This window comes from Chromobacterium sp. Ag138 (assembly GCF_055181315.1).
In genome coordinates this window covers 1,243,206-1,286,938 of sequence record NZ_JBUPWA010000001.1, presented here as the reverse complement: position 1 = coordinate 1,286,938, position 43,733 = coordinate 1,243,206, and the positions used below count along the sequence as shown (strand labels likewise).

Genomic DNA, 43,733 nt, shown 5'->3' with positions numbered 1-43,733 from the left:
CCACCCGCACCGACTACGACGCCTTCGGCAATGCCCGCGCCGTCACCCGCTACGCCAACGCCGTCGATCCGGCCACGCTGCAGGTCGGCGTTTTGCCGACCGTGACCGCCGACGCCAAGCGCGATGCCGTCAGCCGGGTCGACTACGACGCGCTGGGCCGGCAGACCCGGATCACCGACGCCGAAGGCGGCGTCGAGAGCATGACGTATGACGCCTTCGGCAACAAGGCGACGTACACCAATCAGCTGGGCGCGGTGTTCAGCTACGACTACGACGCCGCTGGCCACGTGCTGAAGGAAACCGGCCGCGATGGCGCGGCCGTCCTGAGCACCAAGCGCTTCGAATACGACGCCTTCGGCAACCGCACGCTGCAAGTGGAGGCGGAAGGGCAGCCGGAACAGCGCCGCACCGCCTACGGCTACGACAGCCTGAACCGCCTGGTCAGCCAGAGCGGCGACGCGGTGAAGATCTACACGCTGGACAAAGGCGAGCAGAACAACGTCAGCCCGACCGAAACCCGGCGCTACGACGCGGCCGGCAACCTGGTGGAATTCGTCGACGCCAATGGCAACGTCACCCGCACCGCCTACGACAGCCAGAACCGCAAGGTGAGGGAGCGCAACGGCGACGGCTACGTCACCGCCTGGGCCTACGACGGCGCCGGCAACGTCATCGAGCAACGCATGTACGCCACCGCGGTGGGCCTGCCCGCCGATGGCAGCGCGCCGCAGCCGGCGGATGGCAACTGCCGCGTCACCAAGTTTGAGTACGACAACAACAACCGGCTCACGCGCACTATCGTGCCGAATCAAACAGTGGGTATGCGTGATGCGGGGGACGGCAAATACAAAATCAAAACCCAAGACCTTGTAGCGGCCAAGCAGTATGACGCCAACGGCAACGTGGCGAAAGAGACCGACGCCCGCGGCAACAGCGTATATCGCTGGTTCGACCGTGCCGGCCGCAAACTGCTGGAAGTGGACGCTGCCGGTTATGCCACCGCCTGGGCCTACAACAGCGCGGGCAAACAGGTGCGGGAAACGCATTACGCCAATGCGGTGAGCGTGCCGGGCGACGCCGCCACGCTGGAGCAGATGCAGGCGCTGCTGAAGCCGAATGCTGGCGATGACCGCATCAGCGAATTCGACTACGACCAGATGGGGAGGGTGGCAGAAGAGCGCCGGTTGAACGTACAAATCTCCGCCGACGATGGCGTCAGCGACGCCCGCGGCGTGGTGCGCACTCAGTACCACTACAACGGACTGGGCCTGGTCGACCAGAAGACTGATGCCAAGAACGGCGTCACCGACATCGGCTACGACAAGCTGGGCCGCGAGATCCATCGCGAAGAAGCTGCCTTCGCCAATCAAGCCGGCCAGATGGTGCGGCCGACCACCGACACCGCCTACAACGGCCTCGGCCAGGCGACGCAGGTGCGCAAAGCGGGTATCGACAGCGTGTTCAGCGAGACCCATTACGGCGCCGGCGGCCGCGCCGACTGGAGCAAGGATGCCGAAGGCAACGTCACCTGGTACGACTACGACGCCGTCGGCAACGTCAGCCGCACCCGGCGCGACCGCAAGGAAGCGGCCGGCGGCCAGGACGTCACGCTATACGCTTACACCGCCGCCAAGCAGCAGAGCGTCAAGCAGGACGCCGGCAGCGGCCTGATCAGCGAAACCCGCTACAACGCCTGGGGCCAGGTGACCAACAAGCGCACCAGCGTCAACCGCCAGGGCGACTGGCAGGAGTTCAGCGAATACGACGGCGCTGGCCGACTGACGAAAGGCAACACGGGTGGCGTGACCAAACTATACGGCTATGATGCCAACGGCAATGCGACATTGACGGTTGAGTCCGGAGGTGGTGGCAGCGACGAGCTGCGAGGCATAAGCCTGGATCAAGTCATGGCAGTGGTTGAGAAGCGTATCGACCATCAGACGCCGATGGATAACTTGCGTTTGACAGTGACCGACTACGATGCGCGCAACAAGCAGGTTGCCACGTATCAACCGTTGATGACCAATGCGCGCCAACAGTCCAGTGTGCAAGTGGAACGCTGGATTAGCGTCAAGCCTCAAGCGAATAACGGAGCGGTGGTGACGATGGGGCCGATTGGCAAGCAGTTGCCGCCGGATTCCAATCCGTTGTTAGCTGGAGTGGTAGCATATATCGGTACTGAACCACAGGGATGGCCGCTTACTGGTGTTGTAAAGACATATGGTATTGTTGGATTGCCGGACAGTGCGGATAAAGTAATCTTATTTTATAGGGGCTGGGGTAATGTAACTAAAAAGAATTCTGATTCTTGGGCAGTCGGTTCTCAGAGTTATCCCATTCAATCTTCTAATGGTAGGTATGTTCCGCTTGGATCAATGGATGGTTTTTTTGCTATGCCTGGAATGCAGGAGTTTTATTATGTAGTATTAGATGCTAGTGGTAATTCCATTGCCTCATCATATGGTGTTTTGAAGCATGGTCAGAGTGAGGTTAAACAATTTGATCAGATAAGTAGAGCTGGTAATTTTCCATATTCATTTTACAAGTATGGTGTTGGAATTCCAAGTATCACAAACTTTGGTAGTGGAACGAAGGCGGTCCCTCCGGGGCCTGACTCTGTATATTTTGGATTTGGCGAACCTTCTAGCGGAGCTCGGATTAGATTTAGGACGAGTAATGGTGCTTGGGGAGGCTATCAGAATGTCACTATGTCTGAGATTGGTGGGGTGTATAAATTTATTTTGGATGGAATTGCTCTGCCTGCTGGAGGGGAGTATCAATATCAAATAGATTCGTTGAATAGCAGTGGGGGTGTGCAGAATACTTATACAGGCGAGTTTTCGCCTGGTGCACGAATATTTACTCAGCCTTGTTTGCTAAAAAATGCTATTCAGCAGTTGCATTTCTTGGAGCCGACTGGCCTGGCGGTGAAAGGGGTGATTCGCTATCGCGTGAAAGGGACAGATAACTACACCGTTTCTTCTCTATTGCGAGATGAGCGTGGCGGGTTCTATTGGAATGCGGCGGGCGAATTACTGTTGCCAATGGGAGATCCTGCGCATTACGAGTATCAGTATGAGCTATTGAGTGATCAAGGTCCGGCCGTTTCACGAGGCAGCGGTGAGGTGGTGCTTTCTATTCCGGTAAGTAGCATTCCGCTTCCTCGAGATGCAAGAGCATCAAGATTAGATTTCTCTTACAGAAAACTGGGTGATACTGGCCCATTTATTCAAGAGAGTTGGGTTGTTGACTATTGGTTAGGTCCAAAGGATACGATTTTTCAAGATGGTTCAGCTAGCAAGTATGAGTACAAATATGAGGCTTATACTGAAAATGTTGATCTTACGAAGTATCCATTTGTTACTACACGCACATCTTATGGAACATATAGCGGTATCGCCACATTTGGTGGCGAGAATCGAATTATCCGAAATGATTCGCTTCCATTGCCGTTGAGCGTAACGTTTTCCACGGATCGCAAAGATGCTGCGCAGCTGAGTCTGTCGTATCGAACTAAGGGCAGCAATGCTGAATGGAAACAAATAACCTTGCCCGGCACCGTGCAGAGCGGGTTTTTGTTCAATGTCGATAGCCTGGCTGTAGGCGATTACGAGTATAGCTACCAGTTGCGCGATAGCAGCGGTAGTGTTTTGCGTGATGCCGACGGGGGTGTGATCAATATGTCGGGTTATCTGCATCGAGGTGGGGCGCAGGAGGAAACCTCGGCTGACAACCTGCATTGGGTTTTGCTGGGGGTGTCGGATAAGGAGGCATCGGTTACCCGTCGTCAGCATTACAACGCATTTGGCGAAGTCGATAGCGAAACCGATGGCGAACAGAACACGACACGTTACAGCTACAGTACCGCAGGCAAGCTGCTGAGCAAGCAAGACCCGCAAGTTAGTGTCACATTGGAAAATGGGCAAAAGCAGACAGTGTCGCCGCTGACTCAGTACCGTTACGATGCAATGGGTAATACCGTGGCCGTCATCGATGCCAATGGCCACCAGAACCGGCAGCGTTGGTTGGCTGGCAGCCAGGACGGCCAGGGCAAGGTATCTGACGAATGGCATGCGGATGGTGGCGACAAGCAGACGGGTAGCCACAAGGCGATGTCATACGATGCTCTGGGCAATTTGCGTAGCAGCAGCGATGAGCTTAGTCGTACCACCAGCTACAGTTATGATCGGCTGGGACATCTCAAGCGGATCAATCGCGCGGGCGGCGGGTATGACGAATACGACTATGACAGCGCCGGCCAGCGCATTGCCCACCGCACGACCAGCACCGGCAGCGATGTCTTGCAGGATGCGACCAGCTATGACAGTCTGGGACGCGTACTTGAAACCATAAGTGCGGCGCAGCGCCATACTCGTTATAGCTATCAGTGGGATGCTTCATTGTTGGGCGCGGGCGGCACTGTGGTGGGGGGGTGGCGCACCGTGACCACCAATGCCAACAATCAGACGCAGCAGGACGCCGTCAACTTGTTTGGCCTGAAGGTGGCGCATGTCGACCTTGGCAATCACAGTTTTACTTATCAGTACAACGCTGCGGGACAAATCAGCAGCCAGAGCGGGAGCACTGGGCAGAATATTGTTTATCGTTATTACGGCAATGGCTATTTAAAGAGCCTGGAAGACAGCGCTACTAACAGCAATACGCTCTATGAATACGATAAAGATGGTCGCAAAATCTTTGAGGGTTACACCACCCTGAGCAATCAAAGCCCTAGGGTGTTCCAGTACGCTGATATTACTTATGACGAGCTGGGGCGTGTTACACAGATCAAGGATGCTAAGTTCCTGACTCGTTATGAATATGATGCGGTAGGTAACCGGCGCCGTGTTTACGCCGAGTATTCTGATGGCGTGAACGGTAGTAGGCAGACGCAGGATAACTGGTATCGCTACGACCAAATGAACCGTTTCACCATCAGTATGGGCAAGTTGGAAAACGGGCAGATTACGCGTGGTGGCGTAGGTAGCGACGGTGTGGAGGTACAGTATGACGCGGCAGGGCAGCGTCGTGTCGTGATTAATGCCAAGGATGGCACCTCGGAGAAGTACTCGTATACCGATAATGGTTTCCTGGCTGATGTCACGATCAATGATAAGTCGGCAGCGCGGCGGGTAAATGACTTGTTGGGTCGTACTGCCGAGTACACCAGTTATCGTTGGGACGGCGATGGTGGGCAAAATAGCAAGACGACGACAACTTATGATGCTGACAATAAGATCAAGCATCAAGTCGTTGATGATGCCACCACCGATTATGATCTGATGGCCGATGGTACGGTGAAGACGACTACGCAGGTCAGCAAAGGCACCACCACGACTACTTATTACGGTTATGAATGGTGGGACGAAGCCAAGCAGTCCACCATCACTGCTCAGCCGTACAATAAAGATGCGCCAGGCTGGCGTTCTGGTATTTCCCATCTGACTTATGACATTAATGGCCATTTGAAAATGGCTATTGACGAAGAGAAGCATAGAAGCTTGAGCTACATCAATAATGCTCAAGGCTTGGTATTGCAGCGGGATGAATCCAGTGATAGCGGGGTCTTCAAGAGTCAGAGCTATTACTATCTGGATGGCAAGCAGGTTGGCGCGGTAGGCAATGATGGGCCGGCAAGAGTGGATTATGCCAAGCAACTTGCGCAGATTGGGCTTGGAAATAAAAAGGACCAGTATCGTTTTGGTGTAGCAGTGAGTAGCGCTGATTTTGATCAGAACTACGAACCGATCGGCCCCAATTACCCGGGACAAACGCCAGGCAGCGTCACCGTGCGCGAAGGCGACACGCTGCAAGTGATCGCCGCCAATCTGTGGGGCGACCGCTCGCTGTGGTATCTGCTGGCCGACGCCAACGGCCTGCAAGGCACGGAAGCGCTGAAGGCCGGCCAAGTGCTGCGGGTGCCGAACAAGGTCACCAACTTCCACAACAACAGCGGCACGTATCGGGTTTATAGCCCGGGCGAAGCGATAGGCGACGTGACGCCGACGCTGCCGGAACCGCCGCCGCCCCCGTCGAGCGGTGGCGGTGGTTGCGGCGGCTTCGGGATGATTCTGGTCGCGGTGGTGGCTGTGGTGGCTGTGGTGTTTACTGCAGGGGCCTTGGCGCCACTGTTGGCCCCAACCTTGGTAAGCACGGCCGGTGTCATGGCATCGGGGATGGCGGTGCTGACGAGCGCAAGTACTTTAGGTGCATTGGCTGCTGCGGGCATTGCTGGTGCGGTCGGCTCTATCGTTAGCCAAGGCGTCGCGATGGCGATGGGCATGCAGGACAAGTTCTCATGGGGACAAGTCGGTTTGTCAGCCTTCTCTACCGCGGCTACTGCCGGATTAGCCGGCGGGTATGGGTCATCTGCTTTTGCCGGCAAGGAGCTGGGCGCTACCGTCGCGCGAACGATGGCCGTGAATGCGGCTACGCAGGGCGCGGCGATGGCAATGGGCTTGCAGAAATCGTTTAACTGGACTTCCGTGGCAGCTTCAGGTGTTGCTAGTTGGGCCACTGCTCCTATAGAGCCCGCTAATAATGCCGATTTCATGGGGCGGATTGGGTACGGTATGTTGAAGGGAATGAGTTCAAATGCTGTGGAGTCGGTTTTGGAAAAGAATCATGGTCCGGATTGGCATAATCTGGCATTGAGTGCGTTTGGTAGTGCTCTTGGTAATGAGTTGGCTGGATATTTGGCTAAGTCTAATGTAGATGCGGCGGTGCAGGCCAAGGCAAGTGTCATTCTGCAGGGAGCCAGGCAATCGGCCAAATCGGCTGATGGTGTATTGGATGGTGAAAAGGAAGCGGTATACCAGAAAACGCTATTACACACAGACAAAGAGACTGCGCTAAAGCTGGCGAGTTTTGTCGATGTTCGGCGAGCAGCGGATGCGCTGACTGAAAAGATCGATGCAAATCCAGATTCTGCTGATGTGGATGATTGGAGAAGGACCCGATCGGTATTTACCGCTGCTTTATTGGGTAAGGATGTTTATTTTGACCCTAAGGAAGGCATGAAAGAGCTATTGCCGATGGGCGTTGTGCGTATGAATGATAGTGATTTGTCGCGAGATGGCATTCACTTGAGAGTGTCGGATTTTTCAAATGATGCCGGTTATAGTTCTGCATTGTATAAGACAAGCTTTGAGGGTGGTGCTGGATATTATTATGTTAATCGTGGATCGGAGTTGCATTGGAATGACTGGATTACTAATGGTTTGCAGAGCTCTGGGTTTTCGGAGGATCAGTTTAAGCAAGCTATTGGGAACGCAAGAATAATCAATCAAGATCTGGATGGGAATGTGACTTTTGTTGGGCATTCGCTAGGGGGTGGCCTGGCGGCTGCGCAAGCTATGGCAGTTGCGAATGGCCGTGCGATTACGTTTAACGCAGAGAATGTTAGCAATGGTACTGTACGGCGCTATGGTTTGTCTGATGTAAATACTAATTCGCGCATCGCAGCTTTTTATGTGAATGGGGAGATTCTGTCGCGTTTGCAGGATAATCCTTTAATTGCTGCTTTCAATCTGTATGTAGGTACGCCATATAAAATCGGGGCCGCTCTTTTTGGGGTGGTTGGGGATTTGGTTCAGGGGAGGTTGCCAGAATTTTCTAGTTTTGGTCTGAATTTTTTGGCATCCGCGCCAGGGCAGCGTATAGAGTTGCAGTCTCTAGATGAGCAAGGGCAGCCATTAGGGTATGGTAGCAGGTTGATATCGACGGGAAGTTTGCATGGGATGGACTTTGTTCTTCCTGCGCTATCGCACGCAACTGATGCTAATGGAGTATTGCCCAGACAGGCATTGCAGGCGGTACGCTAAGTCAAGAGAAAGATAAAGCTTAATGATAAAAGCGTGTATCTGAAGTCTTAGTCTTGATCAAGGTAGATTGAGCCCGTAGCTTGGGCTAAGTTTGCGAAGCTCAACGTTCACCGCGATATATGACGATCGATATTTGTGCGGTCGTGGTTTTTCTCGGTAAATGTTGGGCTTCACTTCGTTCAGCCCAAGATACGGTGCCTGGCATGATCCATCACATAAGCGGCGTATCCCTTTAATGGCGCTGCCCGTTTTCTTTTGGGTCAAGAACTCCTTAACAAATTTAGTAGCAAGCCAGGAGCAGAACATGTCGAGGGTGATGGCGCGTGTGGAGGAAGAGCCGCTGTATCTCGTAGCTCGTTGGTTGGGCTGAACTTTTGAAGCCCAACGTTCACCGTGAATCAGCTTGCCCGACATTTCAACTATCCTGAAGAAGAATGTGCTTCATTTTTAATGTCATTGGCATTGCTGGATAATATTCATTTACCATTAATGGCTGGTCTAGCTAATTTTGGATTTTTGCTATAAAGATATACTGTCTTTTGCAAGGAGTTGCGCGATGTCCGACCTGCTGAAAAAAATTGACGCCCGAACCAAGCTGGCCGGCACCAACAAGCTGGAAATCCTGCTGTTTTCGCTGGGCGACGATCAGCGCACCGGCCGTAAGGAGGTATTCGGCATCAATGTGTTCAAGGTGCGCGAGGTGATGCGCACGCCGGAAATCACCACCGCGCCGGAGATGCCGGCCTCGGTGGAGGGCATGGTCAGCCTGCGCGGCGCGCTGGTGCCGGTGATCGACTTGGGGAAATACACCGGCATCGTGACGGCCAAGCGTCCGGAAATCATGATCATCACCGAGTACAACGGCCATACCCAGGGTTTCCTGGTGGAAACGGTGGATACCATATTGCGGCTGGACTGGTCGGCGATGCGGGTGCCGCCGGACATGATCACCAACCGGATGGCGGGGCTGGTCACCGCGGTCACGGAGTTGGAGAACGGCACGCTGGTGATGATGATGGACGTGGAGAAGGTGCTGGCCGAAACCTGCCTGTCGGACGAAACCCAGAACTATATCTCCATCGAGCCGGTGAAGGAGGACAGGCACATCTTCTTCGCCGACGACAGCGCGGTGGCGCGCAAGCAGATCGAACGCACGCTGGACGCGATGCATATCCGCTATTCATCGGAAATGAACGGCATGCGCGGCTGGGAAACCCTGCAGAAGATGGCGCAGCAGGCCGAGGCGGCGGGCCAGAAGCTGAGTCAGGTGCTGCACCTGATCCTGACCGATGTGGAAATGCCGGAAATGGACGGCTACATGTTGACCAAGATGATCAAGGACGACGCGCGTTTCGCCGGCATTCCGGTGCTGATGCATTCGTCGCTGTCCGGCATGGCCAACAAGAAGCTGGGCGAGTCTGTCGGCGTGGACGCTTATGTGTCCAAGGACGAGCCGCAGAAGCTGGCCAGCAAGCTGCGCGAGATGCTGTTGCTGGAATAGCGCCCATGCGGCGCGTCGCCCGGCAGGGACGCGCCACCCATTCCTGCCCGCCTGCATACCGATCCGGGACGCAGGACCCCGTTCAGCCCTCTTAACTCTCTTCCCGGTGCCTTCTTGTCATATTGACGAACTCAAGCATTCACTCTAAAGTGGTTTTCATAAGAATAATTGGTCTTACCAATTTACAAAGGAAGCCATGAAGACGCCTGCCGACGTTTACCTGTTCGGCACCTGTCTGCTCGACCTGTTCCTGCCGGAAGCTGGCCTAGACGCCATTGCCCTGCTGGAAGGCCTGGGCGTGCGGGTGCATTTCCCCCAGGCCCAAAGCTGCTGCGGCCAGCCGGCCTATACCAGCGGCCATCCCAAGGAGGCGCTGGCCGTGGCGCGCGCGCAACTGGCCTGTTTCCCGGAAGACTGGCCCGTCGTGGTGCCGTCCGGCTCCTGCGGCGGCATGATCCAGCACCACTGGCCGCGCCTGTTCGCCGGCGAGGCGGATGAGAGGGCAGCCTGCGCCATCGCGGCGCGGGTGGTGGAGTTTTCCGATTTCCTGCTCAATCATCTGGATTGGCGGCCGCAAGACCTGGGCGCGCCGGTCAAGGTGGCGGTGCATATCTCCTGTTCGGCGCGGCGCGAGATGAACGTGCACAAGACCAGTTGGGCCTTGGTGGACCGGCTGCAGAATGTCGAGCGCGTGGTGCATGATCATGAATCCGAATGCTGCGGCTTCGGCGGCACGTTCTCCATCAAGCATCCGGACATCGCCGGCGCGATGGTGGCGGACAAGGCCCAGTCGCTGCAGGACAGCGGCGCGGTGGAGTTCGTCACCGCCGACGGCGGCTGCCTGTTGAATATCAACGGCAAGCTCGGCCAGTGCGGCAGCGGTTTTAAGGGCCGCCATCTGGCCAGCTTTCTGCTGGAACGCACCGGAGGCAAGCGATGAGCGCCCGCGCCTCCATCTTGCAAAAGCTGCGCGCCGCGCCCAGGCAGGAGCGCGCGCGGCCGGACCTGGCCGGCCATTTCCAGCATTTCGCGGCCAAGGACGATGAGATTGCCCGCCTGCGCCATTGGGCGGCGATGATGCGTTCGGTGAAAACCGACATTCTGTGGACGCGCGAGGCGGAGTGGGACTCAGCGCTGGCCGGTTGGCTGGCCGCGCATCCGCAAGATTCCATCCTGTTGTCCGTCACGCCGCATGGCCGGCGGCTGGCGCAATGCCTTGAGGGCAGGGAGGATGCGCCGCGCATCGTCTGGTTCGAGCGCGAGGTGGATGGCTGGAAGGCGGAGCTGTTCGACATCGCCGCCGGTTTTACCGCCGCGCGCTGCGGCATCGCCGCCACCGGCACGCTGGCCTTGTGGCCGGACGAGAAAGAGCCGCGCACCATGAGCCTGGCGCCGCCTCTGCATATCGCCTTGTTCGACGCCGCCACGCTGTACCCGGATTTTTACTCGGCGATGAAGGGCGAGAATTGGGCCGCCGGCATGCCCACCAACGCCTTGCTGATCTCCGGTCCGTCCAAGACCGCCGACATCCAGCAGACGCTGGCTTACGGCGCGCACGGCCCGCGCGAGCTGCTGGTGCTGGCCGTGCTGCCGCCGCACATCGCCATCCATGACGTGGAAGGAGATGGGCGATGAGCGAGCACAAGATCACCGTCTACCCGTCGCGCGCCTTCAAGGACAACGCCAGGCTGGCGCTGACCGACGACAAGCTGCGGCAAAGCCTGCGCGGATCGATGGACTTTCTGATGGCCAAGCGGCTGGCATCGTTTCCGGACGAGGCGGAGCTGTCCGCCTTGCGCACGCTGGGCGAGGGCATACGCCAGCGCTGCCTGTCCCGGCTGCCGGCGCTGCTGGAACAACTGGAAGACAAGCTGACGGCAAATGGCGTGAAAGTGCACTGGGCGGAGACGGCGGAGGAGGCCAACCGCATCATCCATGGCATCGTTGAAGCCAGGCGAGGCACGCTGATGGTCAAGGGCAAATCGATGGTCAGCGAGGAGGTGGAGCTTAACCATTACCTGGCCGAGCGGGGCGTAGAGGCGGTGGAGAGCGATATGGGCGAGTACATCGTCCAGCTGGCCGGGGAAAAACCCACCCACATCATCATGCCGGCCATCCACAAGACCAAGCAGGACATCGCCCAGCTGTTTCACGAACAGCTGCCGGACACGCCGTATACCGAGGACGTGGACGCGCTGATCCAGATCGGCCGCCGCGTGCTGCGCCGCAAGTTTTTGGAAGCCGATGTCGGCCTGTCCGGCGTCAACTTCGCCGTGGCCGAAACCGGCACGCTGTGCCTGGTGGAGAATGAGGGCAACGGCCGCATGTGCACCACGGTGCCGGACGTGCACGTCGCCATCACCGGCATTGAAAAAGTGGTGGAAAAGCTGGAGGACGTGGTGCCGCTGTACAGCCTGTTGACCCGTTCCGCCATCGGCCAGCCCATCACCACTTATTTCAATATGATCAGCGGTCCGCGCAGGCCGGGCGAGAAGGACGGCCCGCGCGAGGTGCATCTGGTGCTGCTGGACAACGGCCGCAGCCAGGCTTACGCCGACGAGCAGTTGCGCAAGACGCTGCAATGCATACGCTGCGGCGCCTGCATGAACCATTGTCCGGTCTACACCCGCATCGGCGGCCACGCCTACGGCACCACCTATCCGGGGCCGATAGGCGAGATCATCTCGCCGCATCTGATGGGGCTGGAAAACACCCGCGACCTGCCCACCGCGTCCAGCCTGTGCGGTGCCTGCGGCGAGGTGTGTCCGGTGCGGATTCCGATTCCGGAGATGCTGATGCGGCTGCGCGAGGAGAGCCAACGCCCGGCCGGAGAGCGGGTGGCGCATCCGCTGCGCGGCCAGGGCGCGGCGGCCAGCGGCGCGGAGCGCATGGCCTGGGCCGGATGGCGGCTGGTCAATGCCTCGCCCAAGCTGTACCGGATGTTTGGCTGGGCGGCGACGCGGCTGCGCAAGCACGCGCCGAAAAATCAGCTGGGCTGGACGCAAAACCATCTGCCGCTGACGCCGGCGTCCAAAACGCTGCATGAGCTGCTGCGCGAGCGCGAGGCGAGCAAGGGGAAATCCACATGACGCCCGCCCACGCCGATTTTCTGCAGGATTTGCGCCAAACCATGCCGGCGGCGCGCATTTTCACCGACCCATTGTCCACGCTGGCCTACGGCACCGACGCCAGCTTCTACCGCTTGCGGCCGCAAATCGTCGCCCGGGTGGAGGACGAGGGCGAGGTGGCGGCGCTGCTGCGGCTGGCCAGATTGCATCGCGTCGCCGTTACCTTCCGCGCCGCCGGCACCAGCCTGTCCGGCCAGGCGGTCAGCGACTCGGTGCTGGTTCTGCTGGGCGACGGTTTCAACCGCGGCGAAGTGCTGGACGGCGGCGCGCGCATTCGTCTCAAGCCCGGCATGATAGGCGCGCACGCCAACGCGCTGCTCTCGCCGTTCGGCCGCAAGATCGGCCCCGATCCGGCGTCGATCAACACCGCCAAGATAGGCGGCATCGCCGCCAACAACTCCAGCGGCATGTGCTGCGGCACCCGCGACAACAGTTACCACACCATGCAGGCGATCCGGCTGCTGCTGCTCGACGGCGCCGCGCTGGATACCGCCGACCCGGCCAGCGCGGCGGCCTTCCGCGAATCGCACGCCGATCTGCTCGACGGCCTGGCGCAGCTGTCGCGCCAACTGGCCGGCGATCCGCAGCTGGCGGAGCGGGTGCGCCGCAAGTATCGGCTGAAGAACACCACCGGCTACGGCATCAACGCCTTGCTGGACTTCGCCGATCCGGTGGACATGCTGGCGCACTTGATGATCGGCTCCGAAGGCACCTTGGGTTTCATTTCCGAGATCACTTTCCACACCGTGGCCGAGCATCCGCACAAGGCGTCGGCGCTGGTGCTGTTCGACGACCTGGAGCGCTGCTGCCGCGCGGTATCGGCCTTGAGCGCGGCGCGCGACGCCTGCGGCGTGTCGGCGGTGGAACTGATAGACAGCCGCAGCATCCGCGCGGTGCAGGGCAAGCCGGGATTGCCGGATTTTCTCTATCAACCGGTGGGGGCGGACAGCGCCTGCCTGCTGATCGAGCTGAGAGCGGAAAGCGAGGCCCGGCTGGACGGGCATTCCGCCGCGATCGAGCGGCTGCTGGCCGATTACCAGCCGCGGGTGTCCAGCGGCTTCAGCCGCGACGCGCGCGAATGCGAAAGCTACTGGGCGCTGCGCAAGGGGCTGTTTCCGGCGGTGGGCGCGGCGCGGCCGGTGGGCACCACGGTGGTGATCGAGGACGTGGCCTTTCCCATCTCTCAGTTGGCCGACGGCGTGGCCAAGCTGACCGCGCTGTTCGACAAGCACGGCTACGACGAGGCGCTGCTGTTCGGCCACGCGCTGGACGGCAATCTGCACTTCGTGTTCGCGCCCGGTTTCGAGAGCCCCGCGGAGGTGGACCGCTACGAGGCTTTCATGCAGGACGTCAGCGATCTGGTGGCCGGCGAGTACGACGGCTCGCTGAAGGCCGAGCACGGCACCGGCCGCAATGTGGCGCCTTTCGTGCGCCAGGAGTGGGGCGACGCCGCCTGGCACATCATGCGCCGCATCAAGGCCTTGTTCGATCCGGACGGCCTGCTCAATCCCGGGGTGATCATCACCGACAACGACAGGCTGCACCTGGAGAACCTGAAGCCGATGCCGGCGGCGGACGCGCTGGTGGACCGCTGCACCGAGTGCGGCTTCTGCGAGCCGGCCTGCCCCTCGCACGGGCTGACGCTGAGCCCGCGCCAGCGCATCGTCGCCTGGCGGCGCATCCGCCAGCTGGAACGCGACGGCGAGGGCGCGATGGAGCTGACGGCGCTGAAGTCCGGCTACCGCTACCGCGCCGTCGATACCTGCGCCGCCACCGGCATGTGCGCGACCCGTTGTCCGGTGGGCATCAACACCGGCCTGCTGATGAAAAAATTGCAGGGCCCGAGCCGGCGTCCCGTACTGGCCGGCTTCGCCGCGCGGCATATGGGCTGGATGACGGCGGCGGCGCGGACCGGCTTGCGGCTGGCGCATCTGGCCGGCGCGCGGCGCTTGAACGAGTGGACGCGCCGCCAGCCGGGCGAGCGCAAGGTGATTCCGCTGATCCCGGCCTGCCTGCCGCGCGCCGCCGCGCCGCTGCCCCGCTTGTCCGGCGACGGCGAGCCGGTGGTGCTGTTCGTCAGTTGCGTCAACCGCGCGCTGGCGGAAGGCGAGGGCGGTGAGTCCGCCGCCGTCCATACGCTGAATCTGCTGCGCCGCGCCGGTTTCGCGCCGGTCTATCCGCCCGGCCATGAAGGCCTGTGCTGCGGCCAGCCTTTCGCCTCGGCCAACGCGGCCGGCGCTTTGGCCTTCAGCCAGGCGTCGTTGAACGAGGCTTTGCTGCAAGCGAGCGGCGATGGCCGCCACCCGGTGTATCTCGACAACAGCCCGTGCGCGGCCCGCGTCAAGCAGGCGCAGGCCGAGGGCTTGCTGGACCCGCGCTTGCAGCTGTTCGATGCTGCCGGCTTCCTGGCGGAAAAAGTTCTGCCGCGGCTGAGCATCGCCCGGCGCCTGCCGCAACTGGCGCTGCATATTCCATGCAGCGCGACGGCGATGGGCGCGGCTGGAAGCTTGAAACAACTGGCCGCCAGTTGCTGCGACGCGCTGACTGTGCCGGACATCGCCTGCTGCGGCTTCGCCGGCGACAAGGGCTTCACCGTGCCGGAATTGAACGCCCACAGCCTGAGGAGACTGAAGCCGGCCTTGCCGGATGCCTGCCGCCACGGCGTGTCGATGAGCCGCACCTGCCAGATCGGCCTGACCGAGCACGGCGGGATTCCTTACGCCAGCATCGAGGCGTTGCTGGATTTCTGCACCCACCCAAGCGGTCCGTCATGAAGACCGCCTTTTCAACGCTGATGTAAACCCAAGAAACGCAAGCCAGTCCTGCCATGCCGAAACGATCCCGTTCATCGGCAGGGGAGCGGCTGCGCCTGCTAAACCAGGAATGAGGAGAAGCTTCACATGCAAGGAATCTGGACCCAACAGTACTTTCCCGCCGGCGGCCCCGCGCTGTCGGCGCTGATGGCGGCGCTGCCCATCGCCTTTTTCTTTGTCGCGCTGGCGGTGCTGCGATTAAAGGGCCATGTCGCCGGCACGCTGACGGTGCTGATCGCGCTGGCGGTGGTCATCCTGTTTTACGGCATGCCGGCGCAAATGGCGCTGGCGGCCGCGGCCTTCGGTTTCGGCTACGGCTTGTGGCCGATCGCCTGGATCATCATCGCCGCGGTGTTCCTGTACAAGATCACGGTCAAGACCGGGCAGTTCGACATCATCCGCGCCTCGGTGCTGTCGGTGACCGAGGACCAGCGGCTGCAGATGTTGCTGGTGGGCTTTTCCTTCGGCGCCTTTCTGGAGGGCGCGGCCGGCTTCGGCGCGCCGGTGGCCATCACCGCCGCGTTGCTGGTGGGGCTGGGTTTCAATCCGCTGTACGCGGCCGGGCTGTGCCTGATCGCCAACACCGCGCCGGTGGCCTTCGGCGCGATGGGGATACCGATCATCGTCGCCGGGCAGGTGACGGGGCTGGACCCGTTCCTGATCGGCGGCAAGGCCGGCCACCAGCTGCCCATCCTGTCGCTGATCGTGCCGTTTTGGCTGGTGATGATGATGGACGGCCTCAAGGGCGTGCGCCAGACCTGGCCCGCCATCCTGGTGGCCGGCGCCTCGTTCGCCGCCACCCAGTTTTTCACCTCCAACTACATCGGGCCGGAGCTGCCGGACATCACCTCGGCGCTGGTCAGCCTGATCTGCCTGACGCTGTTTCTGAAAATGTGGCAGCCGGCCGAAATCTTCACCTTCAACGGCCGCCGCGCGCCGTCGGCTCGGCAGGCGAGCGGCTTCAGCCTGGGACAGATCGCGCGCGCCTGGAGCCCGTTTTTGATCCTGACCGCGCTGGTGACGGTGTGGAGCGTCAAGCCTTTCAAGGCCTTGTTCATCAAGGGCGGCGCGTTGGAGGGCTGGATCTGGAAGCTGCATGTGCCGGGGCTGGACAAGCTGGTGCTGAAGACCGCGCCCATCGTCGCGCATGAAACGCCGTACGAGGCGCTGTACAAGTTCGACATCGTCTCCGCCGTCGGCAGCGCCATCTTCCTGTCCGCGTTGCTGTCCATGGCGCTGCTGAAATTCCGCCCGGCCGACGGCTTGCGCGCGCTGGGCGAGACGCTGGTCGAGCTGCGCCGGCCGATATGGTCGATAGGCATGGTGCTGGCTTTCGCCTTCGTCGCCAATTATTCCGGCATGTCGAGCACGCTGGCGTTGTGCCTGGCCGGCACCGGCCAGGCGTTTCCGTTCTTCTCGCCGTTCCTGGGCTGGCTGGGCGTGTTCCTGACCGGTTCCGACACCTCGTCCAACGCGCTGTTTTCCGCCTTGCAGGCGGCCACTGCGCACCAGCTGGGTGTCTCGGACGTGCTGTTGGTGGCGGCCAACACCACCGGCGGCGTCACCGGCAAGATGATTTCGCCGCAGTCCATCGCCGTGGCCTGCGCGGCGGTGGGGCTGATAGGGAAGGAGGCGGATCTGTTTCGCTTCACACTGAAGCATAGCCTGATCTTCTGTGGCTTCGTAGGCCTGCTGACCTGGCTGATGGCCTAGCTGGGCTGACGCCGTTTCTCCGCGCGGCGGCAAGCGCCGCCGCGGGGCGGACTGTCCGGTTACCGATGGTTATTAGATTAGAAATAACGATTTCGCATCTGCTGATAGCCAATCGATATAATGGGGCCAGTTCAGGGAGATTCTTTGTGTACAAGCATCTGGAAGATTTCGTCGGCGGCACGCCGCTGGTCCGCCTCAAGCGCCTGCCGGGTGACAACGGCAATGTGATTCTGCTGAAGCTGGAAGGCAACAATCCGGCCGGGTCGGTGAAAGACCGGCCGGCGCTGTCGATGATCCGCCGCGCCGAGCGCCGCGGCGACATCCGGCCCGGCGACACGTTGATCGAGCCCACCAGCGGCAACACCGGCATCGCGCTGGCGATGGCGGCGGCGATGATGGGCTACCGCATGGTGCTGATCATGCCGGAGAATTCCAGCGCCGAGCGGGTGCAGGCGATGCGCGCTTACGGCGCCGAGGTGATCCTGACGCCGGCCGCCGGTTCGATGCCGGCGGCGATAGACCTGGCGCGCAGCATGGAGGCGGCCGGCGAGGGCCGCATCCTCGACCAGTTTTCCAACCCGGACAACCCACAGGCGCATTACGAGGGCACGGGGCCGGAAATCTGGGAAGAAACCGAAGGCAAGATCACCCACTTCGTGTCCAGCATGGGCACCACCGGCACCATCATGGGCACCGGCCGCTTTCTGAAGGAGAAGAATCCGGCCATCCGCATCGTCGGCGTGCACCCGGAGCCAGGCAGCCAGATCGCCGGCATCCGCAAATGGGAAGACCCGTACGTGCCCAAGATATGCGATTTTTCCCGCATCGACGAGATCCTGCATGTCGGCCAACAGGAGGCGGAAGACACCGCCCGATTGCTGGCGCGGCGCGAGGGCATCCTGGCCGGCCCGTCTTCCGGCGGCGCGCTGGCGGTGGCGCTGCGGCTGAACGCGCAGTTGACCGGCGCGGTGATCGTGTCGGTGGTGTGCGACCGCGGCGACCGCTACCTGTCCACCGGATTGTTCGACCGCGTTTGACGCAGTGTCGCCGCTTGCCGGCTTGGCAGCCGGGCCGGCGGCGATTAGCATGGCATTTTGTTCGAAAGATGCCGATATGCTGAAACTCTACGTCGATCAGGATTTCTTCAGTCCCTACGCGATGGCCGCCTTCGTCGCGCTGACTGAAAAGGGCCTGCCTTTCGAGGTCCTCACCCGCGACCTCGCCGCAGGCCAGCAGTTCGAGCCTGGCTACCGCGCGCAGTCACTGACCTCCCGGGTGCCGACCTTGGTGGACGGCGATTTCGCGCTCAGCGAATCGTCGGCCATCATCGAGTACCTGGAAGACGCCTATCCCGACACCCTGCGCGTGCTGCCCGCCGATTTGAAAGCCCGCGCCCGCGCGCGCCAGCTGCAGGCCTGGCTGCGCAGCGACCTGCTGCCGCTGCGCGACGAACGCAGCACCGAGACGGTGTTCGGCCGCAAGCCGGCTTTGCCGCTGGGCGAGGCGGCGCGCAAGGCGGCGGACAAGCTGATCGCGGTGGCCGAGGCGCGGGTGCCGGCGGATGGCGGCAACCTGTTCGGCGACTGGTGCGTGGCGGACGCGGAACTGGCGCTGCTGTTGAAGCGGCTGACGGCGGAGGAGCTACCTCCCAGCTTGTCCGCTTACGCCGAGCGGCAGTGGCTGCGGCCGTCGCTCGTCGCCTGGCGCGCCAGGCAGGCTCGCTGAGCCGGCCCCGCCCGCTCTATACTGCGGCTAAAGAAGAGAGGGGACGGGGACGATGGGGATCGCGAAGACGGGTGCCAGGCTGTGGGCCGGCCTGCTGCTGGCCTGCGCCGGCGCGCAGGCGCAGGCGGCGTCGCGCGATCTGTATTTCGTCACCCAGTTGTTTCCTCCCTTCATCACCCAGGATGCCGACGGCAGGCTGGATGGCGCGCTGGTGGCGATTCTGCGCGAGGCCTGCCGGCGCTCTTCATGGAATTGCACCATCCAGGCCATGGTGTGGAAGCGAGCCTTGCTGACGGTCAGCCAGGGCGGAGCCGACGGTCTGGTGCTGGCGCAGGACGCGCCGGAGCGGCGGGCGGTGATGGAGCTGTCCAAGCCGGTGCTGGCAAGCAGCTACGGCCTGTACGCGAAAACGAACAGCCCCTTGCGCTACCGCCAGCCTGGCGATCTCGCCGGCAAAACCGTGGCGGTGTATGGACCGTCGCTGTCGCAGACCAATAGCGAGCGGCTGATCCAGGGGGTGGCCGGCGCGAACCTGGCCGTGGAGCTGGACCCGGAGACGGTGCTGCGCAAACTGGCGGCGGGCCGTTACGGCGATAACGCGGTGGGGTTCTCCAACGACGACGTCGCCCGCTATTGGATCAAGCGCGACGGCCTGGGCAATTTGCGCAAGCTGGCTGAGGTCAAGCAGCTGACGTATCTGTACGGCTTCACCCGCAGCCGGGTGAAGCCCGGCATGCTGGAAACGTTCAACATGGCGCTGGACGGCATGTGCCGCGACGGCAGCCTGGCCCGGCTGGCCGCGCCGTCTGGCATCCGATTGGCCACCTGCCGCTGAATGCGGCAAGGACGGGTCAAAGCGGTTATCATTCAGGGATTCCCTCGCCGCCAGCGGCGGCGCCAAACGCAGCGCAGAACAAGCATAACCATGTCGCAACACGCATTCTCTCCGGACGAGAACGTCCATTGCAGCCCCAAGGGCTGGTACCAGCTGGCCAGCGAGAAACCCGGTTTCATCCATGACGAGGCCCAGGCCGCGGCCATCGAGCGACTGGACCGGCTGTGGCACGAACTGGTGGATTTCAAGACCAAGCGCAACCGTTTCCTGGGCCGCAGCCTGAGAAGCCCGGACGTGCCGCGCGGCCTGTATTTCTGGGGCGGGGTGGGGCGCGGCAAGAGCTTCCTGATGGACGCGTTCTACGCCTGCGTGCCGTATCGCCGCAAGCGCCGCATCCACTTCCACAATTTCATGGCGGAAACCCACCGCGAGCTGCGCAAGTTCGCCGGCGGCAAGGACCCGCTGCTGGCCTACGCCGACGAGATCGCCAAGTCGACGCGGCTGCTGTGCTTCGACGAGTTCCACGTGTCGGACATCGCCGACGCGATGATTCTGGGCCGGCTGCTGTCGGCGCTGATCGAGCGCGGCGTGGTGGTGGTGACCACCTCCAATTACGCGCCGGACGATCTCTACCCGGGCGGCCTGCAGCGGCAGAACTTCCTGCCGACGATAGAACTGATCAAACGCGAGATGGACGTGCTCAACGTGGACGGCGGGCATGATTACCGGCTGCGCGAGCTGACGCGGGAGCCCTTGTTCATGGTGCCGGCGGATGAAGCCAGCGAGCGGAAGATGGAGCAGTTGTTCCACAAAGTGGGCACGGGCGCTGACCTGCCGCAAAAGAGCATCACCGTGCTGGATCGCGAGATCGAGGTCAGACGGATGTCGCCGGGCGTGATCTGGTTCGACTTCATTGCCTTGTGCGACGGCCCGCGCGCGCAGACCGACTACCTGGAAATAGCCAGCGAATACCACACGGTGTTTGTGTCCGGCATTCCCCGGCTGACGGCCAAGCAGGCGTCCATCGCCCGCCGGTTCACCTGGCTGGTGGATGTGTTCTACGACAACCGCGTCAAGCTGATCGCCTCGGCCGACGCGCCGCCGGAAGAGATCTATACGGAAGGCCTGCAATCCGGCGAGTTCTTCCGCACCGCCAGCCGGCTGACCGAGATGCAGTCCAAGAGCTATCTGGAACTGCCGCACCAGTCGATGGCGCAAAGCCACGACCAGCCGCCGCCGGGCGTGGCGCTGTAAGCGGGCCGGCCGCGCTCAGTTGCGCGCCGGCTGCAGGTCCAGCTCCAGGATGTGGTCGGCCACCATGATGTCGCGGGCCAGGTCCACCACGCTGATGAAGCTGCGCCGGTCGTGCGCGGACACCAGGAAGCTCCAGCTGGCGCCGTTCTGGTCGGCGCGGATGCTGATGCTTTCCTCGTGCAGCTTCAAGCCTGACGGCGCCAGCCGCTCCGCCAGCCTCTCCACCGTCCAGTCGTGGTCGGCGCTCAGCTTGACGCTGACGAACAGGCTGACCCGCCGCGGCAGGATGTTCTCGATGCGGTTCACCACGGTGACGAAGACCATGCACAAGATGGTTAGCGCGATGGCGGCGCCGTAGAAACCGACGCCGATCAGGATGCCGATCACCGACGACATCCACACCGAGGCGGCCGAGGTCAGGCCGCTGATGCTCAGCCCTTCCTTCATGATCATGCCGGCGCCCAGGAAGCCGATGCCGGTGAGCACCCCTTGCGCCACCCGCGTCATGTCGCCGTGCATGATGTCCGCCGACTGCCCGCCGTACCAGTAGCCGGAGTAGCCGATGATGCTGATCGCCGCCGCCGAGGCCATGCACACTAGGCCGTAGGTGCGCATGCCGGCCGCGCGGCCGTTGTACCAGCGCTCGTAGCCCAGCAGGCTGCCCAGGACCAGGGCGCCGAACAGGTGGGCGACGACCAGCAGGTTGATCCGCCACTTGTCGGCGTTCCAGTAGAGGTCGGCCAGTTGCTGCCAGCTCAAATCCATTTTTTCCCTCCGGCGCCGTCGGGCGCGCATGCGGTGTCGGTTTTGGGGGCCGCTGACAAAACTTCGCGGAACGCCTGGAGCGGGGCGCGTCGACGCAGGCAGCGCAAACCGCAAGGCAAGTCGACGCAGCGCCGCATCCGGGATGTTGTTGGCGGCTCTCAAGCGGGCATCATGGCATACCGCGCGGCGCTTTCTCAATCCGGCTGGCGTTTGTCGATGCGATGGCTGTCGAATTACATTGATATCTTCACGTGAAAATATGTAGTGCGATGACTACATTTTTACGGTTCCCCTCTTTCGTGAAGCTGTCCATCTCTGCTATAAATCGGTGCTGATTACGTTTTAGCAAGAAAATCGCAATTTGTGCGTTGCAATGTAGCAAAGGTACACAAGGAGACGGCATGACCCGGGTGCTGGTAGTCGGCAGTATCAATATGGACCTGGTGGCGTCCGCCAAGCGGATGCCGAAGCTGGGCGAAACGCTGCTGGGCGATGGCTTCGCCACCTACCCGGGCGGCAAGGGCGCCAACCAGGCGGTGGCCGCCGCCCGCCTGGGCGCGAAAGTGGCGCTGCTGGGCTGCGTCGGCGACGACGCCTTCGGCCGCGACCTGCGCGCCCACCTGGAGCGCGAAGGCGTGGATTGCCGCCGCGTGGAGAGCGTGGACGGGCCCACCGGCATCGCCGTCATCACCGTCAGCGGCGGCGACAACGCCATCCTGGTGGTGCCGGGCGCCAACCACAAGCTGACGCCCGCCCACCTGGACGCCGCCGAGCAAGCCTTCATCGACGCCGACGTGGTGCTGGCCCAGCTGGAAATTCCGCTGGCGACGGTGCGCCGCGCCGCCGAGCTGGCCGCCCGCCACAAGAAGCCGCTGCTGCTGAATCCCGCGCCGGCGGTGCCGCTGCCGGAAGAGCTGCTGCAGCGGGTGGCGCTGCTGACGCCCAACGAACACGAATTCCTGACCATGCTGGCCCAGCCCGACGCCGACTGGCGCTCGCTGCTGGCCGAGCGTCCCGGCAAACTGGTGATGACCCACGGCAAGCACGGCGCCTATTTCGCGCTGGCGCGCGGCCAGTTGCGGCATCAGCCGGGCTTCGAGGTCAAGGCGGTGGACAGCACCGGCGCCGGCGACACCTTCAACGGCGCGCTGGCGGCCTTCCTGCCGCTGGGCCTGGAAGAGGCGGTGCGCCGCGCCAACGCGGCCGGCGCGCTGTCGGTCACCCGCCCCGGCGCGCAGGGCGGCATGCCCACGCTGGCGGAGCTGGAAGCCTTTCTGGAGAGCAAAGCATGAAGAAGCACGGCCATCTGAACCGCGACATCGCCCGCATCCTGGCGTCCATGGGCCATACCGACAGCCTGGTGATCGCGGACTGCGGCCTGCCCATCCCGCCCGGCGTCGAGTGCGTGGACCTGTCGCTGACGCTGGGGCAGCCCGGCTTCGTCGAAACCCTGGATAGCGTCCTGGCCGATTTCCAGTGCGAGCGCGCGGTGTTCGCCATCGAGTGCCGCCAGCACAACCCGGCGGTGCAGGACAAGGCCGAGCAGATGGCGCAAGCCGGCACGGCGCTGGATTTCGTCAGCCACGAGGAATTCAAGCAGCGCTGCCACGCGGCGCGGGCGGTGATCCGCACCGGCGAATGCACGCCATACGCCAACGTGATCCTGCACTCCGGCGTGATCTTCTGAGGAGCCGCACCATGCAAGTGACCATGCGCGGCATCAGCAAGGCCTTCGGACCGGTCAAGGTGCTGGAAAATGTCGAGTTCACGCTGCGCGGCGGCGAGATCCACGCGCTGATGGGCGAGAACGGCGCCGGCAAATCCACGCTGATGAAGATACTCAGCGGCGTGCACCGCGCCGACGCCGGCGAAATCCTGCTGGACGGCCGCAAGGCCGAGCTGCGCGATACCGCGGCGGCGGAAGCGGCCGGCATCGCCATCATCCACCAGGAATTGAACCTGATCCCGCAGTTGTCGGTGATGGAAAACCTGTTCCTCGGCCGCGAGCCGTCGCGCTTCGGCCTGATCGACTACGGCCGCATGCGCCGCGAGGCGAAGGCGCAGCTGGCGGCGCTGGGCGTCGGCGGCATCGATCCCGACGCCGAGGCCGGCGGCCTGTCCATCGGCCAGCAACAGATGGTGGAGATCGCCAAGGCGCTGGCGCTGAACGCCCGGGTGCTGATCATGGACGAGCCGACGGCGGCGCTGACCGAGCGCGAGATCGACACGCTGTTCGGCCTGATGGCTCAGCTGAAGGAAAGCGGCGTGGCCATCGTCTACGTTTCGCACCGGATGGAGGAGATTTTCCGTGTCTGCGACCGCATCAGCGTGCTGCGCGACGGCTGCTTCGTCGGCGAGCGCGAAATCGCCGGCACCGATTTCGACGAAGTGGTGCGGATGATGGTGGGGCGCGAGATCGGCGACCGCTATCCCAAGCGCGAAGCCGTTCCAGGCGAGGTGCGCTTGAGGGTGGAAAACCTGGCCGACGAGAACATGATCGCCGGCATCAGCTTCGAGGTGCGCGCCGGCGAGGTGCTGGGCATCGCCGGGCTGATGGGTTCCGGCCGCAGCGACATCCTGAAGACGTTGTTCGGCGCCAAGCGCCGCACCGCCGGCCGCGTCGTGCTGGACGGCGAGGAGTTGAAAGTGGCCACGCCGGGCGACGCCATCGCCGCCGGCCTGGGCTTCGTGCCGGAAGACCGCAAGAGCAAGGGGCTGGTGCTGGGCATGTCGCTGCGGGAGAACGCGACGCTGGTGCATCTGGACCGTTACGCCCGTCTGGGCGTGGTGAGCGCCGGCGACGAGAAGCGGGCGGTGGACGGCATGATAGAACAGTTGCGCATCCGCACCCGCGACGCCGAGCTAGACGTCAAGTCGCTGTCCGGCGGCAACCAGCAGAAAGTGGTGTTCGCCAAATGGCTGGCGAATCCGCCCAAGGTGCTGCTGCTGGACGAGCCGACGCGCGGCGTCGACGTCGGCGGCAAGGCCGAGATCTACCACATCGTCAACCAGCTGGCCGCCGCCGGCGCCGCCATCGTGATGGTGTCGTCAGAACTGCCGGAAGTGCTGGCGCTGAGCAATCGCATCCTGGTGCTGCACGAAGGCCGCCAGGCCGGCATCTTCGACGCCGCCGGCTGCAGCCAGGAAACCCTGATGGCCGCCGCCGCCGGCGGAGCCGCTTCCACCGAAACCAGGAAACAAGCATGACCCCGCAACAGAAAGCCAATCTGCAACGCCTAGGCCCCTTCATCGCCCTGGTGCTGGTGGCCGTCGGCCTGTCCGTGATGAGCCCGGACTTTCTCACCGTCAATAATCTGCTGAACGTGATGCGGCAGGTGTCGATCAACGCGCTGATCGCCTTCGGCATGACGCTGGTGATCCTGCTGGGCGGCATCGACCTGTCTGTGGGCTCCATCCTGGCGCTGTCCTCGGTGCTGACCGCCACGCTGCTGCAGGCGGGCGTCGATCCCATGCTCGCCACGCTGCTGGGCATTCTGGCCGGCGCGGCGATGGGCCTGTTCAACGGCCTGGTGATCAGCAAGGGCAAGGTGGCGCCGTTCATCGCCACGCTGGCGACGATGACCATCCTGCGCGGCCTGGCGCTGGTGTTTTCCAACGGCAGCCCGATCACCGGTTTCGACAGCGAGCTGTTCTCGATGCTGGGCGGCGGCTATGTCGCCGGCCTGGTGCCGGTGCCGGTGGTGTGGATGCTGATTCTGTTCGCTGGCTTCTGGTTCCTGCTGAAGAAGACCGTGTTCGGCCGCCATCTGTACGCCACCGGCGGCAACGAGGAGGCGGCGCGGCTGTCCGGCGTCAAGGTGGACCGGGTCAAGCTGTGGGTGTATACCGCTTCCGGCGCGATGTCGGCGATGGCCGGCGTGGTGCTGACCTCGCGGCTCAATTCGGCGCAGCCGACGGCCGGCACCGGCTACGAGCTGGATGCCATCGCCGCGGTGGTGCTGGGCGGCACCAGCCTCAGCGGCGGCCGCGGCTGGATTTTCGGCACCCTGATCGGCGCGCTGCTGATCGGCGTGCTCAACAACGGCTTGAATCTGCTGGGCGTGTCCTCGTTCTACCAGCAGGTGATCAAGGGCGCGGTGATTCTGCTGGCGGTATTGCTGGATCGCAGCAACAAGAAGTGACGATGGCGGCGCGCGCCGCCCAATGCAGTGCATCATTCCATTTATCAGGGAGCATCAGCATGAAACGCATTCTTACCCCGCTCGTGGCCGGCATTCTGGCCTTCGGCATCGCCGCCTGCTCCAAGCAGGGGCCGGGCAGCGCGCCGGCCGGCGACGCCAGCGCCGCGGCGGCCGACGGCAAGGTCACCGTCGGCCTGGCGGTATCCACGCTCAACAACCCGTTCTTCGTCGAACTGCGCGACGGCGCGGCGGCCGAGGCCAAGAAGCAGGGCGTCAACCTGATCACCGTCGACGCGCAGGATGATCCGGCCAAGCAGCAGGCCAGCGTGGAAGACCTGATCCAGAAGAAGGTCAGCGTGATCCTGATCAACCCGACCGACTCGTCCGCGGTGGCCAATGTGGTGAAGGAAGCGACGTCCAAGGGCATCAAGGTAGTGTCGCTGGACCGCAGCGTCAACGGCGCGGAAGTCAGCGCCCACATTGCCTCCGACAACATCGCCGGCGGCGTGATGGCCGGCAAGTACCTGCTGGACAAGCTGGGCGGCAAGGGCCGCATCGTCGAGCTGGAAGGCATCGCCGGCTCTTCCGCCGCCCGCGAGCGCGGCGAGGGCTTCCACCAGGTGGTGGACAAGAAGGACGGCGTCAAGCTGCTGGCCAAGCAGCCGGCCGATTTCGACCGCGCCAAGGGCCTGTCGGTGATGGAAAACATCATCCAGGGCAACAAGGACATCCAGGGCGTGTTCGCGCACAACGATGAAATGGCGCTGGGCGCGGTGAAGGCGATCCAGGCCGCCGGACTGAAGAACGTGGCGGTGGTCGGCTTCGACGCTACCCCGGACGCGGTGGCCGCGGTCAAGGCCGGCACGCTGTCCGCCACCGTGCAGCAGCAGCCGGCGCTGATCGGCCAGTACGGCGTGCAGACCGCCAAGAAGCTGGCCGACGGCCAGAAGGTGGACAAGTTCATCCCGGTGCCGCTGAACCTGGTCCAGCAGTAAGCCGCAGCCAGTCAACGGGGCCGGCGCCTGCGCGTCCGGCCCCGTTTTGCCATATTGCGATTATCATTTCCGTTTCCTTGCCCAGCCATACGCCATGAGCAGCTTCAAACGCCTGACCATAGACGACATCGCCGCCCTGGCCGGCGTGTCGCGCACCACCGCCAGCATGGTGCTGAACGGCCATGCCGAGCGCTACCGCATCTCGCCGGCCACCGTTGAGAAAGTGGAGAAGGCTGCGCGCGAGCACCATTTCAAGCCTTCCCAGCAGGCGCGCAGCTTGCGCAGCCGGCGCAGCAGCAGCATCGGCCTGGTGGTGCCGGATCTGACCAACTCCACCCATGCCGCCTTGGCGCAGGCGCTGGAGAACGGCTGCCGCGAGCGCGGCTACCAGTTGCTGATGGTGACCAGCGACGAAGATCCGGAACGGGAAAGCTCGGGCATCGGACAACTGGCGGCGCGCCAGGTGGACGGCATGATCGTGGTGCCGTGCAGCGGCGACGCCGCGGGCTACCAGCCCTGGACCGGCAGGCTGCCTTTCGTGTTCGCCGACCGCCACATCTCCGGCAGCGGCATACCGTCTGTCGTGACCGACGCCGGCGACAGCGTGGCCCGATTGCTGTTTCCGGTACTGGCGGACGGAGTGGACGAGCTGGCGTATTTCGGCGGCCAGCCGGAACTGTCGGCCAGCCGCGAGCGTCTGGCCGGCTACCGGCAGGCGCTGGACGCCGCGGGGCTGGAAGAGGGGACGGACTGGGTGGCCGAGCGGGATTTCCAGCGCGAGTCCGGCTACCGGATGATGGCCGACTGGCATGCCCGCCACGGCCGCTACCCGCGTGCGCTGTTCACCGCGTCCATCACGCTATTGGAGGGCGTATTGTCCTTCATCCGCGAGCGCCACCGGCTGCGCGAGGCGCCGCGATATCTGCTCACTTTCGACGATCACCCCTTGCTCGATTGCCTGCCCTTGCCGATAGACGCCATCCGCCAGAACAGCGCGGCGTTGGCCGAAGCCAGCCTGGCCCAGGTGCTGGCCTTGCTGCAAGGCGAGGCCCTGGCCGAGCGCGATCTGCGGGTTCCGGCCAGCCTCAACCTGCGCCGCCTGGCGGTTTAAGCCGATTGCGCAGCCTGCCGCCCGGCGGGTTCGCGCGCCTCGCGCATCAGCAGCGAGCCCAGCAAGAAGGTGGACGACAGCAGCGTGGAAAACGTCATCGCCAGCGCGTAGTCGCCATGGCGCAAATCGACCAGCAAGCCGAACACATAGGGCGCCGCCGTGGCGACGAGATAGCTGAGGAACCAGAACAGGCTGAAGGTGACTGCCGCCTTGTCCGGCGTCATGCCGGGCTGTTCCTGCGCCAGCGTCACCAAGCTGGGCAGGGGCAGGAAGATGAAGAAACCGGCGGCAAGCGCGGCCGCGGCCACCAGTCCAACGTCGCCGCTCCAGCCCCAGACCTGGGCATGCAGGCCGATCACCGCCAGCAGCTGCAACAGGCCGGATATCCGCAGCATGGGCAGCCTGCGCGTGATCTTCCTGGCCAGCCAGATGCCGGCCGCCGTGCCGGCCAGCCCCGCCAAGACCACGTATTTCGCCTGCCGGATGCCGGCGTTCTGGTAGAAGCTGAACAGGATCACGTAGAAGGACAGCGTGCCGCAATAGGTGAAGGCCAGCAGCCAGTTGAAGCGTTCGGCCAGGCCCTGGCGCAGCGTGTGGCGCGGTCCCGCGTCGGCCGTTTTCTTCTCTGTGGCGCCATCTGCTCCGAAAACCAGCCATAGCGCCAGGCAACACACGCTGCCCAGCGCGATGGCCAGCAGCGTGGTCCGCCAGTCGCCAAACCAGCCCAGCATGGCCGGCAGGCCGAACAGTATGGCGGCGGTGCCGACATTGAAGGCTACCGCGTTCAAGCCATTGACGAAGGGCCGTTCCGCCGGAGAGAACCATTGCATGACGATGGGCGAGAAATAGACGATGACCAGCGCGCCGCCCAATCCCATCAGGAAGCGCGTCAGCAGCAGCCAGGGATAGCTGTGGACGAAGGGCGTCAATACTCCCAGCGCCATCAGCGCCATCGCCACGGCGACGGCTTTTTTGGCCAGCAGTCGCGACAGGATGGCGGCGGCGACGAAGGCGCCCAGCAGCTTGGCGGCGGCCACGGCGTTGCTGATGTGGGAACCGGCGGCCAGATCATGGATGTACAGCTCCCGCATGATCTGGGGGATGAAGGCGCTGCCGCCGGCCCAGCTCATGCCGAACAGCGCGTAGCTGGCAAACAGCAGCGCTTCGATCAGGTATTTATTGGTTTTCATCCTGGCCTCGCCGAATTGGGAAAACCGTCAGTTTTAGCGAGGCCGCCCGCGGTGAAACCTGGCTTTTCAGCCAGCCCAGGCTGGCGCGTGGCTGTCCAGCGGCATGGCCGGATGTTCCCAGCGCGCAGGCGTCAGGCTCATCCGGGCGGCGTGGCGCACCGCCAGCAAGCGGCCGAAGCCGGAATCGCTTTCCTCCAGCCAGGGGCGGACATCGTCCAGCGTCGGCACCGACAGAGCCATCGCGCCATCCACGCGGCCCAGGCCGCGCAGCCAGTGCCCGGTTTTCGCCAAGGACACCTGCACATGCCAGCTGCCGCCTTCCCGCTGCTGGCGATGCAAGGCGGCGATCGCGCCCAGCGCGGCCAGATAGCCGGCGCCGTGGTCAAGCGCCTGGGCCGGGAAGGCGCGCGGCGTTTCGCTGCCGGCCGCTTGCGCCTCGGCCAGATTGAAGCCGCTGGCGGTCTGGGTCAGCGAGTCGAAGCCGCGGCGGCCCTCCCATGGGCCGGTATGGCCGTAGGCGCAGAGCGAAACGTAGACGATGCCGGGGCGGAGGCGCGCGGCGTCTGTCGGGGAGAAACCTAGCGCAGCCAGGCCGCCGGGGCGGTAGCCCTGGATGAAGAGGTGGGCGTCGTCCAGCAGGCCGCGCAGCGTGTCTCGGCCCGCTTCATGGGTCAGATCCAGCTGCGCGCTGCGTTTGCCGCGGCCCAGGTCGATGTCCAGCGTCGGGATGGTGGGCAGATGGGGGGAGGTGATGTGCAGCACGTCCGCGCCATGGGCGGCCAGCGCGCGTCCGGCGACCGGACCGGCGATGATGCGGGTCAGGTCCAGCGCGCGCATGCCCTGCAGCGGACGTTCGGCGTCGCCGAGCGCGCGGGGCGGGGCGTCGCCGATGCGGGTGATGGAGATGACGGGCTGGGCCGCCACCGCGATGCCTTGCGGATGGGCGTCCCATTCATCGAAGCTGCGCAGCGCGGTGGCGACCAGGCCGCGTCCTGCGGCGGCGTCTTCAAATTCGAATGCGTTCCAGCGCGCGAGGGCCTCGGCTACCGCGGCCTTGTCGTATTGGCAAGCCAGCAGGTCCAGCACGCCCTGGCAGTGATGCGGGAAATTGGTGTGGATGCGCACCCAGCGGCCGTCGCGGCAGCGGTAGATGCCGGCGATCTTGTCCCAGGGATCGGCCGGGAGGCCGCCGTCTACCCGCAAATAGTGTTCGCTGCGGAATTCGGCGGCGGCGTGGCGGATGTCGACGCTGACGGTTTGCGGCTCGCCGCCGCGCAGGCAAAAGAACTCGGCGGCCGCCAGTCCGCAGGCGCCGATGGCGCCTTGAGCGGCCGCCGCGATGGCGAAGGAGGAGGGCAGCGTCGCCTCGTCCCCGGGCAGTTCAAGGCGGCGCAAGGATGAAGCGTCGAAGCCGCAATCCAGCCAGAGTTGGCCGGCCGCGCGCAGGGCGAGCTCGGACATGCGATTTTCTCGATAAAGAAAGTTAATTACAACCCGGTATTTTTTATCGGTCAATTACAATGTCATTGCTTCGTCGCCGCTGCTGAGGAAGTCGCGCAGCATCGCCTGCGCCGCGGCGGGTTGATCCCGGGCCACGCGCAGCCCGGCGTTCTGGATGATGATCTGGCTGAGGTTGCCATGGCTGCGGATCAGGCCCGCGGCCAGGCCGTAAGGCCGCCAGCCCTGGCGCTTTTGCTGCCGGAAAGCTTCGGCTTGAGGCCAGGTCTGGGTGTTGAACCAGGCATCGAGTCCGAGATAATTGCCGGCCATGCAACATTCGCCGTGGAAGAACAGCACCTTCAGTTGATCCAGCAGCGCGGGCAATAAATGCGACGAGCTTTCCAGCCAGGCGGCTTCGGCCATCAGGCCGGATTGCGGCTTCAGCTCGTTGCTGGAGCGGTGGTCGATGTGCAGCGCCTGCTGCACCGAGGGTTTTTTCAGGTACTCGCCGAGGACTTTGGAGGGCTTTTGCGGCGGATGGCGGATGTCGCGCAGATCGCGACCGCAGCAGTGTTGCACGAAGCGATCAATCTCGATGGCGGTCCGGCTGGCCAATTGGCGTTGCAGCGCGATGGGCGAGGCATAGGCGCGGATGAAATCGTCCAGCATGGACTGGGCGCGGTTTTTCTCATCCAGGTTGATCAAGCGGTGCTGATAGGCGTATTCGATATGGCTGGGCAGCTGGATTTCCGGCGCCAGTTGGGGGTTGCCCAGGCCCAGGCCCTTGAGCGGTATCGGAGGCTGGCCGCCGCTATTGCCGTCCAGCACGCGGCGGGCCAGCCGCGTGATCGAATGGGTGGCGGCGCTGCCGAACAGGTAGCAGTCGCGTTCGCGGTAGCGCGGCCAGCGCAGCAGGAATTCCTGCAGCGCGTGGTACAGCTGCTGGCTGGCTTCGTCATGATTCTCCGGCAGGTAGCGCGGATGGGTGGTGAAGGACAAGCCCTGGCCCAGCGGCTGGTCGATGACCAAGAGATTGGCGTGATGATGCCAGCTGAAGGGATTGGAGTAGACGCGGCCGGATGGGTCCAGCAGGTAGGGGCCATGCTCATCCAGCATCGCGTCCAGCGCGCCCCACTCCGGCTCGCCGCTGATCCAGACCAGAAGCGGCGCTTTCTCAGGATGCTCTCCCGCCTCGCTGAACCAGAAATACAGCCAGCCGCCGGCCGAGTCGCCGACGGACAGATAACCGGCGAACTGGGTGGTCCGGACTGCGCCGAAACCAGGCAGATGGCTGAGGGCGGCGCTTTCGAACAGGAAGGGATTCGATTGCACGTTCATCGACGGGTTCTTTCCGCTCGGCGGCGAGGGCAAGCGTTCTGGCTGCGATGAATATGTTATAGACATTATGCCGAGTTGCGCTTGGGCTTGATAAAACCCGCTGTGATTTTTCACGTTCTGTTGCGATTTAAGTTCCCGGCGATAAGCGCCGCCTTGCTGGGGTAACGGCAGCGATGCCGCTTACCAAACCAAACCGACGGAGCATTCCCATGCTGAGCCTGCACACCAATATCGCGGCACTGAACACCAAGTCCAACATGAACAGCACCCAAGGCGCGCTGTCCACCTCCATGACCCGCCTGGGCACCGGCCTGCGCATCAACTCCGCGATGGACGACGCCGCCGGCCTGCAGATCGCCACCCGTCTGGACGCGCAAAGCCGCGGCATGACCGTCGCCATGAAGAACGCCCAGAACGGCATCTCCATGTTGCAGACCGCCGAAGGCGCGCTGAACGAAGTGACCAACATCCTGCAACGGATGAAGGACCTGGGCACCGAAGGCGCCAACGGCACCACCACCGCCGACGACAAGAAAGCAATGCAGGCTGAATTCGACCAGTTGGGCAAGGAACTGACCAACATCATGAAGAACACCTCCTTCGGCGGCGAAAAGCTGCTGCAAGGCGGCAAAGTGGCCAGCGCCCTGAGCTTCCAGATCGGTTCCGCAGCCGAGGAAACCATGTCTGTCGACCTGAGCGGCAACATGAAGTCGCTGGACGACTCGCTGAGCAAGGTGTCGGCCAACTACGAAAAGACGATGACCGCCGATGAGAAGAGCGCCGCTGACAAAGCCAAGCGCGACAAGCAGCTGACCGCAGCCAACGGCGTACTGGACGCTGCCGGCAAGACCGCAGCAGAAGCTGCCGCCAAAACCGCTGCAGGCGGTAAGGACCAGGCTGCGATCACCGCTATGGCTAGCGGCACCGACGCAGAGAAGAAAGCCAAGGCAGATGCTCAGGCTCAATACGACAACGGCTACCTGGCAGAGGCTTCCAAGAATGCTGATGCCAAGAACGCGATCGACGCCGCTGCCGCCAACAGCGAAATCGGCAAGTCCGACACCATCACCACCATCGGCGCCGCGCTGGACGCCGTCGGCACCGTGCGCTCCGCGCTGGGCGCCAACGCCAACCGTCTGGACCACGTGATCAACAACCTGTCCAACGTCAACAACAACACGCTGGCGGCCAAGGGTCGCATCATGGACACCGACTACGCCAACGAAAGCTCCACCATGACCGCCAAACAGATGCTGATGCAAGCCAGCACCTCCATGCTGAAGCAAAGCGGCAGCATGAGCAGCCTGGCCATGTCCCTGCTGCAATAATCGTCGATGCGCGGCCTTGCGCCGCGTCGATGCAAGCCAGTGGTTCGCCACTGGCTTTTTGCTTTTTTCATCCTATGGCTGGGCGGCGTGGATGAAAAATGGTTGCAAAATGTGGGGCGGGAAGCGTTTTCTTCGTATAACACTGGTTGCGGAGGGCCCGGGATGAATATAATTGGCCGTTTTTTATCTGCGATTCGAGGATGGCTATGCGTAAGGCCTTGTGCTGGCTGATAGGCCTCTGCCTGTGCGCTCCCGCGCTGGCGGGCGGCGATCCGGTGGTATTGACGGTGTCGGGCAAGATCGGGCGCTTCACCGATGCCAAGCGCGGCATCTACCAGTTTCGCGACAGCGACCTGGGCAAGCTCAGGCAAGTCAGCTTCTCCACCTCCACCAGCTGGACGCCCTCGGTGCGCTTCAGCGGGCCGCTGGTGCGCGACATCCTGGCCAAGGTGGAGGCCAAGGGCTCCATGGTGAGGGTGTTGGCGATCAACTACTACCGCTACGACATCTCGGTGGACGAGCTGGGCAAGCAGAGCGTGGTGCTGGCGCGCCGCATCGACAACAAGCCCTTCGATGTCGCCCATTATGGCCCGCTGTGGCTGATGTATCCGCTGCAAAGCATGCCCGACGCCGACAAAGGGCCGCCGCTGGACGCCAAGCTGGTGTGGCAGGTCGAGGCGATGGAGGTCATGTGAGGCTGGGCGGCATCAAGCGCTATGTGCAGGCGCCATGGTGGCTGATCGTGTCGCTGCTGGTGCTGCTGCTGGCCGCGGCCTGGAATTTCTACCGCATCGACCGCGCCAGCCAGGCGCTGATAGACGGCGGCAAGAGCGAGCAGCTGTACTGGAATGTGGCGCAGCTGCACATCGAGCTGGAGAAGACCCGCGCCGAGCTGATCGGCTATGCGGAAGCGCCGGTTTCGTTTGATCCCGGGACGCAGTTCCAGCTGCTGCAAAGCCGCTACCAGGTGTTCGAGGCCCCGGACAGCGTGCTGGTGCACCGCCAACTGCGCCGCGTGGCCGGCTTCGACGCCCTGGTGGGCGCGCTGGGGCCGCTGATCCACGACAAGAGCTGGCTGCGGATGACGCCCGACTGGGCGCGCCGCATGGTGGTGCGCATCGACGCGCTGCGGCCGGTTCTGGCCAATTTCGCGGTGCAAAGCCGCGAAGCCGAGGTGTCGGCGCGCGTGGCGCGCACCAAGGCGCTGGCCAGCCAGCGTTCGCAAATGCTGATGCTGCAGCTGGTGTTGTGCGGCGGCATCTGCGGCGTGTTGCTGGTGCTGATGCGCTTCCGGGAGGTAAAGGAATTGGCGGAGGTGCGGCAATCGCTGCTGGAGCAGGAGCGCGCCGCCCACCAGGCGACGGTGGCGCTGGAGCTGGACCGCACCACTTTCCTCGGCACGCTGGGCCACGAAATCCGTTCGCCGCTGCAGTCGATGCAGATGTGCATGGAGCTGGTGGAGCCGGCGGTGATGCCGCAGCCGGCTGCCCAGCTGGCGCTCAAGCGCATGAAGGCCGGCATGGCGCAGCTGACCAGCCAGATCCACGACATCATGGACATCTCGGCGATCAAGAACATGCAGTTGCGGCTGAATCCGGGCCGGGTCAAGCCATCGGCCGCGCTGCGCGCGGTGATGGATGTGATGCAGCCGCTGGCGGACGCCAAGGGGCTGACGCTGCGCTACGAGGAGGCGTCGCTGCCGGAGTGGGTGTTGCTGGATGAGATCCGGCTGCGCCAGATCGTCGGCAACCTGGTGTCCAACGCGATACGCTACACCGATCAGGGCGGCGTGACGCTGAAGGCCCGCGGCGTCAACGACGCCGATCATTCCGAATTGCGGCTGGAGGTCAGCGACACCGGCATCGGCATCGCCGACGAGGATCGGCAGCGCATCTTCCAGCCGTTCAGCCAGGGGCGCAACCGCCGGCCCGGCAGCAGCGGCCTGGGCCTGTCCATCGTCAAGGAGCTGGTGCGGCTGTTCGGCGGCAGCATCGAGATGGACAGCGCGGTCGGCGCCGGCTCCGTGTTCACGGTCAGACTGCCGCTGCGCGAAGTGGGCGGCAGCGAGCAGAGCCGCAGCGTGCTGATCGTCGACGACGACGACGAGATTCGCGGCTCGGTGGCGCAGCTGCTGGGGCAGGACGGCTACCAGGTGTCCTGCGCCGCCACCTTGAGCCAGGCGGCCGACTGCCTGGTGCAGCGGCGTTTCGATGTGCTGCTGCTGGACATGCAGCTGGGGGGGGACAGCGGCTACCAGTTGGCCGAATTGGCCCGCAAGCAGCCGCAGCGGCCGCTGATGCTGGCGATGAGCGCGGATCCGGACGAGTTCGCCGATGTGCGTTCCGGCTGGTTCGCGGCGCGGCTGAGCAAGCCTTTCGACAGCGGCCAGCTGCGCGCCGCGTTGGCCAGCCTGCCCCTGTAGCGGCGGCGCAGACGAGACAAAAAAACAGGCTCCCGCGGGAGCCTGTTTTCATGCCAAGGGATCGCGCGCGCTCAGGCGTGCTCCAGCGCGTTGGTGACCATGTTCTTGATCTGCAGCGCCAGGATGGAGCCGGGCGCCGGCTTGCCGATGTAATAGACGCCATGGGTTTCCAGCGCGCGGGACAGCTCGCTTTCGTGCTCCAGCGCGTAGCCGGTCAGCACCACGATGGGCACCGTGGCGGAGTGGCGGCGTATGGTCTCGATCACCTCCATGCAGCTGGTGGGCTCGCCCAAGACCCAGTCGAGCACGAAGGCGTCGAATTCTTCATGTTGCATAGCCTGCAGCAGCGCCTGCGGCTGGTGATAAGGCAGCGCGAACAGGCCTTGCTGCACCAGGATCGCCGACAGCAGGTCGGCGTCCTTGTCGTCCAGCACCGCCACCAGCAGCCGCTTAGTGTTGGCGCGCTTGGGCGGGCGTATGGTCAGGTAGCCGACCTCATAGCCGTCCTCGCCGTCGAACAGGGTGCCGGGAAACACGTGCCAACAGTCGTGCAGGCGCTTGGCCAGGAACAGCGGCGCGCAGGAGTCGTCGGCCAGCTGCTCGCCCAGCTGTATCCAGCAGTGGGCTTCGCCGCTCTGGTTGTTCAGATGCAGGATGGCGGGCAGCAGTTCGTTGTCCATCGGATTCTGGCCGATCTGCTGGCTGTGGTCGACCAGCAGGCTGGAGGGCGGAATATTGAAGTACTGGGCCAGGCGCTCCACCTGGGTCAGCTGCCAGGGACTGCTGCCGTTCAGTTTGCGGTAGGCCTGGGAAGTGCTCAGCCCGAGGATCTGTTCGATCAGGCTGGCCTGTTGGGCTTCCGGCCAGCGGAACTGTTCCAGCTGCTTGCGGATGTTGTCGCAGATGATTTCGTTGGCGGACTTGGGGGTGGTCATGTCGATGTCCCGTCACATGATTTTCATAATCGTGATCCTAGCATCCATGCGGCCGACATGTGCGCAAAAAATGCTTAAACTGGCAATTTTTCCTAATTTTGCGAATCATGCGTTTGCATTTTCACAACATGCGAAAAAGTACAGGTGAATTTTTGTTCTGGCGATTCTATCCCATAGCCCGGAAATTCAGGGGCGCATAGCGCTAACTGCGTGAATTCAATGAGGGAGTCGGCGGGGCGGTCTGAGGCGGAATACTAGGCGGGAGAGGCGATTTGCGCCGGATGGCAGGCATCCGGCGCAAGAAATGCGAGCGTCAGCCCAAGGTGCCGGTCAGGCTGACCTGGCGGTTTTCCGGCACCTCGTTGTACGACAGCACATGCAGGCCGGGCGCGAACAAGCGGCCGTAGCGGGCCAGCAGCGGCCGGATCTGCGGCATCACCAGCAGCACCGGCGCCTGTCCCTGTTGCTTCATCTGGTCGCGGATCACCGGCATATTGGCCTGCAGCTGCTGCAGCACGTTGGGATCGATCGGGAAACTGTCCAGTTGCGGCTTGCCGGTCTGCTGGGCCTGGGACAGCGCCCCGAGCAGCAGGTTTTCCAGATCGGCGGACAGGTTGAAGGCCCGGATGTCATCGCGCGGGCCGACAATGGTCTGGACGATCTGGCGCTTGAGCGCGCAGCGCACCTCGGCCGACAGCATGATCGGGTCCTTGGTCGTGTCGCTGGCTTCCAGCAGGGCGGAGGCGATGGGCACGATGTCCTTCAGCGACACATTGTCCTGCAGCAACTGGCGGAACACGCGCAACTGCTGCACCGGCGTCAGCGCCTGGCCCAGCGCCGCCGCCAGCTTGGGCGCCAGCGCCGACAGCCGCTCGCCCAGCGCGGCCACGTCGTCGTGGCGGAACAGTTCTGCCAGGTTTTCGCGCATCACCTTGTTCAAGTGGGTGGCCATCACGCTGGAGCAGTCCACCACCTGGTAGCCCAGTCCCAGCGCCTTGCTCTTGTCGGCCAGCGCGATCCAGGTGACCGGCATGCCGAAGGCCGGATCGATGCCGGGAATGCCGTCGATCTCGCCGTAGACATCGGGCGAGGGGATGGCCATCAGCCGGTCGGCGTAGACCTCGGCCTCGGCCACCGTGTTGCCGGAGATCTGCACCGCGTATTGCGAGGGCTTGAGCCTGAGGTCGTCGCGCAGATTCACCGTCGGCAGCAGCAGGCCCATCTGTTCGGACAGGCTCTGGCGCACGCCCTTGACCCGCTTGGTCAGCGGCGCGCCTTGGCCTGCGTCCAGCAACGCCACCAGCCGGTAGCCGAGCGCGATGCCCAGCGTGTCGGCGTAGGGCAGCGTGTTCCATTCCAGCTCGATTTCCGCTTCGCCCTGCAGCGCGGACTTCACCGCGGTCTGGTTCAGGGTGTTGGCCGCGACCGGGCGGCGGACATGCATGCGCCAGGCCACATAGCCCAAGAGCGCGGCGAAGCCGAGGAAGGTCGGCCACGGCATGCCGGGAATGACGGCCAGGATCAGCATCATGCCGGCGGCGCTCATCAGCACGGTGGGCGAGGCCAGCATCTGATTGCCCACCTGTTGCTGCATGTCGCCGTCGTCGCTGATGCGGGTGACGATGATGGCGGCGGCGGAAGACAGCAGCAGCGCCGGAATCTGCGCGACCAAGCCGTCGCCTATGGTCATCAGCGCGTACTGGCGGAAGGCGTCGCCCATCGACAGATTGTGCATCAGCGCGCCGATGGCCACGCCGCCGAACAGGTTGATGATCAGGATCAGGATGCCGGCGATGGCGTCGCCGCGCACGAACTTGGACGCGCCGTCCATCGCGCCGTAGAAGTCGGCTTCGGTGGCGATGTCGCGGCGGCGCTGCTGCGCTTGCTCCTGGTTGATCAGGCCGGCGTTGAGATCGGCGTCGATCGCCATCTGCTTGCCCGGCAGCGCGTCCAGCGTGAAGCGGGCCGACACCTCGGAAATCCGCTCGGCGCCTTTGGTCACCACCATGAAGTTGATGATCATCAGGATGACGAACACCACCATGCCGACCACGAAGTTGCCGCCTATCACCACGTTGCCGAAGGCCTCGATCACCCGGCCGGCGGCATGCGTCCCTTCGTGGCCGTGCAGCAGCACCACCCGGGTGGACGCCACGTTCAGCGACAGCCTGAGCAGCGTGGTGGCCAGGATGATGGTGGGAAACACCGAGAAGTCCAGCGGCCTGCGCGCCGACACGCTGACCAGGATCACGATGATGGCCAGCACGATGTTGAAGGTGAACAGCATGTCCAGCGCCAAGGGCGGCAGGGGCAGCATCACCATCGCCAGGATGGCGAGCAGGAACAGCGGGGCGGCGAGCTTGTGGCGGCCGATGTCGGCAAGCAGTTTGGTCAGCGAGTTCATGATGCGGGCTCGGGGTCGGACAGTTCGCGGGGGATGGGCAGGTCCGGCAGGGTGGGCCGGCTGCGGCGGCTACCCGCCTGGAATGCCTTCAGTTGCAAAACATAGGTCAGCACTTGAGCCACCGCGCGGTACAGCGGCGCGGGGATCTGCTGGTTGACCTGGGTGGTGTGGTACACCGCGCGCGCCAAGGGCGGCAGCGGCAGCACCGTCAGTTTCAGCTCGTCCGCCAGCTGGCGGATGTACAGCGCCATCTCGTCCACGCCCTTGGCGACGATGAACGGCGCCTCGGCGCGGTTCTCGTCGTACTTCAGCGCCACCGCGTAGTGGCTGGGGTTGACGATGATCACGTCGGCGCCGGGCAGCGCCTTGCGCACGCCGCGCTGCGCCATCTGCTGCTGCAGCTGGCGGATGCGCTGGCGCACTTCGGGGCGGCCCTCGGTGTTCTTGTGCTCTTCCTTGATTTCCTGCTTGCTCATCCTCTGTTGCTTCATGAACAGGAACACCTGCAGCGGCAGGTCGGCCAGCGCGAACAGCAAAAACACCGCCGCCAGCTTGAGCAGGCAGGACAACAGCAGGTCGGCCGCGCCGGCCAGCGTCGGCAGCAGCGGCATGCTGTGCAGCGCGAAAAATTCATGCAGCGCGTCGCTGGCCACGCGGTACAGCAGCCAGCCCAGCACCAGCGCCTTGGCGATGGATTTGCCGATCTCGCTGGCGTGTTTGGGCGAGGCCAGCCGCGACAGGTGGGCCAGCGGGTTCATGCGCTCGAACTTGGGGCTGATCTGGTTCAGCACGAACACCCAGCCGCCGGGAAACAGACTGAGCAGCAGCATGGTCAGCGGAATGACGGCCAGCGGCGCCAGCATCTTGATCAGCAACAGCAGGGTGCCGCCGAACAGCTTGGACCAGCTGTTCTCCAGCGCGCCCTGGCCGGACAGCGAGGCGAAGGCCAGCGCGAACAATTGCCGGAAATCGTCTAGCCAGCCCGGCGCCAGCCAGAACATCATTTTCAGCGCCAGCAGCAGGCCCAGCGCGGCGGCCAGATCCTTGGAGCGGGGCACTTGCCCCTGTTCGCGCGCCTTGCGCAGCCGCTGGGGCGTCGCCTTTTCTGTCTTGTCGCCTTGCCGCGCCTCAGCCATGCCCCATCTCCAGCAGGCGGTCCAAGAGGCGCAGCGTCTGCTCGCTCAGGCTCAGGTATTGCGGCGGCAGCACCTGCATCAGCAGGGTCAGCGTGGACAAGCCGAACAGCGTCACCACCGGGAAGCCCAGCGAAAACAGGTTCAGCGCCGGCGCCACGCGGTTGATCATGCCGAAGCCGGCCTGCACCACGAAGGTGGCGAACACCACCGGCAGGGCCAGGATCATCGCCGCCGACATTACCCAGCCGACGCTGGCGGCCAGCACCGGCAGCGAGGCTTGCGGAATGCCGCCGCCCAGCGGCCAGGCGCGGAAGCTGGCGTACACCACCTGCACCAGCACCAGGTGGCCGTCCATGGCGAAGAACAGCAGCGCCGCCAACAAGTAGAGCAGGCTGGACACCACGTCCGAGCTGTTGCCGTTGCCGGGGTCGTTCATGATGGCCATCGACAGGCCCATCTGCGACGACAGCAGAAAGCCGAGCAGCGACAGCACGGACAGCGTCAATTGGAAAGCAAGGCCGAACAGCAGGCCGATGACCACTTGCTCGACGCTGGCGGCGACGCCGTGCAGCGTGAACGGGTCGATCGGAGAGTGGGCCGGCATGCCGGGGATGCAGGCGACGGCCAGGGCCAGCGCCAGGCCGACGCGGGCGCGGATCGGCACCACCGCGTCGCCGACGAAGGGCGCGATGGCGAAGGCCGCCATCAGCCGGCAGAACGGCCACCAGACGGCGGGGATCAGGTCCAGCAGCTGGGCGTACAGGCCCTGCATCGCTATCCCACCTGGCTCGCGGCGCGCTGGAACATGGCGACGCAGAAATCCATCAGGTAGCCGGTGATCCAGTGGCCGGCCAGCGCGATGGTCAACAGCACGATCAAAAGCCTGGGCAGGAAGGACAGGGTCTGCTCATTGATCTGGGTGGCGGCCTGGATCAGGCTGACCACCACGCCGACGATCAGGCTGGGCAGCACCAGCAGCACCACCAGCGTCACCACCACGCGCAGGCTGTCGTTGACGATGTCGACCGCGATATCGGGCGTCAGCATGGCTTGGCTCCTCCTAGTAAGCCTGTATCGACGTGACCAGGGTGTTGACGGTCAGCGACCAGCCATCCACCAGCACGAACAAGAGCAGCTTCAGCGGCAGCGAGATCACCAGCGGCGACAGCATCATCATGCCCATCGCCATCAGCACGCTGGACACCACCAGGTCTATCACCAGGAAGGGGATGAACAACATGCAGCCGATCTGGAATGCGGTTTTCAGCTCGGACAGCACGAAGGCGGCCAGCTTGACGGTGAAGGCGTGGTCTTCCGGCTTGGCGACGTTCTCCTCGCCCGACAGCCGCGCCACCTGGGCCAGCGCGGTCTTGCCGGTCTGGGCCAGCATGAAGCGGCTGATCGGTTTGGAAGCGATCTCCAGCGCTTGCTGCATGGTGATCTTGTCCTGGTCGAACGGCACCATCGCCTCGTTCCACACCTGCAGGCCCACCGGGCGCATCACCAGCAGCGTCAGGATCAGCGCCACGCCGGTGATCAGGCGGTTGGGCAGGCCCTGCTGCAGGCCCAGCGCCTGGCGCAGCAGCGACAGCACGATGACGAAGCGGGTGAAGCTGGTCATCATCAGCGCCAGCACCGGCAACAGGCCCAGCGCCGTCATCAGGATCAGGATCTGGGTCTTGATCGTGAAGTCGACCGACGCGCCGCCGGCGTTGGCGGACAGCAGCTTCAGCGGCTCGGCCCAGGCTGGCGCGGCCGCGAGCAGGCCCGCGGCGGCGAGCGGCAGCAGGGGGAGTGCGCGTTTCATCAGGCCAGGCTGTCCAGCTGCAGGTCGTTCAGTTCCACCACCCGCAGGCCGTAGTTGTCGCCGGACACCACCACCTCGGCGCGGCCGATTACGGTGCCGTTGACCTTGATGTCCAGCGGTTCGCCGGCGATCTTGTCGAGCTCCACCACCGATCCGGCGCCGATCTGGCACAGGTCGGCCAGGCTGATGTCGGCGCTGCCGACTTCCAGCGTCAGCTTGACAGGAATCTTGCGCAGGAAGGGCGTCATGTCGCGCGGGGCCGGCGCGGGTTCGGCGGCGGCTGGCGCGTCGGCGTCCAGGCCGTCCAGGATGCCGTCCAGGTCGAAGTCTTGGTTCTGTTCCATTGCGGGTTCCTTGGTTTATTCGATGTCGGCGAAGCCGGACAGGCAGAGCTTGCCCTGGCGCTCCACCACCTGGGCGCGGAACAGCGGCGAGCCCTGGGCGCAGACTTCGGCGTGAGGCTGCATGGCGACGGGCAGCACGCTGCCCGGGCGCAGGTCCAGCACCGCGCCCAGCGGCAGCGCCTGCTCCAGCAGGCGGGCGTCCAGGCGGATGCGCAGCCGCTCGCTGAAGTTGGCGCAGTCGGCGTTGCCGCCCAGTCGCTGCCGCTGGCCGGACAGGTTTTGCAGCAGGGCGTCGAAGGCGGCGGCGTTCAGCCGCAGGCGCAGCGTGCCCAGCTTGGCGTCGCCGTCGCTGAGATCCACTTCCAGCTGCCAGGCGGATTGGGCCGGATAGCCGAGCGCTTGCGGCTTGGGTGCGTCCGCCTGCGGGGCATGGCCCAGTTGATGGATGGCGCGGGCCAGGCGCGGCAGCAGCCGCTCGGCCAGCGTGCGGGCCAGGCGGCGCTCGGTTTCGGTTTCGGCCGGCAGTTCGCCGTCCGGCGCGGCGGCGCGGGCGCCGAAGCGGTAATCGAGTATGCCCAGCAGCAGGCCGCGGTCGAAATGGCTGCCCAGCTGCCAGTCGTCCAGTCCGTGCCACTGCCAGCGCAGCTCGTCGGCGGCCGGCAGCTGCTGGCGCAGCGCGTCGATGCGGAAGCCGGCGTGGTAGCGGCGGTTCAGCTCGCGTTCGAGAAAGTCATCCAGTTCCTGCCGCAAGGCTCGGGCAAACAGCGGCAGCAGGTGTATCGGGCGGCCCAGCGTGCGCAGGTCCAAGGCCTGCAGGCGGGCGCCTTCCTGCGGTGCGATGATTTTGGCTTTGGGCATCGGAGCTTCGTTATCGTGGCGGGCGGCTGCGCGGCAGCCCCCGGCTATTGCTGGGAGTGTGCATCTTACTGGCTGTCCGCCAACGGTAAAGGGGGAAAATTCACGGCTGGGAATGTGAAAAATACCATCGGTATGATAAAGCGGTGAGTTTAAAATCCGCCAGCCTGCATTTAACAAGCGCTGCAGGTTGACCGAGTAGTTTCGAGACCGCTTTTCTAAGGATGAACGATGGCCACCAATCTGGGCTTGATGATCCACGCCGACCGCAGCCAGTTGCTGGGGGAGATGGCGAAACTGGGGCAATCCGCCCCCGCGCCTATCGCCGCGCAGGAAGAAGCCCCCGCCGCCGGCCATAGCTTCAGCCAGTCTATGATGTCGGCCGTGCGCGACGTCGATCAGCAGAACCGCCTCGCCGCGGAGAAGATGACCGAGGTGGACAGCGGCCAGAGCGACGACCTGGTCGGCGCGATGCTGATGAGCCAGGAAGCCAGCCTGTCGTTCTCGATGCTGATGCAGGTGCGTAACAAGGTGGTCGGCGCGGTCGACGATCTGATCAAGATGCAGCTGTAAGCGGGAGCCGACTGTGGTCAAACAATTGCGCAGCGGCCTGGCCGCGGTTCAACAAAGAATGGCGGGCCGCCAGCTGGTGCCCGCCAACGCCTGGCGCTACCTGCTGCCCATCGTGCTGTTGGCCATCGGCCTGAGCGTGGTGGCCACGCTGTGGCT

34 protein-coding genes are annotated in these 43,733 nt (G+C 63.7%); 21 read left to right on the top strand and 13 right to left on the bottom strand.

From position 1 onward, the window contains the following. Positions 1-101: 101 nt before the first annotated feature. The gene (locus ACY3GB_RS05630) at positions 102-7,823 is read left to right on the top strand and encodes a LysM peptidoglycan-binding domain-containing protein (RefSeq protein WP_463087886.1); all 7,722 of its coding nucleotides are present in this window, start codon (positions 102-104) and stop codon (positions 7,821-7,823) included. 57 nt (positions 7,824-7,880) lie between these two features. On the opposite strand, the gene ACY3GB_RS05625 is transcribed toward ACY3GB_RS05630, so the two are convergent. Continuing rightward, on the bottom strand, positions 7,881-8,237 hold the full coding sequence (locus tag ACY3GB_RS05625; RefSeq protein ID WP_463087885.1) for a hypothetical protein: 357 nt from the start codon (positions 8,235-8,237) through the stop codon (positions 7,881-7,883). A 142-nt stretch (positions 8,238-8,379) separates the two neighbouring features. Here ACY3GB_RS05625 and ACY3GB_RS05620 point away from each other — a divergent pair, with 142 nt between their 5' ends. From ACY3GB_RS05620 to zapE, 10 genes are all read left to right on the top strand, one after another. After that, the gene (locus ACY3GB_RS05620; protein ID WP_463087884.1) at positions 8,380-9,324 is read left to right on the top strand and encodes a chemotaxis protein; all 945 of its coding nucleotides are present in this window, start codon (positions 8,380-8,382) and stop codon (positions 9,322-9,324) included. Between the two features lie 196 nt (positions 9,325-9,520). Beyond that, the gene (locus ACY3GB_RS05615; protein ID WP_463087883.1) at positions 9,521-10,264 is read left to right on the top strand and encodes a (Fe-S)-binding protein; all 744 of its coding nucleotides are present in this window, start codon (positions 9,521-9,523) and stop codon (positions 10,262-10,264) included. Next, positions 10,261-10,959, top strand: a complete 699-nt coding sequence (locus ACY3GB_RS05610; RefSeq protein ID WP_463087882.1) for a LutC/YkgG family protein — start codon at positions 10,261-10,263, stop codon at positions 10,957-10,959. The genes ACY3GB_RS05615 and ACY3GB_RS05610 overlap by 4 nt, the downstream gene beginning before the upstream one ends. Further along, a complete protein-coding gene (locus tag ACY3GB_RS05605) occupies positions 10,956-12,413 on the top strand; it encodes a LutB/LldF family L-lactate oxidation iron-sulfur protein (RefSeq protein ID WP_463087881.1) in 1,458 nt (485 codons plus the stop codon). The genes ACY3GB_RS05610 and ACY3GB_RS05605 overlap by 4 nt, the downstream gene beginning before the upstream one ends. Continuing rightward, positions 12,410-15,226, top strand: a complete 2,817-nt coding sequence (locus tag ACY3GB_RS05600) for an FAD-binding and (Fe-S)-binding domain-containing protein (protein WP_463087880.1) — start codon at positions 12,410-12,412, stop codon at positions 15,224-15,226. The genes ACY3GB_RS05605 and ACY3GB_RS05600 overlap by 4 nt, the downstream gene beginning before the upstream one ends. Before the next feature lie 126 nt (positions 15,227-15,352). Continuing rightward, on the top strand, positions 15,353-16,978 hold the full coding sequence (locus tag ACY3GB_RS05595; RefSeq protein ID WP_463087879.1) for a lactate permease LctP family transporter: 1,626 nt from the start codon (positions 15,353-15,355) through the stop codon (positions 16,976-16,978). A 146-nt stretch (positions 16,979-17,124) separates the two neighbouring features. Further along, positions 17,125-18,015, top strand: coding sequence for a cysteine synthase CysM (cysM, locus tag ACY3GB_RS05590; RefSeq protein ID WP_463087878.1), 891 nt, complete (start codon positions 17,125-17,127; stop codon positions 18,013-18,015). Between the two features lie 76 nt (positions 18,016-18,091). After that, on the top strand, positions 18,092-18,703 hold the full coding sequence (yfcF, locus tag ACY3GB_RS05585) for a glutathione transferase (RefSeq protein WP_463087877.1): 612 nt from the start codon (positions 18,092-18,094) through the stop codon (positions 18,701-18,703). 52 nt (positions 18,704-18,755) lie between these two features. Continuing rightward, complete coding sequence (locus ACY3GB_RS05580) at positions 18,756-19,538, top strand: substrate-binding periplasmic protein (RefSeq protein ID WP_463087876.1); 783 nt, start codon at positions 18,756-18,758, stop codon at positions 19,536-19,538. A gap of 90 nt (positions 19,539-19,628) precedes the next feature. Continuing rightward, entirely contained in the window at positions 19,629-20,792 is a 1,164-nt protein-coding gene (gene zapE / locus ACY3GB_RS05575) for a cell division protein ZapE (RefSeq protein WP_463087875.1), read from the top strand. A 15-nt stretch (positions 20,793-20,807) separates the two neighbouring features. Here zapE and ACY3GB_RS05570 read toward each other — a convergent pair whose 3' ends face one another. Next, positions 20,808-21,557 carry an MgtC/SapB family protein gene (locus ACY3GB_RS05570; RefSeq protein WP_463087874.1) on the bottom strand — a complete coding sequence of 250 codons (750 nt, stop codon included), beginning with the start codon at positions 21,555-21,557 and terminating at the stop codon, positions 20,808-20,810. A gap of 401 nt (positions 21,558-21,958) precedes the next feature. Between ACY3GB_RS05570 and rbsK the strand changes: the two genes are divergently transcribed. The 6 genes from rbsK to ACY3GB_RS05540 all read left to right on the top strand — a co-directional run bounded on the left by rbsK (position 21,959) and on the right by ACY3GB_RS05540 (position 27,805). After that, a complete protein-coding gene (rbsK, locus tag ACY3GB_RS05565) occupies positions 21,959-22,849 on the top strand; it encodes a ribokinase (protein WP_463087873.1) in 891 nt (296 codons plus the stop codon). Continuing rightward, positions 22,846-23,244, top strand: coding sequence for a D-ribose pyranase (gene rbsD / locus ACY3GB_RS05560; RefSeq protein ID WP_463087872.1), 399 nt, complete (start codon positions 22,846-22,848; stop codon positions 23,242-23,244). Before rbsK ends, rbsD begins: the two co-directional genes overlap by 4 nt. Before the next feature lie 11 nt (positions 23,245-23,255). Then, entirely contained in the window at positions 23,256-24,764 is a 1,509-nt protein-coding gene (locus tag ACY3GB_RS05555) for a sugar ABC transporter ATP-binding protein (RefSeq protein ID WP_463087871.1), read from the top strand. Further along, on the top strand, positions 24,761-25,699 hold the full coding sequence (locus ACY3GB_RS05550; RefSeq protein ID WP_021477797.1) for an ABC transporter permease: 939 nt from the start codon (positions 24,761-24,763) through the stop codon (positions 25,697-25,699). Before ACY3GB_RS05555 ends, ACY3GB_RS05550 begins: the two co-directional genes overlap by 4 nt. A 59-nt stretch (positions 25,700-25,758) precedes the next feature. Then, the gene (gene rbsB, locus ACY3GB_RS05545) at positions 25,759-26,694 is read left to right on the top strand and encodes a ribose ABC transporter substrate-binding protein RbsB (protein WP_463087870.1); all 936 of its coding nucleotides are present in this window, start codon (positions 25,759-25,761) and stop codon (positions 26,692-26,694) included. A 94-nt stretch (positions 26,695-26,788) separates the two neighbouring features. Beyond that, positions 26,789-27,805 carry a substrate-binding domain-containing protein gene (locus ACY3GB_RS05540; protein WP_463087869.1) on the top strand — a complete coding sequence of 339 codons (1,017 nt, stop codon included), beginning with the start codon at positions 26,789-26,791 and terminating at the stop codon, positions 27,803-27,805. Here ACY3GB_RS05540 and ACY3GB_RS05535 read toward each other — a convergent pair. The 3 genes from ACY3GB_RS05535 to ACY3GB_RS05525 form a co-directional block, all read right to left on the bottom strand. Beyond that, complete coding sequence (locus tag ACY3GB_RS05535) at positions 27,802-28,995, bottom strand: MFS transporter (RefSeq protein WP_463087868.1); 1,194 nt, start codon at positions 28,993-28,995, stop codon at positions 27,802-27,804. The genes ACY3GB_RS05540 and ACY3GB_RS05535 overlap by 4 nt on opposite strands. 66 nt (positions 28,996-29,061) lie before the next feature. Then, positions 29,062-30,456 carry a CoA transferase gene (locus ACY3GB_RS05530; RefSeq protein WP_463087867.1) on the bottom strand — a complete coding sequence of 465 codons (1,395 nt, stop codon included), beginning with the start codon at positions 30,454-30,456 and terminating at the stop codon, positions 29,062-29,064. A 54-nt stretch (positions 30,457-30,510) separates the two neighbouring features. Further along, positions 30,511-31,773: a S10 family serine carboxypeptidase-like protein gene (locus ACY3GB_RS05525; RefSeq protein WP_463087866.1), complete on the bottom strand. Its 1,263-nt coding sequence runs from the start codon at positions 31,771-31,773 to the stop codon at positions 30,511-30,513. 209 nt (positions 31,774-31,982) lie between these two features. On the opposite strand from ACY3GB_RS05525, the gene ACY3GB_RS05520 reads away from it, so the two are divergent. The 3 genes from ACY3GB_RS05520 (at position 31,983) to ACY3GB_RS05510 (ending at position 35,523) form a co-directional block, all read left to right on the top strand. Next, entirely contained in the window at positions 31,983-33,101 is a 1,119-nt protein-coding gene (locus tag ACY3GB_RS05520; RefSeq protein ID WP_463087865.1) for a flagellin N-terminal helical domain-containing protein, read from the top strand. A 200-nt stretch (positions 33,102-33,301) separates the two neighbouring features. Next, a complete protein-coding gene (locus ACY3GB_RS05515) occupies positions 33,302-33,796 on the top strand; it encodes a putative pterin-binding protein (protein ID WP_463087864.1) in 495 nt (164 codons plus the stop codon). Further along, positions 33,793-35,523, top strand: a complete 1,731-nt coding sequence (locus tag ACY3GB_RS05510; protein ID WP_463087863.1) for an ATP-binding response regulator — start codon at positions 33,793-33,795, stop codon at positions 35,521-35,523. Before ACY3GB_RS05515 ends, ACY3GB_RS05510 begins: the two co-directional genes overlap by 4 nt. A 71-nt stretch (positions 35,524-35,594) precedes the next feature. Here ACY3GB_RS05510 and ACY3GB_RS05505 read toward each other — a convergent pair whose 3' ends face one another. The 8 genes from ACY3GB_RS05505 to ACY3GB_RS05470 all read right to left on the bottom strand — a co-directional run bounded on the left by ACY3GB_RS05505 (position 35,595) and on the right by ACY3GB_RS05470 (position 43,007). Continuing rightward, positions 35,595-36,458 carry a helix-turn-helix domain-containing protein gene (locus tag ACY3GB_RS05505; protein WP_463087862.1) on the bottom strand — a complete coding sequence of 288 codons (864 nt, stop codon included), beginning with the start codon at positions 36,456-36,458 and terminating at the stop codon, positions 35,595-35,597. Between the two features lie 313 nt (positions 36,459-36,771). Continuing rightward, the gene (locus ACY3GB_RS05500; RefSeq protein ID WP_463087861.1) at positions 36,772-38,862 is read right to left on the bottom strand and encodes a flagellar biosynthesis protein FlhA; all 2,091 of its coding nucleotides are present in this window, start codon (positions 38,860-38,862) and stop codon (positions 36,772-36,774) included. After that, entirely contained in the window at positions 38,859-39,998 is a 1,140-nt protein-coding gene (flhB, locus tag ACY3GB_RS05495; RefSeq protein WP_463087860.1) for a flagellar type III secretion system protein FlhB, read from the bottom strand. The genes ACY3GB_RS05500 and flhB overlap by 4 nt, the downstream gene beginning before the upstream one ends. Beyond that, positions 39,991-40,770: a flagellar biosynthetic protein FliR gene (fliR, locus tag ACY3GB_RS05490; RefSeq protein ID WP_463087859.1), complete on the bottom strand. Its 780-nt coding sequence runs from the start codon at positions 40,768-40,770 to the stop codon at positions 39,991-39,993. The genes flhB and fliR overlap by 8 nt, the downstream gene beginning before the upstream one ends. A 2-nt stretch (positions 40,771-40,772) precedes the next feature. Further along, a complete protein-coding gene (gene fliQ, locus ACY3GB_RS05485) occupies positions 40,773-41,045 on the bottom strand; it encodes a flagellar biosynthesis protein FliQ (RefSeq protein WP_011136551.1) in 273 nt (90 codons plus the stop codon). A 13-nt stretch (positions 41,046-41,058) separates the two neighbouring features. Next, positions 41,059-41,805, bottom strand: a complete 747-nt coding sequence (gene fliP / locus ACY3GB_RS05480; RefSeq protein WP_463087858.1) for a flagellar type III secretion system pore protein FliP — start codon at positions 41,803-41,805, stop codon at positions 41,059-41,061. Then, a complete protein-coding gene (gene fliN / locus ACY3GB_RS05475; RefSeq protein ID WP_463087857.1) occupies positions 41,805-42,149 on the bottom strand; it encodes a flagellar motor switch protein FliN in 345 nt (114 codons plus the stop codon). Before fliN ends, fliP begins: the two co-directional genes overlap by 1 nt. Positions 42,150-42,164: 15 nt before the next feature. Continuing rightward, complete coding sequence (locus ACY3GB_RS05470) at positions 42,165-43,007, bottom strand: FliM/FliN family flagellar motor switch protein (protein WP_463087855.1); 843 nt, start codon at positions 43,005-43,007, stop codon at positions 42,165-42,167. Positions 43,008-43,235: 228 nt separating this feature from the next. Here ACY3GB_RS05470 and ACY3GB_RS05465 point away from each other — a divergent pair, with 228 nt between their 5' ends. After that, complete coding sequence (locus ACY3GB_RS05465) at positions 43,236-43,577, top strand: flagellar hook-basal body complex protein FliE (protein ID WP_021477812.1); 342 nt, start codon at positions 43,236-43,238, stop codon at positions 43,575-43,577. Positions 43,578-43,733 lie beyond the last annotated feature (156 nt).

Coding starts and splice junctions, on each gene's coding strand:
- ACY3GB_RS05625 (WP_463087885.1), bottom strand. CDS start 8,237: ATGTCGGGCAAGCTGATTCACGGTGAACGTTGGGCTTCAAAAGTTCAG.
- ACY3GB_RS05620 (WP_463087884.1), top strand. CDS start 8,380: ATGTCCGACCTGCTGAAAAAAATTGACGCCCGAACCAAGCTGGCCGGC.
- ACY3GB_RS05615 (WP_463087883.1), top strand. CDS start 9,521: ATGAAGACGCCTGCCGACGTTTACCTGTTCGGCACCTGTCTGCTCGAC.
- ACY3GB_RS05610 (WP_463087882.1), top strand. CDS start 10,261: ATGAGCGCCCGCGCCTCCATCTTGCAAAAGCTGCGCGCCGCGCCCAGG.
- ACY3GB_RS05605 (WP_463087881.1), top strand. CDS start 10,956: ATGAGCGAGCACAAGATCACCGTCTACCCGTCGCGCGCCTTCAAGGAC.
- ACY3GB_RS05600 (WP_463087880.1), top strand. CDS start 12,410: ATGACGCCCGCCCACGCCGATTTTCTGCAGGATTTGCGCCAAACCATG.
- ACY3GB_RS05595 (WP_463087879.1), top strand. CDS start 15,353: ATGCAAGGAATCTGGACCCAACAGTACTTTCCCGCCGGCGGCCCCGCG.
- yfcF (WP_463087877.1), top strand. CDS start 18,092: ATGCTGAAACTCTACGTCGATCAGGATTTCTTCAGTCCCTACGCGATG.
- ACY3GB_RS05580 (WP_463087876.1), top strand. CDS start 18,756: ATGGGGATCGCGAAGACGGGTGCCAGGCTGTGGGCCGGCCTGCTGCTG.
- zapE (WP_463087875.1), top strand. CDS start 19,629: ATGTCGCAACACGCATTCTCTCCGGACGAGAACGTCCATTGCAGCCCC.
- ACY3GB_RS05570 (WP_463087874.1), bottom strand. CDS start 21,557: ATGGATTTGAGCTGGCAGCAACTGGCCGACCTCTACTGGAACGCCGAC.
- rbsK (WP_463087873.1), top strand. CDS start 21,959: ATGACCCGGGTGCTGGTAGTCGGCAGTATCAATATGGACCTGGTGGCG.
- rbsD (WP_463087872.1), top strand. CDS start 22,846: ATGAAGAAGCACGGCCATCTGAACCGCGACATCGCCCGCATCCTGGCG.
- ACY3GB_RS05555 (WP_463087871.1), top strand. CDS start 23,256: ATGCAAGTGACCATGCGCGGCATCAGCAAGGCCTTCGGACCGGTCAAG.
- ACY3GB_RS05550 (WP_021477797.1), top strand. CDS start 24,761: ATGACCCCGCAACAGAAAGCCAATCTGCAACGCCTAGGCCCCTTCATC.
- rbsB (WP_463087870.1), top strand. CDS start 25,759: ATGAAACGCATTCTTACCCCGCTCGTGGCCGGCATTCTGGCCTTCGGC.
- ACY3GB_RS05540 (WP_463087869.1), top strand. CDS start 26,789: ATGAGCAGCTTCAAACGCCTGACCATAGACGACATCGCCGCCCTGGCC.
- ACY3GB_RS05535 (WP_463087868.1), bottom strand. CDS start 28,995: ATGAAAACCAATAAATACCTGATCGAAGCGCTGCTGTTTGCCAGCTAC.
- ACY3GB_RS05530 (WP_463087867.1), bottom strand. CDS start 30,456: ATGTCCGAGCTCGCCCTGCGCGCGGCCGGCCAACTCTGGCTGGATTGC.
- ACY3GB_RS05525 (WP_463087866.1), bottom strand. CDS start 31,773: ATGAACGTGCAATCGAATCCCTTCCTGTTCGAAAGCGCCGCCCTCAGC.
- ACY3GB_RS05520 (WP_463087865.1), top strand. CDS start 31,983: ATGCTGAGCCTGCACACCAATATCGCGGCACTGAACACCAAGTCCAAC.
- ACY3GB_RS05515 (WP_463087864.1), top strand. CDS start 33,302: ATGGCTATGCGTAAGGCCTTGTGCTGGCTGATAGGCCTCTGCCTGTGC.
- ACY3GB_RS05505 (WP_463087862.1), bottom strand. CDS start 36,458: ATGACCACCCCCAAGTCCGCCAACGAAATCATCTGCGACAACATCCGC.
- ACY3GB_RS05500 (WP_463087861.1), bottom strand. CDS start 38,862: ATGAACTCGCTGACCAAACTGCTTGCCGACATCGGCCGCCACAAGCTC.
- flhB (WP_463087860.1), bottom strand. CDS start 39,998: ATGGCTGAGGCGCGGCAAGGCGACAAGACAGAAAAGGCGACGCCCCAG.
- fliR (WP_463087859.1), bottom strand. CDS start 40,770: ATGCAGGGCCTGTACGCCCAGCTGCTGGACCTGATCCCCGCCGTCTGG.
- fliQ (WP_011136551.1), bottom strand. CDS start 41,045: ATGCTGACGCCCGATATCGCGGTCGACATCGTCAACGACAGCCTGCGC.
- fliP (WP_463087858.1), bottom strand. CDS start 41,805: ATGAAACGCGCACTCCCCCTGCTGCCGCTCGCCGCCGCGGGCCTGCTC.
- fliN (WP_463087857.1), bottom strand. CDS start 42,149: ATGGAACAGAACCAAGACTTCGACCTGGACGGCATCCTGGACGGCCTG.
- ACY3GB_RS05470 (WP_463087855.1), bottom strand. CDS start 43,007: ATGCCCAAAGCCAAAATCATCGCACCGCAGGAAGGCGCCCGCCTGCAG.
- ACY3GB_RS05465 (WP_021477812.1), top strand. CDS start 43,236: ATGGCCACCAATCTGGGCTTGATGATCCACGCCGACCGCAGCCAGTTG.